The sequence below is a fragment of the Streptomyces sp. 7N604 genome, assembly GCF_052245475.1.
Lineage (GTDB): Bacteria > Actinomycetota > Actinomycetes > Streptomycetales > Streptomycetaceae > Streptomyces.
Map to the genome: position 1 here is coordinate 1 of NZ_JBQQBX010000045.1, position 44,697 is coordinate 44,697.

The following is a 44,697-nucleotide window of genomic DNA, read 5'->3' on the forward strand; positions in this document are numbered from 1 at the left end:
TCAAGCGCCCGGTGGTCATCGACCACCCGGAGCTCGGCGAGACCATCGCCGTCCGCGACATGACGTACCTGTCGCTCTCCTACGACCACCGCCTGGTGGACGGCGCCGACGCCGCCCGCTACCTGGTGGCCGTCAAGGAGATCCTCGAGGCCGGTGAGTTCGAGGTCGACCTCGGCCTCTGAGTCGCCCTTCGGTACACACGGCCGCGCCCCCGCCCGGATCCTGGGTCGGGGGCGCGGCCGTTGTCGTACGGGCGGCCGTTGTCGTACCCGCTGTCGTACCCGCCCGTCATGATGGCTTCATGCGGGCGGCGCGGCTGATCAAGTTGGTGCTGCTGCTCCAGTCCCGGCCGTCCATGACGGCGGCCGAACTGGCGCGGCAGCTGGAGGTCTCGGAGCGTACGGTGGCGCGGGATGTGCTCGCGCTGTCGGAGGCTGGGGTTCCGGTGTACGCGGACCGGGGGCGGGCGGGCGGCTACCGGCTGATCGGCGGTTACCGCACCCGGCTGACGGGCCTCGGGCGTACGGAGGCGGAGGCGCTCTTCCTTTCGGGCGTGCCGTCGGCGCTGCGCGAGATGGGCCTGGCGGACGCGGGTTCGGCGGCGCGGCTGAAGGTGGCGGCCGCCCTGCTGCCGGAGCTGAGCGACGCACCGACCAGTGCTGCGCAGCGCTTCCATCTGGACGCGCCGGGCTGGTGGCAGGAGCCGGAGACCCCGGAGCTGCTGCCGGAGATCGCGGCGGCGGTGTGGGACGACCGTCCGCTCACGGTCCGCTATGTGCGCGGCGACGCGGAGGTGGAGCGGGAACTGGAGCCGTACGGGCTCGTGCTGAAGGCCGGGGTCTGGTATCTGGCGGCGCGGGTGCCCGGGGAGTTCGCCGGCGCCGGGGACTACCGCGTCTACCGCGTGGACCGGTTCGCGGCGGTCGCATCCGCCGCGGAGGGCAAAGCAGGCGCGGAGGTCCCGGCGGTTGCGGCGAGCACGGCCGGCCGGGAGCGGTTCGTACGGGACGAGTCCTTCGATCTGCCGGGCTTCTGGGCGGAGCGCGCGCAGCAGTTCGCGCGCTCCATCCTGCGGGAGAAGGTCGTGCTGCGGCTCTCGGAGTCCGGGGCGCGGCGGCTGCCGTATGTGACGGATCGTACGGCGGGGCGGGAGGCGGTGGCGGCCGCGGGCGAGCCCGACGCGGCGGGGTGGGTGCGGGTCACCCTGCCCGTCGAGTCGCTGGAGGTGGCGTTCAGCCAGCTGCTGACACTCGGGCCGGAGGCGGAAGTGCTGGAGCCGGCGGAGCTGCGCGAGCGGTTCGCGGAGGCGGCCGCCCGCGCGGCGGCGCTGTATCAGCAGTAGAAATGCTCCCGCCGCGGCGGCGAGAATCCCGACGACGCGGACCTGCGGTGCGGAACCGCCGCAACGCCCTCGGACAAGCGTCAGCGGTAGTCGGTGTCGTCGGCGTCCCTGCCCTCGATCTCGACCTCCTTGATGTACCGCCAGGCGTCGGGTCGGGTGCCGTCGGTGTCGGTGAACCCGTAGACCTGGGCGAGCTGCCCGCTGGAGAGCGACTGGCCGTTCCAGCGCGCCACGTCCGGGTCCGAGGCGAGCGCGGCGACGGCGCGGCCCACGTAGGTCGGGGACTCCGCGATGCAGAAGCTGCGGATGTGCTTCACGCCCTCGCGCCAGTTCTCCTCGGTGATGCCCATGCCGTCGAGCATCTGCTCCGAGCGCAGGAAACCGGGCGTGAGGGACACCGCGGTGCAGCCGGAGCCCTCCAGCTCCTTGCCGAGCCCGAAGGCCATCCGGATCGGGGCGTTCTTGGTGAGGTCGTAGAAGAGGTTCTCGCGGTAGTAGGTGCCGTTGTAGTCGGCTGTGCCGTCGGTCACCTCGATGACCAGCCCGCCGGGCCGCCTGATGAGCAGCGGCAGCGCGTAGTGGCTGGTGATGACGTGGGTCTTCACGCCGAGCTCCAGCATCCGCAGGCCCTTGTCCAGTTCGTACTGCCAGGCCTTGGTGTTCTCGCCGAACTCCAGCAGGTGCTCGCCGCCCCAGATGTCGTTGACGAGGACGTCGAGCCGCCCGTGGTCGCGGTCGATGCGCTCGACCAGGGCCCGTACCTGGTCCCGCTCGAGGTGATCGGTCGGCACCGCGATGCCCTCACCGCCCGCGGCCGTGATCAGCTCGGCGGTCTCCTCGATGGTCTCCGTCGCGCGGCCGACCTCGCTGACGCGGTCGCGGGTCGTACGGCCGGTGGCGTAGACCGTGGCCCCTGCCCGCCCGAGCTCCACGGCCATCGCCCGCCCCGCTCCCCTGGTGGCTCCCGCCACGAGGGCGACCTTGCCTGCCAGTGCGCGCTGTTCGCTCACGTGTGAGTCCTCTCGTTGTGCCGAGGTGTGGTTGCGTTCCGACCCTGCCACCCAAACCGGACACCTTCTGTCGTGATTGCGGGCGGGCGGCGGCGTGTGGTGCCGATGCGGCGGTGGTGCCGGATGCGGCGTGTGGTGCCGGATAACGACACAGCCGCATCCGGGCCGCTCCGGGTGCGGGGCGGCATGGCAGGGCCGATGCTGGTCGGGTGATGGACGAGACGGAGTTCTGGGAGATCATCGACAGCACCCGCGAGGCGGCCGAGGGCGACCCGGAGGAGCAGGCGGACCTGGTCGTGGACCGCCTGGTGCAACTCGACCCGGACGCCGTGCTCGACTTCGCCCGTCACTTCGAGGCCCGCTTCAACCGCGCCTACCACTGGGACGTATGGGGCGCGGCCTGGGTGCTTCTGGGCGGCGCGAGCGACGACGCCTTCGACAACTTCCGCTGCTGGCTGATCGGTCAGGGCCGGGAGGTCTACGAGGGCGCGGTGCACGATCCGGACGCACTGGCCGACCTGCTCGACGACTTCGACGAGGAGGTCGACGGGGACGCGGAGGAGCTGGGGTACGCGGCGGACGAGGCGTACGAGCAGCTCACCGGGCTCGAGACACCGGACCTGGGGCTGCCGCGGCCGCCGCGCGAGCCGGAGGGCGCGGCGCTGGACTTCGAGGACGACCGGGCGCTGGCCGAACGGTTCCCCAAGCTGTGGGACGCGTTCCGGCCCTGAGCGGGCAGCTCGCCGCTCGGGCCCGCCACACCACCGCGGGTGACGCCGCCGCTGGTGCGCCGGCGGCCCGCGGGCGGCCGGCGCGCGCAGGGCACCCACACCCGTCGCGGCCGGCGGAGCGCGGTCCCCACACCACCGCGGATGCGGGGAAGGTCAGCCCGACAGGCTGCGGCCCATGAGCACGTCGTCCACGTACTTCCCCTCGAGCAGGAACTCCCCCGGCAGCACGCCCTCCACCGCGAAGCCCGCCGACTCGTACAGCCGCCGGGCCGGGGTGTTGTGCCCGAGCACCCGCAGCGTGATCCGGCTCGCGCCCTGCCGCCTGGCCTCCTCGCACGCGGCGTCGAGCAGTGCCCTCGCGATGCCGCGCCCGCGCGCCCAGATGTCCACCGCGAGCCCCTGGATCTGCCGGACGTGCGCGTTGGCGGGCAGCGTGGTGGGGGTCACGAGCCGGACGTAGCCCGCGATCCGCCGGCTCCCGCCGGGAGAAGCCCCCGCCCCGTACTCGGCGTACTCGGCGTACTCGGCGACCAGGTACTGGGAGGGCGGGTGCGTCGCCTCGAAGAACGGGTCGCCCTCCGGGGGCGGGCCCGGCAGTACGGCGTGCAGGGTCGACCAGGTGCGGCGGTCCAGCTCGGCGAGCGCGGCGTCGTCGGCGCGCACGGCACCGCGTATGACGGGACGTATGTGCGAGGCAGACATGGGTGACACTCTGCCACCCGGCCGTGCTTCGGCGGGATTGCGGAGCCTGGCCGGACGGGATCCGGGCAGGATGTCTGCCATGCGAATTGCGATCACCGGCTCGGCCGGGCTCATCGGCACAGCTCTCGTACGGTCCCTGCGCGATGGGGGCCCCTCCCAGGCCGAAGGCTCTGGTGGAGGGCACGAGGTGGTCCGTCTGGTGCGGCGGCAGCCGCGGGCGGCGGACGAGGTCGCGTGGGATCCGGTGCGGCAGCACGTCGACGCGGCAGGGATCGCGGGCTGCGAGGCGGTGGTGCACCTGGCGGCCGCCGGGGTCGGCGACCGTTACTGGACCCCGGCGTACCGCAAGGAGGTCTGGGACAGCCGGGTGCTGGGTACGGCCGCGATCGCCGAGGCCGTCGCCTCGCTGGACCCCCCGCCCAGGGTGCTGGTCAGCGCCAGCGGGGTCGGGTTCTACGGCGACACAGGTGACCGGCTGACCGACGAGAGCGCGCCACCCGGCGACGGCTTCATGGCGGATCTCTGCCAGGCGTGGGAGGAGGCGGCGGCACCGGCCCAAGAGGCGGGCGTCCGGACCGTGTTCACCCGCAGCGCGCCCGTCGTCGCCAGCAAGGGCGGGGCCTGGGGGCGGCGGCTCTTCCCGATCTTCAAGCTCGGCCTGGGCGGCCGGCTCGGCGACGGGCGCCAGTACTGGAGCCTCATCGCACTGGACGATGAAGTCGCTGCGATCCGGCACATCCTGGACACCGAGGAGCTGTCGGGGCCGGTCAACTGCACCATTCCGGAACAGCTCACCAACCGCGAAGTGACGGCGGTGATGGGGCGGGTGCTGCACCGGCCGACCGCGTTCGCCGTGCCGGCGCCCGTACTGCGGTTCACCTTGCGCGAGTTCGCCGATGACATTCTCGCCGGCAAGCGGGTGGTGCCCGCGAAGCTGCTGAAGACCGGCTTCTCCTTTGCGTATCCGACGGTCGAGAGCGCGCTGCGGGCCGCGCTGCGCTGAGGGCCTTAGGACACCCGGGTTCGACCGGATTCCTCGCACGCCAGTCCGGAACGCGGGCATTCCCCACGGCTGCCCCGGGCATGACGTTCCCAGCAACCCGCGGAGCCGCCCTGCGCGGGACACAGCCGACCTCAGGAGGGGACGTGCTCAGCAGCCCTGCACGGCACGAGACAGACCGGACGGACGTCATCGTCGTGGGCGCGGGGGTGGCGGGGCTCGCCGCGGCCCGCCGGCTGGCCGACGCCGGAGTAAGCGCCAGCGTCCTGGAGGCGGCCCCTTACATCGGGGGGCGGATGGCCACCGACAGGGTGGACGGCTTCCGCCTCGACCGCACCGCGCAGCTGCTCACCTCGTATCCGGAGCTGCGCCGTACGCCCGGACTGGACGGCCTGGACGGCCTGGACCTGCGGCCGCTCTCCCAGGGGGTGTTGGTGCACCTGGGCGGGCGCAGCCAGCGGTACGCCGAGGCGCGTACCGCCAGGGGCCCGCTGACCGCCGCGCGCGTCCTCGCCTCGGCCGCCCGGTCTCCTCTGGGCGGGGCGCTCGACCAGGCGCGCGCCTCGGCCCTGCTCAACCGGCTGGCCGCAATGCCCGCCGACCGCCTGCTCGCCCGCACCGAGCTGCCCACCGCGGACGCGCTCGCCGCGCGCGGCCTGCCGTCCCGTACGGTCGACGGCTTCCTGCGGCCGCTGCTGACGGCGCTGCTCAGCGACCCGGAACTCACCACGTCCAGCCGCTGCGCCGACCTGGCGCTGCGCACCTTCGCCCGCGGCCGGCTCTGTATCCCCGCGGGCGGCGCCTCGGCCGTGCCCGAGCTGCTGGCGGCCGCTCTGCCGCCGGGCACCGTACGGACCGGGGTCCGCGCGGTGTCGGCCTCCACCACCTCCGTGGAGACCGCCGAGCACGGCCAACTCCCGTGCCGCGCCGTGGTGGTGGCCACGGGCGCGCGGACGGCTGCCGGACTCCTGCCGGGGCTGCGGCTGCCGCGCTTCCACCCGGTGACCGTGCTGCACCACACCGCGGACGCGGCGCCGCTGGCCGAGCCGGTGCTCGTGCTGGATGCGGACCGCCGTGGCCCGGTCTCGTATACGGCCGTCATCAGCGAGGCCGACCCGTCCCGGACCCCGCCCGGCCGGGTCCTCATCACCTCGGTGGTCCTCGGCGCAGCAGCCCGCGAGCCGTTGCACACCCTCGACAAGGCGGCCCGCGCGCAGCTCGGCGAGCTGTACGGCACGCAGGCGGACGGCTGGCAGCTGCTGGCCGCCCACCACGATCCGGAGGCGGTCCCCGCGATGCGGGCGCCGCACGACCTGCGGCGTCCTGTACGGGTGGTGGGGGGCCTGTACGTGTGCGGGGACCACCGCGACACGAGCACGGTGCAGGGCGCGCTCGTATCCGGCCGCCGCGCGGCCGACGCGGCCCTCCGCGACTTCGGCCTCGGAGCCGCCGGCGCCCCGGCGGAACTCCGCGCCGCGGCGGCCTGACGGCCCAGGCCGCTTGGTCAGTTGAGCGCGTGGTCAGTTGAGCGCGGCCAGCCGTTCCCGGAACGCCCGCACCGGCGCCGCGTCCTTGTACGGCTCGAGCCGCCGCTCGAAGTCGCGCACGTACTCAACGGCCCGGGCCGACCGCATCTCCGCCGCCTGCACCGCCGCCTCGGCCCCCACCGCGCACGCCTGGTCCAGCTCGCCGAGCCCGAGCCGGGCCGAGGCGAGGACCACGCGGCAGAACAGCCGGCTCCTGGCGTAGCCCGCGCCGCGCAGCTGGAGCGAGCGCTCCGCGTGCTGGGCGGCGGCCCTGTACTGCTGGAGATCGCGGTAGCAGTGGCCGAACTCGTCGGCGAGCTGTGCCTCGTCGAAGAAGCGCGCCCAGTACGGCACATCGTCGCCCGGCCTGGCCGCCTCCAAGAAGCGCTCGGCCCGCGCCAGCGACGCCGTGCAGGCGCGCACCTCGCCCAGCACGCCGTGCGCGCGCGCCTCCACGGCGTGCAGCAGCGCCTGCACAGCCGGCGCTCCCCCGCCGCCGACGCCCTGCTGAGCGACGCGCGCGAGCTGCACCGCCTCCCGCCCGTGCCCGAGATACACCGCCTGCCGGGCCATGGTCACCAGCACATAGCTGCCGTACGGCCGGTCGCCCGCCGCCTGCGAGAGCCGCAGGGCCTGGACGAAGTAGCGCTGCGCGAGCCCGTGCGCCGCGATGTCGTAGGAGGTCCAGCCCGCCAGCCGGGTCAGGTCCGCGACCGCGCCGAACAGCCGCCGCCCGGTGGTCTCCCCGTACGACCCGCGCAGCATCGGCTCGGCCTCGTGCTCCAGGTACCGCACCAGGGCCTGCCGGGCGTGCCCACCCCCGTATGCGTGGTCGAGCGTGCGGAACAGCTCCCCGACCGAGCGCAGGGCCGCGATGTCGCCGGCCGTGACCCGCTGGCCCGGCCGGCCGGGCTCGGCGGCGGACTGCCGCTGCCTGGGGACCGCCGCCCGCATCGGCGCGGGCCCCCGGCCGGGACGCCCGGCTGCCGCCGGGGCGCCGGGCGCGGGCGGCAGGGGCTCCGGAGCCCGGGCGACCCGGTCGTCGGGGCGGCCGATCAGCCAGTCCCGGCTGGGCACCACGAGACCGGCCGGGGTGAACGCGATCTTGCGCAGCTCGGAGTGGCTGCCGGAGTCCTTGCGCCACAGACCGCTGACGATGTCCACCGCCTCGGCGGGCGAGGCGGCGAACTCGAGCCCCGCGTAGACGGGGCCGCAGGCGTCGAGCCCGAGGTCCTGCGCGGACAGCCGGCGCCCCAGGCGCCGCGAGAACACCTCGGCGATCAGCGCGGGCGTCGTGCCGCGCGGCTGCTGCCCGCGCAGCCAGCGGGTCACCGAGGTCTTGTCGTAGCGCAGGTCGAGTCCGTGCTCGAGGCCGAGCTGGTCGACTCTGCGGGCGAGCCCGGCGTTGGAGAACCCGGCTTCTGCAATGAGCGCGGCGAGCTGACGGTTGGGGGTGCGCTGCTGGGGTCGATCCGTCATCGGCTGTGCGGTCTCCTGACTTCCGGGCCCGGGCGCCCTCGTGGAACGGCGCGAATGTAGCGGCCCCCGGACCTGCTGCAGCGCCCCATGTCGTTCATTCATCCGATCGTGTGAGCAGGCGTTTGAGCGGCGGACCGAGGCTTTCCGCGGGCCTGCACGGGCTCCGCGAGCCCGGGCTCTGCGCGGGCCCCGTGCCACAGCCGCCTGGGGCCCCGCGCGGGGGCGGTCGTACAGTGGCATGGGCGCGTTCGGCGCCCGGGAGAGGCCGGAAGAGGAGCTGCCGTGAGTGAGCCGCGCGAGCTGCGCTTTGTCCACCTGGGCTTCGGGGCGGAGGCCGTCGAGTACCAGGAGGCGTGGCAGGAGCAGCGCCGGGTGCACGCGGCCCGGTTCGCGGACGAGATCCCCGACACCTGCCTGCTGCTCGAGCACCCACCGGTCTACACGGCGGGCCGTCGTACGGCGGACAGCGAGCGCCCGCTGGACGGGACGCCGGTCATCGACGTGGACCGCGGCGGGAAGATCACCTGGCACGGCCCCGGCCAGCTCGTCGGCTACCCGATCCTGAAGCTGCCGCGCCCGGTGGACGTCGTGGCGCACGTCCGCCGCCTGGAGGAGGCGCTGATCCTCACCTGCGCCGAGTTCGGTCTGGAGAGCACCCGGATCGAGGGGCGCAGCGGGGTCTGGGTGCTCGGCGATCCGGTCGAGCAGCGGTCGGCGCATGGAGAGGCTGCGCGCAGCGCTTCCGCTGAGGGTGGTGGCGGGCGACGGGCGGGCCTGTCGCTGGACTTCGACCCGCGGCTGGAGGACGAGGAGTTCGACGCCCGGCTGAACGGTCCCGAGTACGCGCCGTCCAACGCCGGGCAGCGCCGCGAGGACCGCAAGCTGGCCGCCATCGGCATCCGCGTCGCCAAGGGCGTGACCATGCACGGCTTCGCACTGAACTGCGACCCCGACAACACCTGGTTCGACCGGATCGTGCCGTGCGGCATCCGCGACGCCGGGGTGACCTCGCTCTCCAATGAGCTCGGCCGCCGGGTCCCGGTGGACGAGGTCCTGCCGGTGGCCGAGAAGCACCTCCGGGGCGTCCTGGAGGCGGCGGAGCCGCTGCCCCGCGCCGTCTAGCGGCCCAGCCGGGAATGCGGCCCTTCAGCCGCGGGTTGCCAGGGGCGTAAAGACGTACGAATAGCGGGCGTACCCTGGTGTTCGCCCGAAGAATCAAAAGTCGTAGGGAGCCGGACGTGTCCGCTGTCGCACCCGACGGACGCAAGATGCTGCGCCTGGAGGTCCGGAACAGCCAGACCCCCATCGAGCGCAAGCCCGAGTGGATCAAGACCCGGGCGAAGATGGGCCCCGAGTACACCGAGCTGCACAGCCTGGTGAAGCGTGAGGGCCTGCACACCGTCTGTCAGGAGGCGGGCTGCCCCAACATCTACGAATGCTGGGAGGACCGGGAGGCCACCTTCCTCATCGGCGGCGACCAGTGCACCCGGCGCTGCGACTTCTGCCAGATCGACACCGGCAAGCCGCAGGCGCTCGACCGGGACGAGCCGCGCCGCGTGGGCGAGTCCGTGGTCACGATGGACCTGAACTACGCCACGATCACCGGCGTCGCGCGCGACGACCTGGAGGACGGCGGCGCCTGGCTGTACGCGGAGACCGTGCGGCAGATCCACGCGATGACGGCGGAGCGCGAAGCGGGCCGTACGAAGGTCGAGTTGCTGATTCCGGACTTCAACGCCGTCCCTGAGCAGCTGGCCGAGGTCTTCTCCGCCCGCCCCGAGGTGCTCGCGCACAACGTCGAGACCGTGCCGCGGATCTTCAAGCGGATCCGCCCCGCCTTCCGCTACGAGCGCTCGCTCGAGGTGATCACCAAGGCCCGCGAGGACGGTCTGGTCACCAAGTCCAACCTGATCCTGGGCATGGGCGAGGAGCGCGAGGAGATCAGCCAGGCGCTGCAGGACCTGTACGACGCGGGCTGCGAGCTGATCACCATCACCCAGTACCTGCGTCCGTCCGTCCGGCACCACCCGGTCGAGCGCTGGGTGAAGCCGCAGGAGTTCGTGGAGCTGAAGGAGGAGGCCGAGGAGATCGGCTTCTCGGGTGTGATGTCCGGGCCGCTGGTCCGCTCCTCGTACCGGGCGGGCCGCCTGTTCCAGCAGGCGATGGAGCGCCGCGACGCCACGGTCGCCGCGCAGTCGGTCTGACCGCGGTCCCGGGTGGAGCGGAAGCGCGGCGTCGCTCATACGGACGGCGCCAAGGTGTGGCCCGCTCCCGTATGGGTTTCATTGGTGTTTGACCGACCGGTCACGCACTGGTAACACCCATCAGTGAATCTGGTGGGAGCCGCTTCCCACCCCACCGCTTACGAGGGGGACTGACGCCATGCAGGCCGCGCCCGTACGCGCCACCGCCATCCCGTCCTTCACCGACACACTCCGCGCCGTCGAGTCCGTGCTGATGCGCGGCGGCCAGCGCACTGCACGCCAGAACGCCTGGACCGCGGTGCTGGAGGACCGGCGCCGCGCGAAGGACCGGCGGGAGGCGCAGCACGTACTGGAGGCCGTGGCCACCCGGGCTCCGCAGGCCACGTAGACTCTGGGGCATGGCGAGGCAGGAAACTTCCGAAAACCCGGGGCGGCTCAAGCAGATTGCCCTGACCTACCAGATGACCAAGCGGGTCGACTCCAAGGTCGGCCTTGTCGTCGCGGCTGTGGGAATCGTCACCTTCGGTGTTCTCCTCGCGATCGGCTTTCTGATCGGGCACCCGGTCTACCTGGCCATCCTGGGCTTCCTGCTGGCCTTCCTCGCGATGGCGATCGTCTTCGGCCGCCGGGCCGAGCGGGCGGCTTTCGGTCAGATGGAGGGCCAGCCCGGCGCGGCGGCCGCGGTGCTGGAGAACCTGAAGCGCGGCTGGACCGTCACCCCGGCGGTGGCGATGAACCGCAACCAGGACGTCGTTCACCGCGCCGTGGGCAAGGCGGGCATCGTGCTCGTGGCCGAGGGCAACCCGAACCGGCTGAAGGGCCTGCTGGCGTCCGAGAAGAAGAAGATGGCGCGCGTCGTCGTGGACGTGCCGGTGCACGATGTGATCGTGGGCAACGGCGAGGGCCAGGTGGAGCTGAAGAAGCTGCGCACCACGCTGCTGAAGCTGCCGCGGGTGCTCCCCGGCCCCCAGGTGACCACGGTCAACGACCGGCTGCGCGCCCTGGGCGACCTGATGAGCAACATGCCGCTGCCGAAGGGGCCGATGCCGAAGGGCATGCGGATGCCCCGCGGCGGCCGGATGCGGTGACGCTGCGCTGAGCGAGATCGCGAAAAACTCGCCAGGGCGGCCCGGAACTTGGTTCCGGGCCGCCCTGGCGAGTTTTGGGAGTGGATGAGTTTGGGGACTGGATGTCCTTACATCCGCACCTGCACGGCGCGGGCCAGCCGGTCGTGCAGGCCGCGGCCGTCGCGGTCCCAGATCAGGGCCGGGACGCCGAGGGCCAGCAGCACCGAGCGGATCAGGACGTACCGCAGCGGGAGCCGCGCACCGCTCATGGAGATCACCCGGAGGCCGAGGAGCCGCTTGCCCGGCGTGCTCCCGATGCTGCCCACGGTGAGCACGCTCAGCACGAGGAAGATCAGCAGTGCCCAGTTGCCCGCGGCCTGGGTGTCGCCGCGGGCGAGGAGCCCGTACGCGATGACGCCGCACAGCGCCCAGTCGATGAAGAGGGCTCCGAAGCGCCGTCCGAGGGGCGCGATCGAGCCCGGCCCCTCCTCCGGCAGCCCGAGCCGCTTGCCCCGGTACCCGAAGTCGACGCCCATGTCCTCGGCGGCCGCGCGGGGCCCGGAGAGCCACGATCCGATTGCTTGCCTGTTGTCCACCCGACCACGGTACTGGGACCGCATACGGTCGCCCGCGCGCGGGGCATCACCCCAAACCGGCCTGCTGGGTGTTTTATGGGGGGTACGGACGGGTGCCGAGCAGGCGGCCGGTTAACCTCGGCGAAACAAATGGGTCATGCTCGGGAAATCCCGGAAACCTATGGTCGGGGCCAGTGTGCCACCGCACTGGCCACTCGACTGAGACAATCCCGCCCTCCGGCGGCGGGCTAGGAGGAGTTGGATGTTCCAGAACGCCGACGACGCGAAGAAGTTCATCGCGGACGAGGACGTCAAGTTCGTAGACGTCCGGTTCTGCGACCTGCCCGGCATCATGCAGCACTTCACGGTGCCGGTGGAGGCGTTCGACCCGGCCGAGCAGCTGATGTTCGACGGCTCGTCGATCCGCGGGTTCCAGGCCATCCACGAGTCCGACATGGCGCTCCGCGCGGACCTCTCGACGGCGCGCGTCGACCCGTTCCGCCGGGACAAGACTCTCAACATCAACTTCTTCATCCACGACCCGATCACGGGCGAGCAGTACAGCCGTGACCCGCGGAACATCGCCAAGAAGGCCGAGGCCTACCTCGCCTCCACCGGCATCGCGGACACCGCGTACTTCGGCCCCGAGGCCGAGTTCTACGTCTTCGACAGCGTGCGCTTCGAGACCAAGTCGAACGAGGCCTTCTACCACATCGACTCCGAGGCGGGCGCCTGGAACACCGGCGCGATCGAGGACAACCGGGGTTACAAGGTCCGCTACAAGGGCGGCTACTTCCCCACCCCGCCGGTCGACCACTTCGCCGACCTGCGCGCCGAGATCACCCTGGAGCTGAACAAGGCCGGCCTGCAGGTCGAGCGCCAGCACCACGAGGTCGGCACCGCTGGTCAGGCCGAGATCAACTACAAGTTCAACACGCTGCTCGCCGCGGCCGACGACCTGCAGCTCTTCAAGTACATCGTGAAGAACGTCGCCTGGAAGAACGGCAAGACGGCGACCTTCATGCCGAAGCCGATCTTCGGTGACAACGGCTCCGGCATGCACGTCCACCAGTCGCTGTGGCTGGGCGGCGACCCGCTCTTCTACGACGAGCAGGGCTACGCGGGCCTCTCGGACACCGCCCGCTACTACATCGGCGGCATCCTCAAGCACGCCCCGTCGCTGCTGGCCTTCACGAACCCGACGGTGAACTCGTACCACCGCCTGGTCCCCGGCTTCGAGGCCCCGGTCAACCTGGTGTACTCGCAGCGTAATCGCTCGGCCGCGATGCGTATCCCGATCACGGGCTCCAACCCGAAGGCCAAGCGCGTCGAGTTCCGGGCCCCGGACTCCTCCGGCAACCCGTACCTGTCCTTCTCGGCCCTGATGCTGGCCGGCCTGGACGGCATCAAGAACAAGATCGAGCCGGCCGAGCCGATCGACAAGGACCTCTACGAGCTCGCCCCCGAGGAGCACGCGGGCGTCCCGCAGGTCCCGACCTCCCTCCCGGCGGTGCTCGACTCCCTCGAGGAGGACCACGAGTTCCTGCTCCAGGGCGGCGTCTTCACCCCCGACCTGATCGAGACCTGGATCGACTACAAGCGCACGAACGAGATCGCGCCGCTGCAGCTCCGGCCGCACCCGCACGAGTTCGAGCTGTACTTCGACGTCTAAGAACGTCGCAGGTCAGAGCGGGTTTCCGCTCTCCTGGGCCGTCTGTGGGCCGTCGGCCGTGTCCTTCCTCTCGGGAGGCACGGCCGACGGCCGTTTCCGTGGGCAGCCCTTAGGTGCGACCGACGCTGCTCCGTCGCCGTCGTCCTGCATGTCCGCGCCGAATGCGGCGTCTACGGCCTTCCGAGCGCGGTCCTTGAAGCCCGGCTCGGCGAGACCGAGGTACTCGGCAAGGGCCAGCCGCACTACTACCCGCCGGTGCTGCTGGACGCGAGGGAGGGCCTTCCGCTCGCGCGTGTAGTTACGGAGCCAGCGCGGCGGGGGTTGCGGACGATGATTTCGTCATCCACGGCCGCGCCGGACACGGCGGAGACGTTCGCGAAGATGGTGCGTTGGTAGGACGCTGCGATCCCTGAGTCTTTGAGGGCATGCGCCCACGTGCGTATGTGTCCGGGCTGAAATGCGCTCATCGAGCGAGAGCCGATGTACGGCGGTCGGTTCCGTCCAGCGCCACGTAGCGGGCTCGATAGCAGAATCCGTGGCCATGCTCAATCGATGGTAACCGGGCCGGGCACGGCACCCTTGAATCCGATGGCCGCCCAAGTGATTGGCCCGACGATCCCATCGGGGACGAGCCCGTGCTTCCTCTGGAACTGCATGACCGCGTTCTCCGTGTGGGCGTCAAAGCGACCACTGGCAGGACACTCGAAGCCTCTTTTGGTCAGCGCGTTCTGAAGTCTCGCCACAATTTGTCCCTGATTTATGTCTCCAGGCCGCTTACTGATGGTCATCGCGCCCCCTCAAGGTGAATCGATGCCGGCTGACTCGCTCCCGCCGAGAAACGGGGAGACTTGACGACGGCGATCGCATAGACCGCTTCGTCCAGGTGTCCTCTAGGGGTTTTCAGCGGGGAAGTCCCGTCACCAGTATTTTCTCACGGGGGTGCTCGAAGCGCGCGACAGTGAGCACTTAGCATCCGCTCAGCCGACTTCTTGGTCTTCAAGTAATCGGCCGGGTCGGTGACCTGCGGGGACCGTGAGCAGGTATGCGTCACATGTTCGCTCCGCTGCCGGGAGGCAGACGGCGCCCGGCGGTTGGGGCCAGACCGGTCGTGGTGATGCAATGACTCAAGGCCCTTGTGCGACCCAGTACGGCGGCCTTCCAGTGATTGCTCAGCGCGGCTTGGATGAGGAGGTACTGGTGACGGCACAGGATGTCAACGATGTCGAGCAGGCGTTCATCCGGTCTGTGCAGGCCGAGGACATCGCGGGAGTGCACCAGCTCCTTCCCGACATGTGGGTCTACCAGCCCATCGTGATGCGCGGACCCGATCAGGTCCAGCATGACGCGGTCGTCTGGAAGGACGGCGACCACCGCTTCCTGCGCACGTACACCTCCAAGCAGCGCGCGACCGAGTTTCTGGCCGGCCACTCCGCGAACGCAGCACCCAACTACGTGTCGGCCACGCGCTTTACGCACCTGATGCGGGATTGGCCGACGCTGTCCGGGATCGTGATCAACCCGGGCAGCGACTCCGAGTTCCGGCTCGCGCCCGGCGACTTCACCACGGTCACCGGCCCGCGCTGGGCGGCGTTATCGTACGGCGACGACGGCGTGCCGCTACTGCGGCGACTGTCGTCGCGCATTGCCCAGGTGGACTGGTACATCACGATGCACGATGACGTGCCCTTCACCGTCTATGTGGTCGTCGCCAAGGTCCACGCAGACAACGGTCGCCCCGTGTACGACTTCCTGTCCCGCAAGAGCGAGATGCTGGCCGAAGAGCTGGCGCGAGACCTGGGTCCACAGCCGGATGGCCTGCGGTTCGTCCCGCGGTTCGAGGCCGCGCGATTCGTCGGTGTCGGGGTGAACGCGACCGTCGAGGCCGCACCCGGCGCCGACGAGGGCTCTGTGCAGTCCCGTACACAGCGTGCCCTCTACGAGCTCCTCAACCCGATCGCCGACGGGCGCGACGGGGCGGGATGGCCACTCGGCCGGACCGTTGACCGCGCCGTAGTGCGTGAAGCTCTGTCCAACGTTACCGGCGTCGCTGACGTCAGCGAGCTCCGCATGCATGCGTTCGATCCGGCGACCAACGAACGACGCGAGGATGTCGACGAGGTCGAGCTTGCGGTCGACACCACCGTGATCTCGCTCGACCACAACGTCGTCGTGACGCCGGCCGAACCACTGCCACCCGCTGCGGAGCCCGCGAGCGCCGAAGTCCAGCCGGTGTCTGCCCCAGCCAATTACCGGGCCCGGCAGGCGTCGATCGCCGTCGGTGTCGCGGTGATCCCTGTCGTGCTCGGCACGATTCTGCAGATCACCGACAAAGCCAGCGCCCCCGTCTGGGCCGTCGTGGTCCTGATCGTGTTCACCGGAGTGGCCACGCTGATCGCCACCGTGCGAACGGCTCGGGCCGACGACGGCTCATCGACGACGAGCGGCGAGCGAGCCCCGGGAAAGCTCGAGGTCAACGACGTCAAGCTGGAACGGGTGGCGGTCGGCCTCATACGGGCTGACTTCCGGGTGACCAACACCGGCGGTTCGACGGTGTCCATTCACGCCGTCGAGTTCGAGTCCGTCGCAGTGGAGTTCGACCTTTTCGTCTTGGGCGTACAGGAGGTGTCGGCCGTGTACGACGTCGACATCACGCCCCTGCAGGCACCGGGTGCCTCGGTCAGCTGCGACATCGCGCAGCAGATCGCCCCCGGCGAGGTTGACAGGTTCGTCATTCAGCTCAAGTCGACCATCCCGCACACGTTCCGCCGGTTCGCCATACGGCCGATCCTGATGACGAACTTCGGGCCGGTGTCCGGACCACTGCTCGAACTCGCTTAGCCTGGTCGACCGATCCGGCCGACGCCTTCCTCTTCTGTGGGTCGCGTCCACGCGCGGCCCCCACATCGACGGGATGTTGCGGATGACGTTGCGAGATGACGTCGACGTCTAAATACCACGGTCCGACGCCGGTCTTGAAAAAGGGCCGCCACCCCGATGCGGGGTGGCGGCTCTTTCGGTTTTCCCGGCCACTTCGGCCCTTCCGGCCCTTCGGCCCTACTGCTCGGAGGCCAGCAGTTCCCGCAGTTCGCCCACCGCCTCCCGGAGCCGGTCGGCGAACACCCGCATCTCGTCCGCCACTGCAATCGGCGTGCTCAGGTAGACGTTGAACCGCTCGGGCAGCAGCACATAGGCGACGCCGATGCACCGGCTGCTGGTCGATCCGAAGCCGAAGTACTGGATGTTGGCGGACGGCGCGGAACTGGTGCTCAGGTAGTCGTCCCGCATCGTCACCCAGCCCGGCGACCGGTACAGCGCGGGCTGCTCGAGCACGCCGAGCTCCGCCCCGCGCCGCCGCTGGATCAGCTCCAGCTCCCACAGGTGCTGCTCGGGCGCCTGCCCGGCCTGGCACTCCTTGGCCCGGGTCACATGCGCCTCGGCGGCCGCCCGGAAGGCAGCGCGCCGGGTGTCCGCATCCGCCGCCGGGTCGTCCATCGCCGCCACGAACTCGAGCATCTCCGGGGTGACGACGCGCATCGCCTCGGTCCGCCCGTGCCGGTACTGCCGAGTGGCGATCGACTCGTACGTGGCGCCCAAGTGCCCCTTGGCGCGCTGGTGGGCGAGCTGGTAGGCGACCTGGACGAACGCGTCCGGTGAGACCCGGAGGGCCTTGGCGGCGGTGGCGCCGAAGTCCTCGAACGACACCGTGGCGGTCGCGGTGCTCTCCCCGTACGCCGCGAAGGCCTCGGCCGCCGAGCGCACCTGGGCCCGCAGGGCGTCGTCCAGCTCGAACACGATCGGCTCCAGCACCGGGAGCCCCTGGGAGCGGGCCCCGGACTGCCGGGAGTGCTCCTCGGCCGGGGTGCTGAGCAAGGCGTCGGTGAAGCTGAGGATGGTGGTCCCGTCCAGCTCGCAGTGCTCGACGTTGATGCCCGCCCGGCCGTCGGCGAAGACGATGAAGGACACGGCCTTGTCGAACCAGCGGTTGCCGCGGTCGCCGTACAGCAGCTCGTCGCAGGTCTCCTGGGTGTCCGCGGGCGCGAAGTCCTCAAGACAGACGCAGAACAGCGCGGTCTCGACGTCGTCCAGCGCGTCCGCGTTGCGGGGGTGGCAGGCGAGCAGGGACTCCCGGGCGGCCGCCCACTCCGCGCGGGCCATGGTGGTGAGGTGGCCCACCGAGGTGTCCGCGGCAGCCGGCTCGGCACCCGCCTTCATGACGGCGTGCAGCCCCGCCTCGATGTCGTCGAGGCTGTGCGGGACGCCGTCCGCGCCGAGCACGTCCAGCCGGAACATGCTGCCCCGGAAGAACACCACGATGTGCCGGGCCTTGGACGGGCCGGGCGACTCCTCGGAGTAGGGAGCGCGTACGGTGTCCTGCTGCGCGCCGGGGATCCGGGTGGTGGAGAACAGGTAGGCGTTCTGCACCATCGACTGGGGCACACCGCGCTGGACCACCGGCGGGATGAGCCCCTGGTCGAGCTTCCCCTTGTAGTTGAGGGCACCGGCGATGAGCCCGGCCGCCCGCTCCACCTGCGGACTGCCGGAGTCCTGGAACAGGAAGAAGAAGTTGGCGTTGAGCGCGATCCGGTCCCGGCGGCCCAGGTAGCGGTACGGCCAGAAGGTGTCGAGCCAGCTGTGCACGCCCTCCTGGGCGTCGTACTCCTCAAGCGCCGCGTGCAGCACCCGGCCGGGGCCGCCGGGCCGGAGGAAGGCGGCCACCTCCTCCTCGGTCACCGCCCGCTCTTCGGGGTTGAGCAGCGGGGCGCACCAGGCGAGGAACCTCTCGCAGCTCGCCTCCAGCGTAGGCAGCGGAACGCGCGGCAGGCTGTCTTCCTGGGCGAAGGTAGGGACGGGTGCTTCACCCTGACTGATGTTCAATTCCGTTCTCGATTCAGATCGTGGGGACCTGTTGTTTCCTCGCGGGCGTCGAGCCCACCGGCCGGAGGATCTGAAGTGTCGTACGGCCGGGAGAGGTAGAGCTGTGCATAGAGCCAGCCTTCCGCCTCCAGGCCCCGAGCATCCACCCCGACGGCCGACATCCTGTCCAGTACGAGCGCCTGTTCCTCCGGGGAGGCGAACCGCCGCTGTTTGAACACCTCTTCGATGCGGACGGTCCGGTAACCCAGGCCGGCGAGCGCGCGCTCGATGGGATCGAACGGGAACATCCGCAGCACGAAGTGCGCCATCCAGGGCCGGTGGCCGCCCTGCGCTCGGACGACGCGTGTGAGGGTCCGCTCGGTGACGTAGCCGAGGCAGCCCGTCGAGATCACCAGGTCCGTTCCGGCGAACTGGGCACGCTGCTGCGGTGTGAGCTCGTGCTCCTCCAGGTCGGCGTGGACCGCGTCGTCGAGGAACCCGGCCTCGAGCGCGTAGGACAACGCACTGCCGGAGGTGTCCAGACCGACGAAGCGAGGGGCGTTTGCGGGTTGGCGCGACCGGGACAGTTCGCGATCCCGGGCCAGCATGGCCTCGCGAGTCCACACGTCGGACCCTGGGTTGGACTCGGCGTTGGTCTCGGCGTCGGCCTGCGCGTCGGCCTTCGCGTCGGCGCCGCCGTCCTCGCCGCAGTAGCGCGCGTACAGCTCGTCCATGGTCGCGTCGTACTTCAGCAGGGCGGCGTTGATTCCGTACGAGCACCCGATGTCCAGCACCTTCGGCGCCGCGACGTGCCGGGACTCCCGGAACTCCTTGATGAGCTTCGCGAAGTAAGGCTTGGCCTGCTGCGGAATGCAGTAGCCGAGCGGACGCAGCACGCTGAAATACGTACGCGGATCGGGCTGGGTGTAGATGTGGTCGAGCGAGACTTTTCCGGTCGCGTCGAAACGCACAGGGCTTACCCTCCGTGGATCGCAGAGTGGGGAACAATGGCCTACGACGACATCACGTCCTCACATCCTCACGTCCTCGCCGTCCGCTAATCCAGCAGTCGGTCGCCCCGGACGGCCCGGCCCTCGGCCGCCAGATGCTCGGGCAGTACCCGGCCGAAGAGCTGCCGGGTCCGTGCCACGCTCCCAATGACGCCGGGGCGCTCGCTGTAGGCGAAGATCGCGGAGTGGCGCGCGGCCTCGCCCCGGACGGGGCTCACCCGGTGCAGCGAGTAGCGGCCCTTGAACAGCTGCAGGTCACCGGGTTGCAGAGGCAGGCGCCGGATGATCCGCTCGCCCCGGCCGTCCAGGACGTCCCGGACGTCGTCGAAGTTCTCGTCATGCGCGGACCTGATGTTCGGGCAGTACTCGAAGGCGCCGCCGGCCTGCGCCTCCTGGGTGAGCATGCTCACGGTGAACTCGTTGGTGTCGAAGTGCCACGGGTGTTCCATGCCCGGCTCGACGACGTTGAGAACCAGCCCGGAGAGCGGGTCCGCCAGCTCGTGCAGCTGCGGCAGCCCGAAGCAGCCGGCGATGAAGCCCTGGAACACCTGGTGGGAGTAGAGCCGGCTGATGAGGGAGTCTGCGGGGACGCGGTCCCGCGCGACGAATGCGTTGCCCCGCTGGAAGGTCCGCCGGCCGGGGTGGTCCTCCGGCAGAGCCGAGTCCACGGCGATGTTGTAGACGTTGACGGTTTCGACGTCGAAGTGCGCCAGGGGGGCGATGGCCGCGCACTCCTGCCGCAGGACGTCGCGGAGCGACGGACGGATGAAGTCCCGCAGCACGGTGCAGCCGAGTGTCTGCAGCTCGCGCCGGGCACGGGAAACCACGGCCTGTCCCTCGGCGCTCTCGAGTTCCGACAGGGGATACCGAGCCGTGTCGACCACCTGGTCAAGGGTTATGGCTTCCAGAGTGCTCATTCGATCCTCTCCACGTGCGGGCAGACCGTCCCGAGCCGGATGCCCCCGCCGGCCTGCAGTCCCGCCTCCGACGCCCCTTAGGGGCGACTTACGCGGTTTGCATGCCGTCCGGTCCTCACCTTCGGCTCTTCAGCAACAGAACTGAGTGGTAACGCAGTTGAAGCTTCCATATCGCCGCGCAAGTTGTCTGTGACACGTCACACTGTGCCCGGGGCGGCGCACCTGTCTCGACCTCAGTCACTCGGCCAGTGACCGCCTGGCGACCCGGTCCAGCTGTTCCGCGAACACCTTCCGCGCCTCCGGCGTCAGCGTCGTCAGCGCCACCATGGCCGTCACGATGACGTCGCACAGCTCGCTCTGCACGTCTTCCCACGTGTGGCTGTCGCCCTTTCTGGGGTTCTGGCCCATGGCGCCGATCACGGCCTGGGCGGCCTCGCCGACTTCCTCGGAGAGCTTCAGCACCCTCAGCAGCCTCTCCTGCTCGGGAGACAGGCGGCTCTCGCGGTTCAGCCAGGCTGTGAGTCGGTCGACGGTGTCCCAGGCGGCGTCACGCATGGGCGCCATTGTTCCCGGAAGCCCGGGGAGCCGCCACGCGCTCCACCGGCTGAGCCTTAGGTCCGTGCCCGTGATCGTGGCCCTGTCCGCGCCGCAAGGAGGGCCTCTTCGGCCGCGGCGAGGATCTCCGTTACGCGGAGGCCGAAGAAAACGACGGAGGCGACGCCGGAGCGCTCGGCGGCTTCGGCGACCCGCCGGGCGTCCTCGCTATCGCCCCCGCCGCCTCAGGCCTGCGGCCCCACACCCCGGTGAGCTCCACCTCGGGTGCGCGGCGAGCGCGGGCGCGTGCACGGCGTCCGCCCAGGGGCCCGTACCGAGCAGTCCGATGCGCAGCAGTCCGATGTGCAAGGAATGTGCCGCCTTCCTCGCCGCTGCCGCCCCGCTGACCAGCGGCAGCGTACCCGGGGGCGGCCTGCCCGCGGCCTCCCTGTTCCCGCCTCCTCTGTCGGAGCACCGGGTAACACGTGGTTCACATTCGAGCAATGGACGGGAAATCGCGTATTGCCAAGCTGCCCCGGTACTGACCGCAGTCCCGCACCGCCTGCGCCGAGAATAAGGACCGCCCGTGACCTACAAGGCCGAATACATCTGGATCGACGGCACCCAGCCGACCGCCAAGCTCCGCTCCAAGACGAAGATTCTCGCCGCCGGCGCTGAGCTGCCGATCTGGGGCTTCGACGGGTCCAGCACCAATCAGGCGGAGGGCCACGCCTCCGACTGCGTGCTCAAGCCGGTTTTCTCGTGTCCCGACCCGATCCGCGGCGGCGACGACGTCCTCGTCCTGTGCGAGGTCCTCAACACGGACATGACGCCGCACGCCTCCAACAGCCGCGCCGCGCTCCGCGAGGTCGCCGAGAAGTTCGGCTCCCAGGAGCCGATCTTCGGCATCGAGCAGGAGTACACCTTCTTCAAGGGCAGCCGCCCGCTCGGCTTCCCCGAGAACGGCTTCCCGGCCCCGCAGGGCGGCTACTACTGCGGTGTCGGCGCCGATGAGATCTTCGGCCGCGAGATCGTCGAGAAGCACCTCGACAACTGCCTGAAGGCGGGGCTCGGCCTCTCCGGCATCAATGCCGAGGTCATGCCGGGCCAGTGGGAGTTCCAGGTCGGCCCGCTGTCCCCGCTGGAGGTCTCCGACCACCTGTGGGTGGCGCGCTGGCTGCTCTACCGCACGGCCGAGGAGTTCGGCGTCTCGGCGACGCTCGACGCCAAGCCGGCGAAGGGCGACTGGAACGGCGCGGGCGCGCACACCAACTTCTCCACCAAGGCGATGCGCGAGGGCTACGAGCCGATCATCACCGCCTGCGAGGCGCTGGGCGACGGCGACAAGCCGCTGCTGCACGTCGAGAACTACGGCGTCGGCATCGAGTCCCGGCTCACCGGCCTGCACGAGACCGCCCCGTGGAACGAGTTCAGCTACGGCGTCTCCAACCGCGGCGCCTCGGTCCGCATCCCGTGGCAGGTCGAGGTCGACCGGAAGGGCTACATCGAGGACCGGCGTCCGAACGCGAACGTCGACCCGTACGTGGTGACGCGCCTCATCGTGGACACCTGCTGCACGGCCCTGGAGAAGGCCGGCCAGGTCTGATCCGCGCTCTTTTCTCACGAGCTGCTGCTGCACGAGCTGCTTTCTCCACGAGCTCCCGGCGCCCGCCGTCCCCGCAAGGGGCGGCGGGCGCCGCGCGTTCCGTATCAAGAGGAGCAGGGCGCCGGAATTCCGTATCAACAGGTGACCGGGCAGAGCACTCCCGCCGACCCTTCTGCTTCAATAGGGCCATGGCCAGCTTCCAGAACTCTTCGCCGGGTCGCCGTGACCTCGAGCCGTTCTGGCCTTCCCGGCAGAATCACGACTTCGACCGGGTGTGTTGCCGCGCGTTCTCCGCGCAGGCCCTCTCGCACCGCTGACGCCGCACCCGGCGAAAGTCGGCCGCCGGTCAACGGAACCGGCCAAGGCCCGCGCGCACGACGTCCACCGACGACTTCTCGCGCGAAAGAGCTGAGCTTCATGACCAACACCCGTTCGCTGTCCGCCGCCGCTCCCGTCAACTCGTCTGCCATCAACTCGTCTTCGGCCGGCCCGTCGGCGACGCTCGGCCGTCACCGCCTCCGGGCCGTCGACCGGGACGAGGTGGTGCACGTGTCGGACTTCCTGCCGCCGGGGGCCACCTGGCTGCCCGCGCCGCAGCACACCGTGCCCACCCTGCCGGGGCAGCCGCCGATGGTGGGCTACCTCGTGCTCGTACCGGCCGACGAGCCCCCGGCCGGGCTCGCCGTGGCCGCCGCTGCGGCAGCCGGTACCGCCGCCGTCTCGCCCGTGGAGGAGCGGGAGGGCACCGGCCCGGTGCGGATCGACACGGCGCGGCGCACCGCGCAGGTCGACGGCAGCCCGCTGGACCTGACGTACCTCGAGTTCGAGCTTCTGGCACACCTCGTCGCCCACCCCCACCGGGTGCACAGCCGTGACCACCTGGTCACGACGGTGTGGGGCTACGGGCATGTGGGCGACGGCAGGACCGTCGACGTCCATATCGCCCGGCTGCGGCGCAAGTTGGGGCCCGCGCACCGGGACTCGATCGTCACGGTGCGGCGCGTGGGCTACAAGTACGCGCCGCCCGCGGTCTAGTGATCCGGTTTTGAGTTCTGGCGTCACCACGTGAGTCGTGTTCCGTTTCAGATCACGGGTTCGGTGGTGACGGGGCTGGTGGCCTGCGTCTGCTGGAGGCATGGGTGACAGCAGGCTGGAGCCGCTCGTCTTATCGGACGTTGAGCGGCGGACGTTGCAGGGCTGGGCGACGCGTCGCACGACCGCGCAGGGGCTGGCGCTGCGGGCACGGATCGTGCTGGCCTGCCCCGGCGCCCGGTCGCCATGGCCTCGGGCGACGCGCCCGAGCCCGGACGCCGGGCCTCGGCGGACCCGATTCCCCACCATGACCTTGCCCGCTCGGGCAAGGTCATGAGGTGGATGGGAGGACCGCGGGAATCAGCCCCCTGCTGCGCGGCGGCGGGCTGTGGCTCCGATCAGAGTGTCGGCTACCAGGAAGGCCGCCAGTGGGATTCCGAGCAGCGGGATCAGCCAGCCTGCCACGGCCGCCGCGACGAGCAGCGGGAGCAGCACCGGAAGGGGCACCCGCCGCCACGCGCCGCGCGGCATGGGCCTGCCGAGACGGAGACGGCGGTCCTGCGTGGGCCTGCGCTGCCACCACATCACGTAGCCCCACACGATCAGCAGGATGAGCCCGAGGGCGAGCCCCATCAGCAGGAGCTGGTTGACCAGGCCGAAGGCCAGGCCCTGGTGGGCGTCGATGCCCCAGCGGGTGAGCTTGGCGAGCAGCGGGTGGTCCGCGAAGCGCAGTTCGTCGGTGACCTCGCCGGTGGCCGGGTGCACGGCCACCGCGTCCAGGTGCACCGGCCAGTGCTTGTCGGTCTGCTTGACGACGTACGCGGTGCCCTCCTCGCTGGGCGCGGCGATCTCGATGGGACCGCCGGTCAGCTTCCGCTCCTCGGCGATCTCGTAGACCCGGTCGATGCCGATGTCCTTGCCCTGGCCGTCGGCGTGCTCGCGGCCGCCGGCGTCGCCGTGCCCGGAGTGGTCGTCGCCGTGTCCGCCGCCCGCGTCGCCGCCGTCCAGCGTGGCCGTGACCGCCGGGGTGGCGCCGCGCAGCTCCGTGCGCAGCACGTCGATGTTCTCGCCCGCGTACGTCGACCAGGTCAGGCCGGTCGCGGAGAGGAACACCAGGCCCAGTACGGCCCAGATGCCCACCGCGCCGTGCCAGGACATGGTGCGCCGCCGCCCGGTCGCACCGCGCTCGGGCAGCAGCAGGCCGCGGACACGGCCGGAGCCGCGCGCGGTGCGCCTGCGCCCGATCCACAGGAGCAGGCCGCCGAGGGCGACGACCCACAGCCAGCTGGCGGCGATCTCGCTGTAGAGGCGGCCGGGTTCGCCGAGGTTGAGGTTGCTGTGGAGTCCGGAGACCCAGGCGCGGAAGGGCAGGGCGCCCGACCCTCCGTAGCTCTCGAGAGCGCCGCGCACCTCGCCGGTGTACGGGTTGACGAAGACGGCGAGTGACTTGTCCTCGTCCACGCTGGGGTCGCTGAGCAGGACGCGCGTCGTGGCGCCGTCTTCCGCGGAGGGCCAGACGGCGGTGAGCGTGCCGTCGGGGTGGGCGTCGAGTGCGGCCTCTACCTGGCGCGCGAGGGGGACGGTCGCCTCGCCCACGGGGACGCGGAGTTCGTGAGCGTAGACGGCCTTCTCGATCTGGAAGGAGGCGGCGTAGAGCAGTCCGGTCGCGGCCGCGACGAGCAGGAAGGGGGCGACGAGGAGCCCTGCGTAGAAGTGCAGGCGCAGCACGAGCGGGCGCAGACCCGCCCGCGCGCTCGTACGGCCACCGGCGGCTGGGCTCGGTCCGGACGCCGCCCGGTCGTCGGGCGTGCGCTCGGCGGTCGTCACCTCGTCGTCGGCAGTCGTCTCCGGGCCGGGCGGGGCCGGCCGGGTTTTCTCGTTCCCCTTTGCGGGGTCCTCAACGGACATGGAAATCCTTCGCTTTCGGCGGCCGCGTACGGGCATGGGCCGTACGGGCACGGGCATGCCGTTACGCGGCGTTGGCAGATGGGGCCGACCGCCCCGGCCTGGGCCGGGGTGTGCCGGATCGCGCCCGGGGGTGAGTGCCCACCGGGGCGGTGCCACGCCCATCGAGGGCCTGTCCCGAAGGGGCGTCGGATCCGGTCAGGTCACGACCGGTCAGATCACGGGCGGGGGGGCAGGGCGTCAGCGGGCGCGGTGCTACCGAACACCGTGCCGTACGGCGGCCCGCGCCGCGAGAGGACATGTGCAAGAAGTGCGCTGCGCAGCCGCCCGGCGACGGCGGCCGCGCGCAGCGTGTGGCGTACGGGCCGGAGTACGGCCGTACGCCATGCTCGCGCCGACAGCAGCAGCCGCAGCGGGGTGAAGGCGCGTGCGTCCAGGCAGCGCAACAGCCGGAAGAAGGCGGACTCGCCGCGCCACAGCCACAGGGCGCAGGCCAGACCCGCCAGGAGGTGCACGGCGAGCATCGCCCTGGACCCGTCGGCCGCGGAGCCGAGGTGGAACAGGTGGCTCAGGTGATCCAGAACTTCCCCGTCCGCGGCCACGGCACCGGATCCACCGATGGCGTCGGCCGCCGCGGCCGCGTCCGGCATGGCACCCGCGCCCGTGCCGTCCATGTCACCCATGCCGTCCGAGAACTGCGCCGCGCTGGGCCGCGGGCCGTTGTGCCCTCCGGCGAAGATGAGGTGCAGGCCTCCCTGCACCGCCATCAGTCCGGCGCCGATGGACAGGACACCCCGCCGCCGCCCCGCTCCGAGCCAGGCGGCGGCGGTTGTGACGCCGAAAGCCGCGAGCAGCGCCTGCCACGGTATGTGTTCGCCCGACGCCACAGCGTGCCCGGCACCTGCCAAGGCCACGCACACCGCCGCGAAAACCGCGGCCCGTACGTGTCGCAGCAGCGAGCACCGGGTGTCGTCCGTCATGGTGCGCACATGCTGCCACCCCATCGATGCCGGGATGGTTACGACGGCAGATTGTCCTGGTAAACCGGGCCGTTCAGGGCCCGGCGCAGGGTGCCGACGCCCCGCCCCTGCGCGGGGGCGACCGGCCATCCACCCGCCCCTGAAGGGGCCGGGGGGAAGTCTGCGCCACCGGTGCGAGACGGCGACCGCTCCAGCGGCTCCCTCCCCGCAGGCGCGCTCAGCCGCGTCCCACTCGCGCCGGAGGCGCAGGGGCGGCCGGCGCCGCCTCCGGCTCCTCCCCGTGCGTGAGCCCCGGCAGCCGTCCAAGTCCCCACGGTACGCGCCAGTTCCGCTCCCCCCAGCAGCGCCGTCACCGACGGCAGCAGCACCATCCGTACGAGCGTGGCGTCGAGCAGGACGGCGACGTCGTCCGGAAGAGGTGCACCTGCGCGCCGACCAGGCAGAGCAGGCCGAAGGCCGCCATGCACGCCGTCAGCGCGAGCGCGACCGGCAGCAGGGCCGCGACCAGCGCGCCGAAGGCGATCAGCAGGATGCCGAGCGCGAGCGGCACGGCGGTCATCTCCGCCCGGAAGAAGTCCTCGGCGAGCAGGTCGCCGAGCCACTTGTCGGAGCTGGCCCGGCCGAACTGGAAGACCTCGACGCCGCCGTGCGCGGACCCGGCGTGAGCAGAGCCGCCGTGCGCGGACCGTCCGTCCGCGGACTTCACCTCCTCGACGGCGTCGAGCACGGGCTGCACCCGGTCGGCCGCCACGTCCGCCGCGCCCTTCATCTCGAAGCGGATCAGCGCGGACCGGCCGTCCCGGGAGCGCAGCGGCGGCTGGAGGTTCCGTACTTCGCCGGTCCCGCGGATGCCCGCGGACAGGTCGCGCGCCGCGTCCCGCCAGCCGTCGGGCGCGGCGCCGCGCACCATGACCAGCTCGCCCGCGGGTCTTGCCGGTTCGAGATCGCGGCGGCCGTGGAGAGCGGACCCGAGCTGGCCCGGGCCCTGACCGAGCTGAAGCCGGACGTCGCGGTGGTCGACGTCCGGCTGCCGCCGTCGTTCACCGACGACGGGCTGCAGTGCGCGCTCGCCGCGCGGCGGGCGACCCCCGGGCTGCCGGGCTGGTGCTCCCGCAGCACGTCGAGCAGCTCTACGCGCGGGAGTTGCCGGCGGACGGCGACGGCGGGGTGGGGTACCTGCTGAAGGACCGGGTCTTCGACGCGGACCAGTTCATCGACGCGGTGCGCCGGGTGGCGGCCGGCGGGACCGCGATGGACCCGCACGTGATCTCGCAGCTGCTGTCCCGGCGTTCCCCGGACAAGCCGATCGGCGGTCTGACGCCGCGCAAGCGTCGATGTCATGGAGCTCATGGCCATGGCAGGTCGAACACGGCCATCGCCGCTCGGCTGTTCATTGCGGAGCGGGCACTCGCCAAGCACACCTCCAACATCTTCGGGAAGCTGGGCTGCCGCCCTCGGATGACGACAACCGCCGGGTACTGGCCGTACTCGCGTATCTCGACCGGAGGTAGGGCGGAGATGGCCTCGGCCCAATTAGCCTTATCTATAGGGCAGTTGGTACTCCTTTGCGGAATACCGCGACCACCCGAATGCAGAGCTCGGAGCTCGGCCTCGCAGGTTCCGCATCATCTGATTGTAGTGAATCGCCACCCTGGTGCACCGGCGGAAAGGCGTGGATTGATGTGAAGAACACACGCCCTTCGGTGCTTCATATGAGCTTCTTCTTTTGCGTAACCCCCCTGTCGCCCGGTGCCGTTCTCGCGCAATCCTGAAGACATCGACCCGAAATCGTATGACATCGCAGAGGTTGGTGGTTGAGAGAGGAGAGGCCGTGCGCTCGGAACTGAACTGGGAATACGCGTGGCGTCGAACCGCTGCACCGGACGCCCCGATGTGGAAGCGCAGCGAAGCGGTCGACGTCGAGCGGGGGGACGGGCCGACGTGGCCGCGCGTCCAGGCAGGACGGCGCCGACTCCGGGATGTGCTGGGAAATCTCGTTTCCTGGCGCGGTGTGAGAAGCCGCCGCACAGATGTGGGTTCTTCGGCCGGTCGGTCCTGTGCGATTGTCCTCGGCGGCGGCGTGGGGCCGGATTCCGATGATGACCGGCTCGACGAAGAGCTGACCGTCGTGGCCCGCCTGCCGGTCCCGGCGAATTTCGTCCAACTGGACGTGCTGATGACCGTGTACCGCCCCAGGGCCCTCTTTCTGAAGTCCTCTCTGGATTACCTCGACGGGCGGCTGATGAACCTCTGCCTGGCCCATAGTGTCGATCTCCTTCTGCTCGCGCGCCCCGCATACGGGCTGCTTGGGTCGATGCGGCTGCAACGCGTCGGTGGACTTCCGTGGCTGCGACTGCGCTGGCGGGTCCGGCGCCCCGCGCATTCGTTCTCGAAGCGCGCGATGGATCTCCTGCTGATCGCACTCGCCGCGCCGATATCGATACCGGTGATGCTGCTGATCAGCGCGGTGTTGTGCTGGGACGGCCCTCCCCTGTTCTTCCAGGAACGGGTCGGTGAAGGAGGCCGTATCTTCCGGCTCGTCAAGTTCCGTACGATGAAGGTGAATGCGGAGTGCGAGACCGGCCCGGTGCTGGCCAGGACCGACGACCCGCGTGTGACCACGTTGGGGCGGGCGCTGCGTCGTATCCGGCTGGATGAGCTGCCGCAGTTGTGGAACGTGCTCCGCGGTGACATGAGCTTGGTGGGGCCGCGCCCAGAACGGCCCGAATTCATCGCGGAGTTCCGCCGACTGCCCCACTACGACCTGCGACACCTGATCAGGCCGGGTATCACCGGGATCGCGCAGCTCACCGACGGCTACACCGCCTCCGTGAAGGAGAAGCTCCGCTGCGACCTGCTGTATGTGAACAGCCGGTCCCTGCGTCTGGATCTGCGGCTTCTGCTGCTGACGCTCGGTGACCTGGTACGGGGATTTCCCCGTGGCTAGCAGCACGGCGACCGGCTCGGTCGACCGAGTCGCCCGCAACGGCGCCAGCCTGCTGACGGCGCGGGTCGTCGCCGCGGTCGCCAGCATGGTGTCGTTGCCCTTTCTCTACAGCAGCCTCGGAGCACACCGGTTCGGTGTGTGGGTGCTCCTGACCGGTGCCGTGGCGATCCTCAACCTCCTGGATCTGGGGCTCGGTTCCGCCCAGATCCGGGAAGTGGCCCAGGCGTCGGGTGATGGGTGCCCACGCCGCGCCGCAGCCGTACTGGGCCTGGGCATCATCTGGGGAATCGGCTCGGGGGCATTGCTGGCCGGCGGGACGATCGTGTGCTGGCCGTGGCTGAGCCGCGCCTTCCACCTGGACGGCTCAGCGGGGCAGATACGAGACGCCGCACTGCTTCTGCTGGTGGGCTTCACCCTCGACGGCCTCGGCAGGCCGTGGCAAGCGGTACTGGAGGGAACCCAGCGATACGGCTCGGTGGCGCGGATCACCGGCGGCACCGCTGTGCTGGGGGCGGGACTGGGGGTGTTCATCGCCGCTCGGGGCGGCGGCCTGGTCGCGCTCGGTGCCGGGTCGGCGGCCATCAGCGCGCTGCGCACGGTGATACTCGTGTCGGCTGCTCGCCGGCTTGTTCCGGGGGTGGGCCCGCGCCTGCGCGGTATCCGCGGTGCCGATGTGGCTATGGTCGCGGGCTACGGGATGCCGGTCCAGGTGTCGAATGCGGCGGCCGTCGTCAATGGTGAGGCTGACCGGCTGGTGCTCGCCGGATTCTCCTCTCCGCCGGTGGTGGCCGCGTTCGATGTGGGAAACCGGCTGGCGAACCTGCTGCGCCTTCCGGCAGCGGCCATTTTGACGATCCTGTTCCCCGCGGCCGCCTCGGCAGCGGGCACAGCGTCGTCAGCCCAGCTGGACCGGATCTACATCGTGACGACCAGGTACCTGGCCGTCTATGTGGCGGCGGGAACCGCCGCGCTCGTGGTGTCCGCGGCGCCACTCGTACGGCTGTTCCTCGGACACCCCGATGCTCTGGCCACCACCACTCTCGTCATTGTCTCACTGGGCTGTGCCGTCAACCTGGTCGGCGGCGCAGCCACCGTGGTGACCCGGGCGGAGGGGCGGCCCGGCCGCGAGACCCGCTATGTTCTGCTGGCCGCCGGCCTCAAGCTCCTCGCAACGCTTCCGCTGCTGTGGCTGGTTGGGCCCGCGGGCGCGCCGCTGTCGACAGCGCTGGCGGCGACGGCGGCCACCGTTTACTTCTTCGCGTACTTCCACCGGGATTCCGGGCGCCCCTTCGTACCACTGCTCCAGGCGTTGTGGCCGCCGGCCGCTGCCGCTGTCACCGCCGGGTCCTTCACCTGGGCAGTGGCACCGGCCCTGCCTGATGGGGCCGGACGGGTCGGCGCCGCCTTGGCCGTCGGATCGCGGACCGTTCTGAGCGCGGCGATCACCATCGGCACGCTGACCGCGCTGGGCTTCTTCACACGCGCCGACCGTGACCGTCTGCAAACGGTCCTTGCCCGGCCGGCACCGCACCGCGACGCGGAAGCGGCAACGAATCGGAGGAATGGGTGAGCACTGTTTCGACAGCGGAGATCTGCCTGGTGTGCCGGGAAGTGGTCGCTGCACAGACGCTCCTGGACGGCTGGCTGCACCGGTGCCGCAGCTGCGGCTTCACCTGGACCGCACGCGCGGGAAACGGTCGGAAGTCCGCGCAGCTCTACACCTCCGCCTACTTCGAGTCCGGTGGCTACCGTGACTACTTCAGCCACAAGGCGCAGTGGCGCTACGAGGCACGCCGACGGCTGCGCTGGCTGCTGTCAGCCACGCGACCCGCGACGCTGCTGGAGATCGGGGCCGCGGGCGGCTTCTTCCTTCAGGCGGCGCGCGCCGCCGGGATCGTGGTCAGAGGCGTCGAGGCATCCGAGACCGGCGCAAAGTTCGCCCGGGATCACCTGGCGCTGACGATCTGGCACGGCGCCTTCGAGTCTGCTCCCCTCGACACTGCGGTGGAGGCGGTGTGCGCTTCCACGTCCTCGAGCATGTCGACGATCCCGTCCGGTTCCTGACCAAGGCATGGTCGGCGCTCACGCCCGGTGGCTGGCTAGCCCTGGAAGTGCCGAACATCGCGTCGGCCGCCGCCCAGCGGGAGGGCCGGTCCTGGCCGGCCCTCCAGCCGGACTACCACCACTGGCACTTCGCCCCCGGGTCGCTTCAGCAGCTGCTCCACAGGTGCGGCTTCGACGTCCGGCGCTGCGAGACCGTGCTGCCTCGCTACTACACCAGGCGCAGTCACTGGCCACGCCGCTCGACGGTGTCCAGGCTCGTCGCCGACTGGGCAGCATGCGGCTCTCCCCGCACCACCCACCCCCAGCTGGGCGACTACCTGCGTGTCCTCGCACAACGCCCGACGAACCGGCGGCGGCCATGACACGCCCCGAGGTGTCCGTCCTCGTGGTGAGTTGGAACACCCTCGCCGAAACACGACGCTGCCTGGACGCGTTGGCCTCCGCCGGTGGGGTGGACTACGAAGTGATCGTCGTCGACAACGGCTCGGTGGACGGGTCCGCCGAGATGCTCGCGGCCCGGGCCGACGTGGCCCTCGTGCGCAACCCCGACAACCGCGGCTTCGCAGCCGCGGTCAACCAGGCGTATGCGCATGCGTCCGGTGAACTGATCCTGCTGCTCAACAGCGACGTGCGGCTGCGGCCGGCGACACTCGCGACACTCGTCCGGTTCCTGCGCGACCGGCCTGAGGCAGCGGGAGTCGCCCCGCTGTACCTGAACCCCGACGGCACCATCCAGCAGCATTACCTTCGGTTGCCCACCTTCACCAGCGCGCTCGCCTTGGCCACCGTGCTGCGGAAGTTGCCCGGCTTCCGTGGTGCGATGCGCAACTACCTCATGGCCGGCGAGGACTTCACCCGTCCCCGACCGGTTGAGCAGCCATCGGCGAGCTGCCTGCTGCTGCGACGGGATGTCCTCGACCCGCATACGATCCTCGACGCGCGCCTGCCGATCTACTTCAACGATGTGCTTCTGGCCCGCGTCCTGGCCGACGCCGGCCATCAGCTGTGGATGACGCCGGATGCCGCGGTCACCCACACCCTGGGTGCCTCCACACGCCTGCTGGGTGCCCGTTCCCGGTCCCGCCACCACCTCAGCGGCCTCACCCGCTACCTGCAGCTCACCCAGCCCCGCCGTCGGCTCGCGCTGTTCCGGGCACTGGTCTTCTGCGACCGTGCGGCGCGCCGGGTGCTGCGGGCTCACGGCCACCTCGGCCTGCGGGAATTGCGCGCGGCCCTGCAGGGGGATGCCGGCCGCCTGCCCGACGGCGACCTGCGCTCCTGGGTCGTCATGTTCAGCGGCGTGGGATGGACGGTCGGCTGCCAGCGCCAGCACGCACTCGCCAAGCAGCTCGCGGTCAGCCACCGGGTGCTGTTCGTCGAACCGCCCGGGGTGCGTCCGCGATGGCGGTTCACGGTGCAGCCGGTCGTACCGTCCCTCTGGCAGGCGACCGTGCCGACCGTGCTGCCGTTCGGCCGCCAGCTGCCGTCGGCCAACCACCTCAATCGCCGCGTGACGGCACGCCTCGTCCGCCGTTGGCTGGACCGGCACCCCGCCGCAACGATCCTGTGGATCGACGAGGATCTCGCCGTTCCGGCCGTCGGCAAGTGCGGCGAGCGCGCTGTGGTCTATGACGTGGCAGACCTGGACTGGACCTTCACCCGCCGCTGGAACCGGTGGCACATGCGGCGAGCCGCCCTGACCGCGGCCTGCACCGCCGACCTCGTCCTCGCTTCCTCTTCCGCGCTGCCCGCGCGCCTGCCCGGCTCGCGGGGCCGCCCGGTGGTCGTGCCGAACGGTTACGATCCCGACCTGTTCACCGTCGACGGCCCGGTCGCCGACTGGGTCGCCCGGCTGCCTCGCCCACGGCTCGGCTACGTCGGCGCCGTCGACACCCGCGCCTTCGACGGCGAACTGCTCGCAGCCGTGGCCCAACGGCGCCCGGAGTGGACGTTCGTGGTCGTAGGGGCGTCCACCCGGTCCGGGCGAGCCGCCTTGCGGGGCCTGCCCAACGTGCATCGGTGCGGCCAGATCCCGCTCGAGGATGTCCCGTCGGTCCTGCGCGGGTGCGACGTATGTCTGCTGCCCTACCGGCTCGGCGAGCTCATCGACTACGTCCAGCCGAAGAAGCTGTACGAGTACCTGGCCTTGGGAAAGCCCGTGGTCGCCACGCCCCTGCCCGCGCTCACCGAGCTGCCGGCCGGTCTCGTCCACCTCGCCACCGGCCCCGACGCGTTCACCGACGCCATCGAGCAGGCCCTCGAGAGCGCCCCATGCCCTGAGGCGCAGGCCCTCCGGCGTAGCGCGGCGGTACCCCACAGCTGGGCGGCGCGGGGCGAGACGGTGCGCCACCTGCTCGCGGACCTGCTGGAGGCCGATCCACGATGAAGCCCTGTCCTCGCGTACTGCTGGCCGGATCCGCCGTCGGCGCCTTCAGTGCCGCAGGCGCGTTCGGTGCCGCAGGCGCCTTCGGTGCGGTCGGCGCCGCGACCAAAGAGCTGCTGCCCGGGCGCCTCGGCGTCCTCTGCGTCGGCGCCCAGGTGTGCTTCCTCGCCTTCGCCCGGTGGCCGTACGCCATCCTGCCGGCCGGAATCATCGGCGGCACGGTCGCCGTGGGCGCGCTGGGCGACACCCGGGTCGCCCTTCTCGCTGCCGTACACACAGGCATCCTGGCCACCGGCTGCCTCGCGCTGCTTGCCCGCCGCGCCCTGCTGCGCACCGACGACCGACCGGCGCGCACCGCCGCCGACGTGCCCATGCTGGCCGTGGCGGGGCTCTTGCCACTCGCGGCCGCGTACGGCCTGGCCCGGGGCAACCCGTCGCACGAGGTGATGGTGGCGACCTACGAATTCGCCGTCATCCCCGGCTACTTCTTTCTCACCACCTACACCCTGCCGAATCGCCTGGCCGTGAAGAAAGCGGCGGTGTGCTATCTCGTCGGGGCGGCCGCGCTTGCCGCCACGGAGCTCACCGTGCCCACCCGGCACGGTGGATTGCTGTCGGCGCTTGCGCTTCCGCCGCTGCTCGTAGCGGCCAGCCACGCCCGCGGCTGGAAACGCGCCGGCTTGGCCGTGCTGATCGCCCTGCTGGGCGTGGATGTCGTGGTGGCGGGGTACCGCGCGGTCTGGCTGGCAACAGGACTGGCTCTGCTGGTTCTTCTGGTCAAGGGGACCTGGCCGGTCAGGCGAGGCATCCTGACGGCCGCCATGACTGGAGCCGTGCTGGTCCCGCTGGCTGTGGTCGTCAGTCCCGGGCTCCAGGCCCGGGCGTCGCTGGCCGTCGACCAGGTGCACCAGTCCGCCGGCCACCGACTGCCCGAAGCAGCCGTCGGGATGGACGTGTTCATGGCCCAGCCACTGATCGGGGGCGGGCTCGGACACGTCACTCCGCCGGTGTATCTGCCGGACTACACGGTCACCACGGTGGGGCCGGTCTACCACGTCTTCTACGTCATGGTCCTCGCCAACCTCGGACTGGTGGGCCTGCTCGTGCTCTGGCCCCTGCTGCGGGCAGTCCGGACCGGCCTGGCGGCACATGACGACTACGCCGTGGCGTTCGCCGCCCTGACCTGCGGCTTCCTCGCGGCCGTGGCCTTCGCCGGCCCCACCGACGGTCACTGGGAACTCGGATTGCTGCCCGCCGTCACCCTGCTGACCAGCCAGACAGCCCTCAGTCCTCCGGCCCCCGCACGAGAGAAACCGTCATGAACGAACTGAACGCCACGGCGGTCGTCGTGACCCACAACTCCGCCGCCCATATCGTCGACTGCCTGGCAGCTCTGCGTCGCACGGGCGCCGCCGTGCGGGTCATCGACAACGCGTCGTCGGACGACACCGTGGAGCTCGTCACCAGATACTTCCCCGAGGGGACGCTCGTCACCAACGCGGTGAACGTCGGCTTCGCGGCGGCCGTCAACCAGGCCCTGACGGGGATCACCACCGACGTCACCTTGCTGGTGAACCCCGACTGCGTGCTACCGGACACCACAGCCCGAGGCCTGGTCCGCACCATACGCACACAGCCGCACGTCGGTATCGCCGGACCCCGCCTGCTGCGCCCGGACGGCAGGGTGCTCATCAGCGCCCACCCATTCGAGACCTGGACCACCGTGCTGGCCAGCCGGTTCGGAGCCGGCCTGCTCCCGGTGGGCGTGCGCTGGCTGTTGTGCGGAAGCCGGCGGCGGCGCGCCTACGACGCCTGCCGGGCACCCGGCCCGCCCGTCCCCGTGGACTGGCTCTCCGGAGCCTGCCTCGCTGTGCGGACCACGTTGCTCCACAAGCTCGGGGGCCTCGACGAGGGCTACTTCATGTATTACGAGGACGAGGAACTGTGCCTCCAGGCATCGCGGCATGGTTTCCGCGTGCTGTACGTGCCTGCGATCGAGGCCATGCACGTCGGCGGCGCCAGCAGCAGCGACGACCCGACCCAGGTGTGGCCGCACCTGTACCGCAGCCTGCTGCGCTTCTTCGCCCGCCACCACCGCCGCAGCTATCCCCTGGTACGAGCCACCGTGCTGCTGCGCGCACTGCTGGGCGTCGGTACCGCCCTGGTGCGCCTGCCCGCGCAACCGCGAGCCGCGCGGGGCCGCGCCCGCGCCTGGAGACAGGTGGGCCGACTCGCCGTCACCGCCCGTCCATCCCTCCTGGAAAGACAGCAGCCATGCGCATCCTGATCATCGCGGTCGGCAAGCGAACCGAGCACTGGATCAGCCTGTTCGCCGCGCTGGCCGACCAGCCCGGCACCGAGCTCACCGTCTACGCCGCCGACGTGTCCGCGCTCACCGCCCGGGCACTCCACGAGCTGGCGTCAGACCAGAAGCGCTTCCGCTACCACGTCGTCCCCCATCTGCTCGGCGAGGACCGCACCGGCCACATGGCCTCCGTGATGTTCCACCCGGGCAGCGGGCGGCGGCTGCTCTCGCGGCGACCCGACGTCGTACACATCATCGGCGAGGCCGCGTACCTGTCCACCCGGCAGGCCATCAGGCTGCGCAACCGGTACTGGCCCGGTGTGCCGGTCACCTTGTACGCCGCTCAAAACGTCGTCATGCGCTTTCCGTTCCCGTTCCCCATCCTGGAACGACGCACGTACCGAGCCGTCGATCACGCCTTTCCCATCACTCCCTCGGCCCTGCGGGTCCTGAGAACGAAGGGCTACCGGGGACCGGCCACCATCGTCCCGCTGGGTGTCGACACCGACCGTTTCACGCCTCGCGAGGCACCTCGGACGCACCCCTTCACCGTCGGGTTCGTCGGCAGGCTGGAACCGCACAAGGGAATCGGTGATCTGCTGCGCGCGGCGGAGCGTGTGGATTGCGATCTGCTGATCGTCGGAGACGGCAGCCTGCGCGGCGAAGTCGAACGAGCGGCGTCCGATCGCCCCGGACGCGTCGAGCTTCGCCCGTGGGCCGACCATGCCGAGCTCCCCGCCCTGATGAACCGCATGCACGTGCTCGCGCTTCCGTCGGTCGAAATCGTCCAGCGCAACCTCGTCCCGTGGATCGGCATCCCCTTGCGGGAGCAGTTCGGCCGTGTCCTCGTCGAGGCCATGGCCTGCGAAATCCCCGTGGTCGGCAGCGACACCGGAGACATCCCCCATGTCATCGGGCCGAGCGGCCTGGTCTTCCCCGCGGGTGACGCGGACGCACTCGCCGACCGGCTCGGACAGATCCGCGATGACCCGGCCCTCGCCCGGCGCCTGGCTGCCAGTGGACGCAGCCGGGCACGCGAGGAGTTCAGCTGGCGCCGCATCGCTGAAGCACTCCACTGCGCATGGCAGCGACTCGCCACCCCCGTCGGCCGGCTTCGTCCCTGCCGGCCCCCCGACTGCCCCCCGCCCTCGGCCTACCACCGGCAGGACCGCATCGAAAGGAGCCCCGAGTGACGCTGTCGATCCCTGTCATGACCCTGCACCAGGTCGCGCGCCGAGCGGGCATCCCGCTGCTGATGCTCTGCGCCGGGGCCGGCGGGGCCCACGCGGTGACCGAACTCACCCCGCCCACCTACGAGTCGAAGGCATCGATCCTGCTCATCAGCAACGTCTCCACAAGCCAGGAGCGCAACCCGATGCCCTACCCGGGCACCACGCAGACCCTGGTCCCCACCGTGGTCCGCCTCGGCGAATCGGACACCGTAGCCCGTGCCACCGCCGCCGCCACCCGCCTCCCCGCCGGCCTCGTCACCGGCCACATCGACGCGGACGCCCAGCCTGACGTGCAGATCGTCACCTTGACGGCCTCAGCGGGCACAGGGGCCAGGGCTGCCATCATCGCGAACGCGGCCGCACGGGCGGTCAGCACCCACCTGGAGCGCAGGCCGCTGAGCGCGGATGGCTCCGTCAAGGCCCAGCCGCTGGACGAGGCTGCGCCGCCGCGGCGGCCGGTCACTCCCGATCCCCTGCTGAACGGGGCGCTGGGCAGTCTGCTCGGCCTGCTCACCGGTCTGGGCGTGGTGTCGCTGCGCGACCGCCTCGATGACCGGATGTACTCGACGGTGGAGATCGAGTCCGAGGTCGGAGCACTCAGCCTCGCGGTGGTCCCACGACTCTCCCACCGGCTGAGGCGCCGTGGAGCTCGCATGGCCTACCAGCGCGCCGACATCGCGGACTCCATCCGTACCGCCGTGGCCACCCTCGCCGCGGTACCCCCCGCCCAGACCTGCCAACGCCTGCTGGTCACCGGCGTGTCCAACGACGACGGCGACGCCGTGCCCGCCGCCCTGCTCGCCCTCGGAATGACCGAACAGCATGAGCGGGTCACCCTGGTTGAAGGGGAACTGCACCGTCCGACGGTGGCCCGCCACTTCCCGGAAGCGCACCGGCAGACCCTGCAAGGGCTGCTGGATGCGGACGGTGCCCTCTCACCTCAGCCGGTGATCACGTCCGACAGGCTGTGCGTGGTCCCCGCCGAGCCGGCCGACCCCCAGCGCAGTGCGGCCCTGTTCCGCAGCAAGGGCTTCGAGAAGGTCCTCGCTCACATCGCCGACCGCAGCGACGTGATGCTGGTTCACGCACCACCGCTCCTCGGCAATGCGGACGCCGCCGCCCTCGCCCGCCACACCGACGCCGTCATCCTCGTCGTGCGGGCCGGGGTCACACGAGCCCGGGACGCACGCCGTGCCCTGCACCTGCTGCGAAAGATCGGCACGCCCATCGCGGGCATCCTCATCCTCGACTCCACCTCAGGTGAAGCCCACGCGTCCAAGGGTGGCGCCGCCGAGCCGCTGGCAACGGCTCCCGGCCGCCTCCCCTCGCGCCCACTGCGCCCGGCGTTCCACGGCGCCCACGCCACGGAACCCAACGGCGATCCGGCTGTCCGCAATGGCGCCGGCCCTCTCTCACCGCACTCACCGGAAGGAACTCTGTCATGAGCAACCGCCCCGTTCCCCACACCCCCGCGGAAGGCGTCATCACCCGCGCTCGCATAGCCGCCGACAACGCACGGCGAGCAGGGTGGCGCCGTTGGGCCACGGCTGCCGCTTCGGTCGGTATCGCGCTCGCTGCCCTGCTCTCTGCCGTCACACCCGCCCAGGCCACGGTCGCGAACCCGTCGGTCGCCGCCGCGGCGCCGACCGCTGACTATCCCCCGCCGGCCTGCACTCTGACCCTCAGCTCCACCGTGGTGCGCGCCGGTGGGAGCCTCACCGTCTCGGGCCGGTGCTTCAGGCCCTTCTCACTGGTCAGCGTCCGCCTTGATGCCACGCTGCTGACCTTCGCCGTCGCCAACGGCAGTGGAGTCGCCACCGCCACGGTCACCATCCCACGGTCCACCTCGACGGGTCTGCACCAGATCAGCATGAGCGGCGTGAACGCCAATGGTGCCCCGCTGACCGAATCGGCGTCGATCCTCGTCACGCCGCCGGCCTCGGCCGCCCTGGCCTCCGAGGGACCGCGCGCCTCCGTGCCGCTGCCGACGGCCGGTGCACCAGCCCCGGTGCCGCCCCTGATGGACCTCAGCGCCCTCGCTCCGTGGCGCTGGCCGGCCACCCGTGACTGAGACACCGAGCCGATGACGGACAAGCACAGCGAGCACACCCACCCGAACCGACGGCGCCGTCGCCGACTGCTGGCCGGGCTCGCGACAGCCGGCCTGTTCATCGCCGCCCTCGCCGGCTGGCTCGCGATGAGCGGGCTCGAGGCCCGAACCGACTTGACGGTCGCACGTGCCGCGGTCGGCCGGCTCCGGGCCGATCTGGTCTCCGGCAATCTCGAGCGGGCCGAACGCGAACTCGCCATCGCCCAGCGCCGGGCGGCTTCCGCCCGGCGCAACACCTCAGGGCCTGTCTGGGCCATCGCGACACGGCTGCCGTTCGTCGACCGCCCCACCCGTACGGTGCGGGAGCTGGCCTCGGCCGCCGACAGGCTCACCCACGACGTGTTGCCCGCCCTCACCCAGGCTGCCCAAAGACTGCAGCGTGCGGCCTCCCCCGGGCGCGGCGCCACCGTCGACCTCGCCGACCTGCGCGCGGTACCCGGCCGGCTCGCGGACGCGGCTCACCATGTGAAGGGCATCCGGGAAGGGCTCAGTGCCGCCCCGGCCCACACCGGTATAGCCGGGCTGAACCGGGCTCGTACGGAGCTGGCACAGGACATCAGCAGGCTCGACAAGCCCCTGGCCACCGCGGCCGACGTCTCCCGGCTGCTGCCGCGGATGCTGGGGGCGGAGCGTCCCCGCCGCTACTTCGTCGCCCTTCAGACCAACGCCGAAGCACGGGGCACCGGCGGTCTCGTCGGCGCCTTCGGCGTCCTCACCGCCGACAACGGCCGCCTGCGATTCGAGGACTTCGCTTCCAACGAGGCCCTGCCCCGCGCCCCCGAGCCCGTCGCCGACCTCGGGCGCGCATTCGATCTCCGCTACTCGGACGCCAAGAGCACGCAGCTCCTGGCCAACTCCAACCTCTCCCCCCACTACCCCTACGCCGCACGCATCTGGACCGAGCTCTGGCGTCACCACACCGGCCGGCGAGCCGACGGCGCCATTGCCACCGATCCCGTCGGGCTCGCCACCCTGCTCACCGCCACCGGTCCCGTCCCCCTCCCGGACGGGCGGCAGCTGACTGCCGCGAACGCCCTGGACCTGACCGAACGACAGCTCTACACGGACTATCCCGACAAGGACACCCGCAAGAAGGCCCTCACACGGGTCGCGAAGTCCGTGGGCGAAACACTGCTCCACCGACGGCCTAACACCAGCGCCACCATGCGCGCGCTGACGACCATGGCCGCCGATGGCCGCCTGCGCGTCTGGAGCCGCCACGTGCCGGAGCAACGGCAGCTCGCCACCACCCCCCTCGGGGGTGTGCTCCCGGACACCGCCGCTCCCTTCGCGTACTTGGTCGTGAACAACGCTGCCGCCAGCAAACTCGACTACTACCTTGGGCGCTCGCTGGACTACCGGCTCGGCCCCTGCCAGGGCACCACCCGCCATACCCGCGTACGCATCCGCCTCACCAACACCGCACCGGCCAGGGGACTGCCGGACTACGTCGTCTACCGAGGCGACGCCCCGCACCGCACCCACATCCGCGGCTCGAACCTCGCCTGGGCCTCTCTGTACGCCACCCGTGGCGCTCAATTGATCAAGGCATCCATCGACGGCCGGACCCTGCTGATGTCCGTCCACCAGGAAAGGAACCACCCCGTCTTCTCGGCCACCGTTGAGATTCGCCCCGGCCGAACACGCACCCTCGACCTGCAACTCCTCGAACCGGCTTCCGGAGCACCCCCGCTCACGCCCGCGCAACCCCTGGCACGTCCCCAAAGCGCCACGGTGTCCGTGGCACCTTGCCGGACCAACCGCGCGTCGCCAGAGGGCCGGTGAGCCGAGCAGGAGTCGTACCCGCTTCTCAGTCGGGCAGCACCTCGGGCCCGGAGGCGAAAGCGGGGCGCCGCAGGGCCTCGGCGAGTGACGTACGCCAGTGAGGGAGCGGAGTGAATCCGGCCGCAGCCCACCGGTCATGCCCCAGCACACTGAACGCGGGCCGGGCGGCGGGCCGTACGAAAGCGGCCGAGGTGGTCGGGCGGATCCGCTCGGGGTCGAGGCCGGTGAGCTCGAAGACCGCGCGGGCGAGAGCAAACCAGGTCGTCCGGCCCGAAGCGGTGCCGTGGTACACGCCGGCCGGAGCGCGTCCCGCCAGTGCGGCGTACCCCAGCTGGACGAGTCGCTGAGCCAGCACATACGACCATGTGGGCTGGCCGTGCTGGTCGTCGACCACGTCGAGCGTCTCCCGTCGGCGGGCCAGGTCCAGCACCGTGCGGACGAAGCCGCCGCCGTGCTCGCCGTACAGCCATGCGGTGCGGACGGTGTACCCGTGTTCCGGGAGCAGCTCGGCAATCGCCCGCTCGCCGGCCAACTTGCTCCGCCCGTACGCGTTCAGCGGCGAGGTCGGGGCGTCCTCCGGGTAGGGCACGGCAGCCTGCCCGCAGAAGACATAATCGGTGGAAACATGCAACAACCGCGCACCGGCTCGCGCGCACGCGCCGGCCAGGTGCCACACCCCCGTACCGTTGACGGCGGTGGCCGTCGCCTCGGCCGCTTCCGCGCCATCCACGTCGGTCCACGCGGCGGCGTTGGCGACCATGTGGTGCCCGGCCACGGCCGCAGCCACCGCGTCGGCGTCGGTGATGTCCAACTCGGCTCTGCGCAGTGCGGTCACCCGGGCCCTCGGGTCCGCGGAAAGCACCGCGACCAGGTCACGTCCGAGCATGCCGCCCGCACCGGTGACGAGCCACCGCACCCGTTCCGGCGAGCGCGCGCCGGAGTCCCGCGAGGTCATCACGCCGGCACCGCCTTCGCTTTGAGCGGCTCCCACCAGTGCCGGTTGTTCCTGTACCAGGCCACGGTGTCGGCCAAGCCCTGCGCGAAGCCCACCTGGGGGGTATACCCCAGTTCTTCGGCGATCTTGGTAGTGTCCAGCGAGTACCGCAGGTCGTGGCCTTTGCGGTCGGGCACCCGGTCCACCATCTCCCACCCCGTGCCGGTCGCCTCCAGCAGCAGACCGGTCAGCTCCGCGTTGGTGAGCTCGGTGCCACCGCCGATGTGGTAAACCTCGCCGGCCCGGCCGCCGCGCAGGACGAGCTCGATGCCCCGGCAGTGGTCCGAGACATGCAGCCAGTCGCGGGCGTTGCGCCCGTCACCGTAGAGCGGCACGCGCTTGCCCTCCAGCAGATGCGTGGTGAACAGCGGGATGACCTTCTCCGGGAACTGGTACGGCCCGTAGTTGTTGGAGCAGCGGGTGACGACCACGTCCATGCCATGGGTCCGGTGGTAGGCGAGGGCGAGCAGGTCAGAGCCCGCTTTGGATGCGGCGTACGGCGAGTTCGGCGCCAGTGGGCTGTCCTCGGTCCACGAGCCAGTGGCGATCGAGCCGTACACCTCGTCCGTCGACACGTGCAGGAAGCGGCCGATGCGGTGCCTCATGGCGGCATTCAGCAGGACCTGGGTCCCCACCACATTGGTCACCACGAACGGGCGGGCCCCCTTGATGGACCGGTCGACATGCGACTCGGCTGCGAAATGCACCACGGCGTCGTGGCCGGGTATCACGTCGTCAATCATGGCCGCGTCGCAGATGTCGCCTCGGACGAATGTGTATCCGGGGTGCGCTGCAATCGGGGCCAGGTTGGCAGCGACACCGCAATAAGTAAGCTTATCGAAAACCGTGATGTGGGCATGTTCCGCGGCATCGGGAGCCGAGAGCAGGGACCTGACAAACGCTGAGCCGATGAACCCGGCCCCGCCGGTCACAAACAGACGCATACCTGTTAACGGTAAGCGAGAAGGATCCACCGTGGAGCAAAAAACAGGGAATCCATAACGGCTGGACGGACTTTGATGCATCCTCATGTCTTGTGGTCGGGGCCGGCTGGGGCGGTCTGCATCCGGCAGAGGAATTCCAGAGCATACGGAGGGCTGGTGGGAAAGTATGCGCGGGGTACTCCTTGCCGGTGGGACGGGATCCAGGCTGTGGCCCGTGACACGAGCGATGTCCAAGCAGCTCATGCCCGTCTTCGACAAACCGATGGTCTACTACCCCCTCGCCACGCTGATGCTCGCCGGAATCCGCGAGATTCTCGTGATCACCACGTCCGAGGACCAGCGTCAGTTCCAACGGCTGCTCGGGGACGGCTCACATCTCGGTCTGCAACTGAAATACGCCGCGCAGGAGCGGCCCGAAGGTATCGCTCAGGCATTCGTGGTCGGCGCGGACTTCATCGGCGACGAATCGGTGGCCCTCATCCTGGGCGACAACATTTTCCACGGGACATCCCTGGGGACACGCCTCCGCACATGCACCGATCCGGACGGGGGGCATGTCTTCGCCTATCCCGTCGCCGATCCCGCCGCCTATGGCGTGGTGGAGTTCGACGAGAACGGACTGGCGGTGCGTATCGAGGAGAAGCCGACCGCGCCCAGATCCCGGTACGCCGTCCCAGGGCTGTACTTCTACGACAACCGGGTCGTCGAGGTCGCCCGCCGCCTGGTTCCCAGCAAGCGCGGCGAACTGGAGATCACCGCGGTCAACGAGATGTATCTGCGATGGGGGCAACTCCACGTGACCAGACTGGACCGCGGCACCGCCTGGCTCGACACAGGCACCTTTGCCTCCCTCGTACAGGCCTCGGAGTATGTCCGGGTGATCGAGGAGCGTCAGGGCTTCAAGATCGGCTGTGTTGAGGAGGTGGCCTGGCGGGTCGGCTTCATCGGGGACGACCAGCTGCGCGAACTGAGCCGACCGCTGATGAAGAGCGGCTACGGCCTGTACCTGCTCGACCTGCTCGAAGACTCGCAAGGAGCCGTGCGATGAGGCTGCGTCAGCTCAGTATCGATGGCGCATGGGAAGTCACACCACGCCAGCACGACGACTCCCGAGGCACGTTCCTGGAGTGGTACCGCTTCGACCGGATCGCAGGGGAGGTCGGCCACCCGATGCGCCTTGCTCAGGCGAACCTGTCGGTCTCCAAACGGGGCGTGGTACGGGGCATTCACTTCGCCGATGTGCCGCCGGGCCAGGCGAAATACGTGACATGCGTGCGAGGAGCGGTCCTGGACGTGGTTGTCGACCTGCGGGTCGGGTCTCCCACCTATGGGGTCTGGGAGAGCGTCCGCCTCGACGACAACGACCGCAGGGCCCTGTATGTCTCCGAAGGGCTGGGCCACGGATTTTGCGCACTGACCGAGGGTGCGATGGTGTGCTACCTCTGCTCCGACACCTACAACCCCCGCAGCGAGCGTCGCGTGCACCCGCACGATCCCCAACTGGCCATCGACTGGCGCCTCGAGACAACGGAGCTTTCACCCGCGGACGAGGCCGCACCGTCGCTCATCGAGGCCCGTGCGTCCGGCATCCTCCCCGAGTTCGCCGCCTGCCGAGCCTTCACCGGTGACCGGCGAGCCGGGACTGACGATCGGCTCTGAGGGCAGTCCCGTACCTGCTCGTGCGAGGCGGGCCGGCGGCCCAGGGAGGGGGGGGGGAGGAAGGAGTGGGGGAGGGGGGGGGGAGGGGGGGGGGGGGAGGGGGGGGGGGGGGGGGGGGGGAGGGGTGG

39 protein-coding genes and 3 pseudogenes are annotated in these 44,697 nt (G+C 70.7%); 27 read left to right on the forward strand and 15 right to left on the reverse strand.

The window, feature by feature from the left end; translation table 11 throughout:
- The coding region (locus ACTWP8_RS34285) for a 2-oxo acid dehydrogenase subunit E2 (RefSeq protein WP_443325995.1) at positions 1 to 182 on the forward strand (182 nt) is incomplete at its 5' end.
- Positions 183 to 301: 119 nt separating this feature from the next.
- Entirely contained in the window at positions 302 to 1,342 is a 1,041-nt protein-coding gene (locus ACTWP8_RS34290) for a helix-turn-helix transcriptional regulator (protein ID WP_443325996.1), read from the forward strand.
- A gap of 80 nt (positions 1,343 to 1,422) precedes the next feature.
- Here the strand turns inward: ACTWP8_RS34290 and ACTWP8_RS34295 are convergent, their stop codons facing one another.
- Entirely contained in the window at positions 1,423 to 2,352 is a 930-nt protein-coding gene (locus ACTWP8_RS34295; protein WP_443325997.1) for an SDR family oxidoreductase, read from the reverse strand.
- A gap of 212 nt (positions 2,353 to 2,564) precedes the next feature.
- On the opposite strand from ACTWP8_RS34295, the gene ACTWP8_RS34300 reads away from it, so the two are divergent.
- Positions 2,565 to 3,083 (forward strand): DUF4240 domain-containing protein, encoded by a 519-nt coding sequence (locus ACTWP8_RS34300; protein WP_443326028.1) that lies wholly within the window; start codon positions 2,565 to 2,567, stop codon positions 3,081 to 3,083.
- 153 nt (positions 3,084 to 3,236) lie between these two features.
- On the opposite strand, the gene ACTWP8_RS34305 is transcribed toward ACTWP8_RS34300, so the two are convergent.
- Complete coding sequence (locus tag ACTWP8_RS34305) at positions 3,237 to 3,785, reverse strand: GNAT family N-acetyltransferase (RefSeq protein ID WP_443325998.1); 549 nt, start codon at positions 3,783 to 3,785, stop codon at positions 3,237 to 3,239.
- Positions 3,786 to 3,855: 70 nt separating this feature from the next.
- Between ACTWP8_RS34305 and ACTWP8_RS34310 the strand changes: the two genes are divergently transcribed.
- Positions 3,856 to 4,788, forward strand: coding sequence for a TIGR01777 family oxidoreductase (locus ACTWP8_RS34310; protein WP_443325999.1), 933 nt, complete (start codon positions 3,856 to 3,858; stop codon positions 4,786 to 4,788).
- A 143-nt stretch (positions 4,789 to 4,931) separates the two neighbouring features.
- Positions 4,932 to 6,272 carry an NAD(P)/FAD-dependent oxidoreductase gene (locus ACTWP8_RS34315; protein ID WP_443326000.1) on the forward strand — a complete coding sequence of 447 codons (1,341 nt, stop codon included), beginning with the start codon at positions 4,932 to 4,934 and terminating at the stop codon, positions 6,270 to 6,272.
- A 33-nt stretch (positions 6,273 to 6,305) separates the two neighbouring features.
- On the opposite strand, the gene ACTWP8_RS34320 is transcribed toward ACTWP8_RS34315, so the two are convergent.
- The gene (locus tag ACTWP8_RS34320; RefSeq protein ID WP_443315809.1) at positions 6,306 to 7,790 is read right to left on the reverse strand and encodes a regulator; all 1,485 of its coding nucleotides are present in this window, start codon (positions 7,788 to 7,790) and stop codon (positions 6,306 to 6,308) included.
- A gap of 282 nt (positions 7,791 to 8,072) precedes the next feature.
- Between ACTWP8_RS34320 and lipB the strand changes: the two genes are divergently transcribed.
- From lipB to ACTWP8_RS34340, 4 genes are all read left to right on the forward strand, one after another.
- Positions 8,073 to 8,912, forward strand: a complete 840-nt coding sequence (gene lipB, locus ACTWP8_RS34325; protein ID WP_443326001.1) for a lipoyl(octanoyl) transferase LipB — start codon at positions 8,073 to 8,075, stop codon at positions 8,910 to 8,912.
- Positions 8,913 to 9,028: 116 nt separating this feature from the next.
- Positions 9,029 to 9,994, forward strand: a complete 966-nt coding sequence (gene lipA, locus ACTWP8_RS34330) for a lipoyl synthase (protein ID WP_443326002.1) — start codon at positions 9,029 to 9,031, stop codon at positions 9,992 to 9,994.
- 178 nt (positions 9,995 to 10,172) lie between these two features.
- Positions 10,173 to 10,382, forward strand: coding sequence for an SCO2195 family GlnR-regulated protein (locus ACTWP8_RS34335; RefSeq protein ID WP_443315812.1), 210 nt, complete (start codon positions 10,173 to 10,175; stop codon positions 10,380 to 10,382).
- Between the two features lie 10 nt (positions 10,383 to 10,392).
- Positions 10,393 to 11,082, forward strand: a complete 690-nt coding sequence (locus ACTWP8_RS34340; RefSeq protein ID WP_443326003.1) for a DUF4191 domain-containing protein — start codon at positions 10,393 to 10,395, stop codon at positions 11,080 to 11,082.
- 107 nt (positions 11,083 to 11,189) lie between these two features.
- Here the strand turns inward: ACTWP8_RS34340 and ACTWP8_RS34345 are convergent, their stop codons facing one another.
- Entirely contained in the window at positions 11,190 to 11,657 is a 468-nt protein-coding gene (locus ACTWP8_RS34345) for an RDD family protein (RefSeq protein WP_443326004.1), read from the reverse strand.
- Between the two features lie 241 nt (positions 11,658 to 11,898).
- Here ACTWP8_RS34345 and glnA point away from each other — a divergent pair, with 241 nt between their 5' ends.
- Positions 11,899 to 13,308: a type I glutamate--ammonia ligase gene (glnA, locus tag ACTWP8_RS34350; RefSeq protein ID WP_443315815.1), complete on the forward strand. Its 1,410-nt coding sequence runs from the start codon at positions 11,899 to 11,901 to the stop codon at positions 13,306 to 13,308.
- A gap of 545 nt (positions 13,309 to 13,853) precedes the next feature.
- Here glnA and ACTWP8_RS34355 read toward each other — a convergent pair.
- Positions 13,854 to 14,096: a peptidoglycan-binding domain-containing protein gene (locus tag ACTWP8_RS34355; protein ID WP_443315818.1), complete on the reverse strand. Its 243-nt coding sequence runs from the start codon at positions 14,094 to 14,096 to the stop codon at positions 13,854 to 13,856.
- A 409-nt stretch (positions 14,097 to 14,505) separates the two neighbouring features.
- Here ACTWP8_RS34355 and ACTWP8_RS34360 point away from each other — a divergent pair, with 409 nt between their 5' ends.
- Complete coding sequence (locus ACTWP8_RS34360; protein WP_443326005.1) at positions 14,506 to 16,146, forward strand: hypothetical protein; 1,641 nt, start codon at positions 14,506 to 14,508, stop codon at positions 16,144 to 16,146.
- A gap of 216 nt (positions 16,147 to 16,362) precedes the next feature.
- Here the strand turns inward: ACTWP8_RS34360 and ACTWP8_RS34365 are convergent, their stop codons facing one another.
- The 5 genes and pseudogenes from ACTWP8_RS34365 to ACTWP8_RS34385 form a co-directional block, all read right to left on the reverse strand.
- Complete coding sequence (locus tag ACTWP8_RS34365) at positions 16,363 to 18,183, reverse strand: choline/carnitine O-acyltransferase (RefSeq protein WP_443326006.1); 1,821 nt, start codon at positions 18,181 to 18,183, stop codon at positions 16,363 to 16,365.
- Entirely contained in the window at positions 18,180 to 19,133 is a 954-nt protein-coding gene (locus ACTWP8_RS34370; protein ID WP_443326007.1) for a class I SAM-dependent methyltransferase, read from the reverse strand. The genes ACTWP8_RS34365 and ACTWP8_RS34370 overlap by 4 nt, the downstream gene beginning before the upstream one ends.
- A gap of 86 nt (positions 19,134 to 19,219) precedes the next feature.
- The gene (locus ACTWP8_RS34375; protein WP_443326008.1) at positions 19,220 to 20,089 is read right to left on the reverse strand and encodes a HalD/BesD family halogenase; all 870 of its coding nucleotides are present in this window, start codon (positions 20,087 to 20,089) and stop codon (positions 19,220 to 19,222) included.
- 237 nt (positions 20,090 to 20,326) lie between these two features.
- On the reverse strand, positions 20,327 to 20,644 hold the full coding sequence (locus tag ACTWP8_RS34380) for a MazG-like family protein (RefSeq protein ID WP_443315823.1): 318 nt from the start codon (positions 20,642 to 20,644) through the stop codon (positions 20,327 to 20,329).
- Between the two features lie 193 nt (positions 20,645 to 20,837).
- Positions 20,838 to 20,977, reverse strand: a pseudogene (locus tag ACTWP8_RS34385) (gfo/Idh/MocA family oxidoreductase); the annotation flags it as partial.
- Between the two features lie 232 nt (positions 20,978 to 21,209).
- Between ACTWP8_RS34385 and glnII the strand changes: the two are divergent.
- A complete protein-coding gene (gene glnII / locus ACTWP8_RS34390; protein WP_443326009.1) occupies positions 21,210 to 22,229 on the forward strand; it encodes a glutamine synthetase in 1,020 nt (339 codons plus the stop codon).
- A 417-nt stretch (positions 22,230 to 22,646) separates the two neighbouring features.
- Positions 22,647 to 23,264: a winged helix-turn-helix domain-containing protein gene (locus ACTWP8_RS34395; protein ID WP_443326010.1), complete on the forward strand. Its 618-nt coding sequence runs from the start codon at positions 22,647 to 22,649 to the stop codon at positions 23,262 to 23,264.
- Positions 23,265 to 23,621: 357 nt separating this feature from the next.
- Here ACTWP8_RS34395 and ACTWP8_RS34400 read toward each other — a convergent pair whose 3' ends face one another.
- The 3 genes and pseudogenes from ACTWP8_RS34400 to ACTWP8_RS34410 all read right to left on the reverse strand — a co-directional run.
- Positions 23,622 to 25,169: a PepSY-associated TM helix domain-containing protein gene (locus tag ACTWP8_RS34400; RefSeq protein ID WP_443326011.1), complete on the reverse strand. Its 1,548-nt coding sequence runs from the start codon at positions 25,167 to 25,169 to the stop codon at positions 23,622 to 23,624.
- A gap of 215 nt (positions 25,170 to 25,384) precedes the next feature.
- Positions 25,385 to 26,146 carry a hypothetical protein gene (locus ACTWP8_RS34405; RefSeq protein WP_443326012.1) on the reverse strand — a complete coding sequence of 254 codons (762 nt, stop codon included), beginning with the start codon at positions 26,144 to 26,146 and terminating at the stop codon, positions 25,385 to 25,387.
- A gap of 403 nt (positions 26,147 to 26,549) precedes the next feature.
- Positions 26,550 to 27,071 (reverse strand): annotated as a pseudogene (locus tag ACTWP8_RS34410) (MMPL family transporter); the annotation flags it as partial.
- Between the two features lie 18 nt (positions 27,072 to 27,089).
- On the opposite strand from ACTWP8_RS34410, the pseudogene ACTWP8_RS34415 reads away from it, so the two are divergent.
- The 12 genes and pseudogenes from ACTWP8_RS34415 to ACTWP8_RS34470 all read left to right on the forward strand — a co-directional run bounded on the left by ACTWP8_RS34415 (position 27,090) and on the right by ACTWP8_RS34470 (position 40,972).
- Positions 27,090 to 27,657, forward strand: a pseudogene (locus ACTWP8_RS34415) (DNA-binding response regulator).
- 569 nt (positions 27,658 to 28,226) lie between these two features.
- The gene (locus ACTWP8_RS34420; protein WP_443326013.1) at positions 28,227 to 29,093 is read left to right on the forward strand and encodes a sugar transferase; all 867 of its coding nucleotides are present in this window, start codon (positions 28,227 to 28,229) and stop codon (positions 29,091 to 29,093) included.
- A complete protein-coding gene (locus tag ACTWP8_RS34425) occupies positions 29,086 to 30,663 on the forward strand; it encodes a lipopolysaccharide biosynthesis protein (protein ID WP_443326014.1) in 1,578 nt (525 codons plus the stop codon). Before ACTWP8_RS34420 ends, ACTWP8_RS34425 begins: the two co-directional genes overlap by 8 nt.
- Complete coding sequence (locus ACTWP8_RS34430; RefSeq protein WP_443326015.1) at positions 30,660 to 31,157, forward strand: hypothetical protein; 498 nt, start codon at positions 30,660 to 30,662, stop codon at positions 31,155 to 31,157. The genes ACTWP8_RS34425 and ACTWP8_RS34430 overlap by 4 nt, the downstream gene beginning before the upstream one ends.
- On the forward strand, positions 31,109 to 31,519 hold the full coding sequence (locus tag ACTWP8_RS34435) for a class I SAM-dependent methyltransferase (RefSeq protein WP_443326016.1): 411 nt from the start codon (positions 31,109 to 31,111) through the stop codon (positions 31,517 to 31,519). The genes ACTWP8_RS34430 and ACTWP8_RS34435 overlap by 49 nt, the downstream gene beginning before the upstream one ends.
- Positions 31,516 to 33,543 (forward strand): glycosyltransferase, encoded by a 2,028-nt coding sequence (locus ACTWP8_RS34440; protein ID WP_443326017.1) that lies wholly within the window; start codon positions 31,516 to 31,518, stop codon positions 33,541 to 33,543. The genes ACTWP8_RS34435 and ACTWP8_RS34440 overlap by 4 nt, the downstream gene beginning before the upstream one ends.
- Positions 33,540 to 34,862: an O-antigen ligase family protein gene (locus ACTWP8_RS34445; RefSeq protein WP_443326018.1), complete on the forward strand. Its 1,323-nt coding sequence runs from the start codon at positions 33,540 to 33,542 to the stop codon at positions 34,860 to 34,862. The genes ACTWP8_RS34440 and ACTWP8_RS34445 overlap by 4 nt, the downstream gene beginning before the upstream one ends.
- The gene (locus ACTWP8_RS34450; protein ID WP_443326019.1) at positions 34,859 to 35,827 is read left to right on the forward strand and encodes a glycosyltransferase family 2 protein; all 969 of its coding nucleotides are present in this window, start codon (positions 34,859 to 34,861) and stop codon (positions 35,825 to 35,827) included. Before ACTWP8_RS34445 ends, ACTWP8_RS34450 begins: the two co-directional genes overlap by 4 nt.
- Positions 35,815 to 37,038 carry a glycosyltransferase family 4 protein gene (locus ACTWP8_RS34455; protein ID WP_443326020.1) on the forward strand — a complete coding sequence of 408 codons (1,224 nt, stop codon included), beginning with the start codon at positions 35,815 to 35,817 and terminating at the stop codon, positions 37,036 to 37,038. Before ACTWP8_RS34450 ends, ACTWP8_RS34455 begins: the two co-directional genes overlap by 13 nt.
- Complete coding sequence (locus ACTWP8_RS34460; RefSeq protein WP_443326021.1) at positions 37,035 to 38,522, forward strand: hypothetical protein; 1,488 nt, start codon at positions 37,035 to 37,037, stop codon at positions 38,520 to 38,522. Before ACTWP8_RS34455 ends, ACTWP8_RS34460 begins: the two co-directional genes overlap by 4 nt.
- Positions 38,519 to 39,148: a hypothetical protein gene (locus ACTWP8_RS34465; protein ID WP_443326022.1), complete on the forward strand. Its 630-nt coding sequence runs from the start codon at positions 38,519 to 38,521 to the stop codon at positions 39,146 to 39,148. Before ACTWP8_RS34460 ends, ACTWP8_RS34465 begins: the two co-directional genes overlap by 4 nt.
- 12 nt (positions 39,149 to 39,160) lie before the next feature.
- Complete coding sequence (locus ACTWP8_RS34470; RefSeq protein WP_443326023.1) at positions 39,161 to 40,972, forward strand: DUF4012 domain-containing protein; 1,812 nt, start codon at positions 39,161 to 39,163, stop codon at positions 40,970 to 40,972.
- Positions 40,973 to 40,997: 25 nt separating this feature from the next.
- On the opposite strand, the gene rfbD is transcribed toward ACTWP8_RS34470, so the two are convergent.
- A complete protein-coding gene (rfbD, locus tag ACTWP8_RS34475) occupies positions 40,998 to 41,927 on the reverse strand; it encodes a dTDP-4-dehydrorhamnose reductase (protein ID WP_443326024.1) in 930 nt (309 codons plus the stop codon).
- Complete coding sequence (gene rfbB, locus ACTWP8_RS34480) at positions 41,927 to 42,910, reverse strand: dTDP-glucose 4,6-dehydratase (RefSeq protein ID WP_443326025.1); 984 nt, start codon at positions 42,908 to 42,910, stop codon at positions 41,927 to 41,929. Before rfbB ends, rfbD begins: the two co-directional genes overlap by 1 nt.
- Positions 42,911 to 43,076: 166 nt before the next feature.
- Between rfbB and rfbA the strand changes: the two genes are divergently transcribed.
- Both rfbA and rfbC read left to right on the forward strand, forming a co-directional pair.
- Positions 43,077 to 43,958, forward strand: a complete 882-nt coding sequence (rfbA, locus tag ACTWP8_RS34485) for a glucose-1-phosphate thymidylyltransferase RfbA (protein WP_443326026.1) — start codon at positions 43,077 to 43,079, stop codon at positions 43,956 to 43,958.
- Positions 43,955 to 44,569, forward strand: coding sequence for a dTDP-4-dehydrorhamnose 3,5-epimerase (gene rfbC, locus ACTWP8_RS34490; protein WP_443326027.1), 615 nt, complete (start codon positions 43,955 to 43,957; stop codon positions 44,567 to 44,569). Before rfbA ends, rfbC begins: the two co-directional genes overlap by 4 nt.
- Positions 44,570 to 44,697 lie beyond the last annotated feature (128 nt).

Coding starts and splice junctions, on each gene's coding strand:
- ACTWP8_RS34290 (WP_443325996.1), top strand. CDS start 302: ATGCGGGCGGCGCGGCTGATCAAGTTGGTGCTGCTGCTCCAGTCCCGG.
- ACTWP8_RS34300 (WP_443326028.1), top strand. CDS start 2,565: ATGGACGAGACGGAGTTCTGGGAGATCATCGACAGCACCCGCGAGGCG.
- ACTWP8_RS34305 (WP_443325998.1), bottom strand. CDS start 3,785: ATGTCTGCCTCGCACATACGTCCCGTCATACGCGGTGCCGTGCGCGCC.
- ACTWP8_RS34310 (WP_443325999.1), top strand. CDS start 3,856: ATGTCTGCCATGCGAATTGCGATCACCGGCTCGGCCGGGCTCATCGGC.
- ACTWP8_RS34320 (WP_443315809.1), bottom strand. CDS start 7,790: ATGACGGATCGACCCCAGCAGCGCACCCCCAACCGTCAGCTCGCCGCG.
- ACTWP8_RS34335 (WP_443315812.1), top strand. CDS start 10,173: ATGCAGGCCGCGCCCGTACGCGCCACCGCCATCCCGTCCTTCACCGAC.
- ACTWP8_RS34340 (WP_443326003.1), top strand. CDS start 10,393: ATGGCGAGGCAGGAAACTTCCGAAAACCCGGGGCGGCTCAAGCAGATT.
- glnA (WP_443315815.1), top strand. CDS start 11,899: ATGTTCCAGAACGCCGACGACGCGAAGAAGTTCATCGCGGACGAGGAC.
- ACTWP8_RS34355 (WP_443315818.1), bottom strand. CDS start 14,096: ATGACCATCAGTAAGCGGCCTGGAGACATAAATCAGGGACAAATTGTG.
- ACTWP8_RS34375 (WP_443326008.1), bottom strand. CDS start 20,089: ATGAGCACTCTGGAAGCCATAACCCTTGACCAGGTGGTCGACACGGCT.
- ACTWP8_RS34380 (WP_443315823.1), bottom strand. CDS start 20,644: ATGCGTGACGCCGCCTGGGACACCGTCGACCGACTCACAGCCTGGCTG.
- ACTWP8_RS34395 (WP_443326010.1), top strand. CDS start 22,647: ATGACCAACACCCGTTCGCTGTCCGCCGCCGCTCCCGTCAACTCGTCT.
- ACTWP8_RS34400 (WP_443326011.1), bottom strand. CDS start 25,169: ATGTCCGTTGAGGACCCCGCAAAGGGGAACGAGAAAACCCGGCCGGCC.
- ACTWP8_RS34405 (WP_443326012.1), bottom strand. CDS start 26,146: ATGACGGACGACACCCGGTGCTCGCTGCTGCGACACGTACGGGCCGCG.
- ACTWP8_RS34440 (WP_443326017.1), top strand. CDS start 31,516: ATGACACGCCCCGAGGTGTCCGTCCTCGTGGTGAGTTGGAACACCCTC.
- ACTWP8_RS34445 (WP_443326018.1), top strand. CDS start 33,540: ATGAAGCCCTGTCCTCGCGTACTGCTGGCCGGATCCGCCGTCGGCGCC.
- ACTWP8_RS34450 (WP_443326019.1), top strand. CDS start 34,859: ATGAACGAACTGAACGCCACGGCGGTCGTCGTGACCCACAACTCCGCC.
- ACTWP8_RS34455 (WP_443326020.1), top strand. CDS start 35,815: ATGCGCATCCTGATCATCGCGGTCGGCAAGCGAACCGAGCACTGGATC.
- ACTWP8_RS34465 (WP_443326022.1), top strand. CDS start 38,519: ATGAGCAACCGCCCCGTTCCCCACACCCCCGCGGAAGGCGTCATCACC.
- ACTWP8_RS34470 (WP_443326023.1), top strand. CDS start 39,161: ATGACGGACAAGCACAGCGAGCACACCCACCCGAACCGACGGCGCCGT.
- rfbD (WP_443326024.1), bottom strand. CDS start 41,927: ATGACCTCGCGGGACTCCGGCGCGCGCTCGCCGGAACGGGTGCGGTGG.
- rfbB (WP_443326025.1), bottom strand. CDS start 42,910: ATGCGTCTGTTTGTGACCGGCGGGGCCGGGTTCATCGGCTCAGCGTTT.
- rfbA (WP_443326026.1), top strand. CDS start 43,077: ATGCGCGGGGTACTCCTTGCCGGTGGGACGGGATCCAGGCTGTGGCCC.
- rfbC (WP_443326027.1), top strand. CDS start 43,955: ATGAGGCTGCGTCAGCTCAGTATCGATGGCGCATGGGAAGTCACACCA.